This window comes from Streptomyces sp. NPDC031445 (assembly GCF_055581365.1).
In genome coordinates this window covers 166,349-222,389 of record NZ_JBVIJO010000011.1, presented here as the reverse complement: position 1 = coordinate 222,389, position 56,041 = coordinate 166,349, and the positions used below count along the sequence as shown (strand labels likewise).

Below are 56,041 nucleotides of genomic sequence, written 5' to 3'. Positions count from 1 at the left end.
GCGGGAATTGCTTCATGTGGGCCCTGAGGGCGTCAGCCACGGGACCTGGAAGCGGCACGTCCCTGGTCTTGCCGCCCTTGGGCAGTGCGAACACCGGCTTGCTCCTGCTGAGCTTGAGCTGCTGCACCACGTGCAGCGTGTCGGAGTCGAAGTCGATCGCGTCCACAGCGACACCCAGGATCTCCCCTTGGCGCATACCGCAGCCCGCCCCCAGGTCGACCATGGCTTGGTACCGCTCCGGCATCGCTGCCTGTACGGCGAACACCCGCTCGACCGACCAGGGCACCACCCGCTTGGGCTCAAGCGTCGGCGGCTTCACGGATCGGGCGGAGACCGGGTTACGGCTCAGGTATCCGTCGTCAACAGCAGCACTCAGCGCGGCTCGCACGTTGGCATAGATGATCCGGCCGTATGAGCCGGGCACGCTGCCTTCCAGTGCTGCCACCCACTCCCGGATGTGCTCCGGCTTGAACGATCCCAGCGGACGCGTACCGATATACGGGAAGGCGTGAAGTCGCAGTTGGGAGTTCATGGACTCGATCGTGTTCGGGTCGGCCCCGAGGGTGGTGAGCCACTTCTCGGTGTACTCCTGAAAGGTGACCTTGGCCGCCCCTGGGTCGACGTAGTGACCGGTCGCCATGTCCGCTTCGATGCGGTCCAGCCACCGCTCAGCCTCCCGCTTCTTGCGGTCGGGGAAGCTCTTGGACTTCTCGGTGCCGTCAGGCCCGATGTATCGGGCGCGGTAGCGCATGCCGGTGCCGTAGCGCTCGGTCTTGATCCTGACGGGCTTGCCGTCCGGTCCGGGCTCGGTCTTGTACCAGCGGTCCTGGACGTGGCCGGCCATCAGGCAGCCTCTCCGAGCTGGGAGTCCACCCAGGCCCGGACGTCGCGCGGGTCGAAGCGCAGGTGTCGGCCGACGCGGAAGCCGCGGGGACCGGTGTGCTTCCGGCGCCACTGGTAGACCGTCTCCACGCTGGGAAGCTCGAACATCTCAACCAGGTCTTCAGGGGTCAAGAACCGGTTCGGCAGCTCTGAAGCCATGGTCAGCAGTTCCCTTCGTCGGTGAGCAGGGTCGGTAGTTCTTCGCGGGCGATCTCGCGGTTGTGCTGGATGTCGCGGCGGATGTTGGCGGCGAGCCAGGATTCGCCGGGGGTGTGGCCGTGGCCGGCGTAGGTCCAGTGGGCGAGGGTGAGCGTGGTGGCTTCCTCGTCGTCGGGGTCGGGTAGGCCGAGGGCGGCGCGTTGCTGTGCGGCGCGGTAGTCGGCGCGGGTCTGGCGCAGCGCGCCGAGGGTGGTGGAGTAGCGGCGGGACTTGGTGGAGAAGTGGCCGCGGAAGCCGAGCATGTGGGCCCAGTCGCGCAGCTTGCGGTCCGGGTAGACGGGGTGCAGGTCAAGGCAGGCTTCGATGAGCCGGCGGGGGTGGTCGGGGACGCCGAGGAGGGTCAGGGCCTCCTTGTTGCCGATGCGGCGGTCGACAGTGCCGGTGGTCTCGGCGGCCTTGGTGGCGTACTTGGCGACGTAGGAGGCCACGGCCTGTTCGCTGATCTCCTCGCCCTCGCCGAAGGCGCGGATCGGCCGTACGTCGAGCTGTGTGCCCCAGGTGAGTGTGCGGGCGGGGTGGTCGCCGGCCGGGTCGACGTCGACGGCTACGCGGGCGGCTGCGGCGCGGATGGCGTCGGTGAGCAGGTCGAGGGTGGCCCAGGCCGGGGGCGGGCTGTCGGGTCCTTCGGGGCCGTCGAAGCGGATCACGGCGTGGAAGTGGACGGCTCCGCGCTTTTGGTACTCGGCGACCTTGCCGAAGGAGACCCGCGACTGCTCCCGCGCGGCCTTCTGGGTGAGCCCGGCACGCTTCGCGATCTCACGGCGCAGGTAGATCGTGAAATACCGCCACAGCTCCGAGGCGTGGTTGTTCCACAGCACCGCGCCCGCGTAGTCGTACGTCTCCGGGTCTAGCGGGGTACCGAGTTCGCTTGCGTCCTCGGCGTGGCGGGTGCCGCAGCGGCAGGGCCGGTCGCCGGGCCGGTTGTGGACGGGGCCGAACGAGGGGGCGGTGAGGGTGGCGAAGACGCGGGGGTGGTCGCGGATGGTCTCGGGGGTGCCTTTGGCGGGGTCCCCGACGAGGCCGGCGCGGATGAGGTGGTAGGTGTCGCCGGCGTAGGTCCAGGCGCAGGGGGGGCAGCGGGAGGCACGGCGGTTGCCGCAGGCCACGCGCAGGACGCCGCCCGGTTCGGTGTCGGTGGAGTACGCGTGCAGCACCTGCCCCGTGGACGCGTCGCGGGTGACGGTGGCGCCCGTGAGCCGGATGGGGTCGGTGCAGCCGCCGGTGCGGCGGATCTGGTCTTGGATGCGGTCGAAGCCGGTGGACCCGGCCAGCCTCAGCAGGTCGTTGAGGGTGGTCGAGTCCAGGCCCGCCATGGTGGCGGTATCGGTCACGCGGCCACCTCCAGGGCGGCGGGGACCAGGGTGCGCAGGATGGCGGTGGCCAGGGGGACCGGGACTGCGTTGCCGATCTGCTCGAACTGCTTGGTGCGGGAGCCGGCCCAGGGGTAGTCGGCGCGGAAGCCCTGGAGGACGGCGGCTTCCTCGATGGCGAGGCGGCGGATGGGGTTGCCGTCGGTGTCGATCCAGGAGACGTCGTTGAGGGCTTTGCCGAACAGCAGGGTGGGTGCGGGTTGGTCGATGCGGCGGCGGGTGGCGGCCGGGCGGTCGCCGACCTTGAGTAGCCAGGACCGGGCACGGCCGGTGACCGCCCAGGACGGGCCAGTGGTCGGGAAGCGGCTGCCACCGCTGGTGTGGTTCCCGCGGGTGATGACGACGCCGGGCGGGCAGCCCAGGACGTCGAGCATGGTGCGCCAGGGCGGGAGGCCGTCGCCGAACAGGTCGGCGGGGCTGCCGCCGTCGGTGTGGGTGGGCTGCGGGGGTAGGGCCGGGCGGGTGCGGGAGGCGATCAGGAAGGCGCGGCGGCGGGTCTGGGCCAGTCCGAAGTCGGCTGCGTTGAGGACGCCGGTCCACGTCGAGTAGCCGGCCGCGCCCAGGAGGTGGGCGGTGTGCTCGAACAGCGGGTAAACGGCGGGGACTTCTTCCAGGGCGATCCAGTCCGGGCGCAGGTCCAGGGCGTAGCGCAGGGGTTCGACCACGAGCAGGGAGCGGGGGTCGGTGCACGCGGTGCGCAGGCGTTCGCGGGTGTCGTGCCCGCGGGCGATGTCGTCCAGGGCCTGATGGCACAGGGGAAGGTCGTCGTTCCCGGCGCGCAGGCCGGCGGCGCTGAAGGTCTGGCAGGGCGGGGAGCCGATCAACCCGGACACGTTCCCGCGGAGCGGTGCGGTGGGGTGGGCGGCGACGTCGGCCCGGATCGTGGTGTGCCCGGCGGCGGCGCGGGTGGCGCATACCGCCGGGTCGATCTCGATACCGACGTCCCGCAGACCGAGGGTGAGCAGGCCCTCCGACCAGCCGCCGGGGCCGGCGAAGAGGTCGAGGACGCGAGACTGGTACGGGGTGGTCACTTCGCGCCCTCCTTGGGGGTGTGCTCGTCCAGCCACGCTTCCGCGCACACCTTGTGGACGGGCTTGCCCTGGTCGGAGCGGAGCGGGGTGGGCTTGGTGCAGATCACGCAAGGCTTGTCGCCGCTGTGGTCGAAGTGCTCGGGCGAGCGCCAGTCGAGGAAGGCCACGGCGGTCACCTCGTCCGGGTGAGCGCGGGGGCAGGGGTGGTGTGGCCGGTGCCCTTGCAGGTCGGGCAGGTGACGGTGAGGGTGGCGCGGGTGCCGTCCGGGTGGCGGGTGCCGGTGGTGATGGCGGCGGTGGCGAAGCCGTCACAGTCGCGGCAGATGGGCGTGTTCTGGGCGCGCTGGGGCATGATGAGGGTTCCCTTTCGGGTCCGTTGGATCTGGAAGTGGTGCAGGCGCCCGGGGCGGCGGTTCTTTGGCGAGAGAGCCGCCCCGGGGGCCGTTCAGCGGCGGCGGTTGCGACCGCGCGGGATGGGCGGGATGGAGTCGTAGGACTCCTGGCCGGCGCGGAAGTCGCTCAGGTCGGTCACGTCCGTGGTGCCGATCTGCCGCTTGATCCGGTTCATGGTCCTGGTGTCGCGGTGGCGGCGGGCGATGGCGTACTCGCGGCCGAGCTCCACCATCTCCTCGTTGCGGGCGGGTTCCGGGGTGTTGTTCTTGCGGCTGAAGATGCCCATGTCAGCGCTTCCTTTCGGCGTTGAGGATCGAGCGGAGGACGACGGCGCACACGGCCACGGAGGTGGCGGTGATGGCGACCGCGAGGAGCATGGAGACCAGGACCGCGCCAACGACCAGGACGACGGCCGTGCCACCGCCGACGAGGGCGAGCACGCTGCCGGGGGTGAGCTGGACGGTCGGCCGAGTCGAGACCGGGGCCAGGGGCTGTGCGGCGGGAGCCGGGGTGGTGGGCTGCGGCTGGATGGTGGCCGGCGGGGCGGTGTCCCGAGGCGGGTACTTCGGGGTAAACACGATGGTGTCCCTTCCGGTTGGGTCAGTTGACGAGGGAGCCGACGACGGGGCCGAGGACGCTGTGGGCGACGAGGTAGCCGCCGAGGAGGAGCAGGGCCACGAGCCACCACGGCCGGCGGACGTGCTTGACGCCGAGGTAGCCGATCGCGGCGACGGCGAGCCAGAGCGGAACGTCCATGACGGGATCTCCCCTTTCAGGACTTGCAGCGGTGGGTGCGGGCGGCGAGTTCGGCGGCGGCGCGGCTGTCGTAGTCGGCGGAGAAGCCGCAGCGCGGGGCGGTGCAGGCGGCGGTGTGCTTGTCGCGGCCACGTCCGTCGTAGGAGGTGGCGACCTGGACGGGGCCGATGCGGACCACGTCACGGAAGCGGCGATGGACAGTCACGGGTGATTCCCCCCTTGGGGTCAGGCGAGTTGGAGTTGATCGGTGATGGTGCGGGTCATGTCCTCGGGCAGGCCGAGGCGGGCGGCGAGCACATCGGCGGGCATCGGGGACCCGGTGGAGGCCCGGTGGGACTCGGCGAGCTTGCGGGCGTGGTCCAGCAGGGCCGCCGGGATGACTGGGGCGGGAGCCGCAGGTTCCACCGGTTCCGGTTCCGGCGCGGGAGCCAGTTCGGGCGCCGGCGCGGGTACGGGTTCGTCGGTGCGGTGAACGGCGACTTCCGGCATGGCCGGTTCCTCGGTTACGGGCTCAGCAGGGGCCGGTGCCGGGGTGGTGGGTGAGTGGACGAGCAGGGTTCCGCCGAGGAAGGCCAGGGCGGGCCAGCCGGCCACGAGGATGCGCAGCCAGGCCGGGACGTCGCCAAGGTCGAGGAGTCCGGCGGTGGCGATGTTCGCGCCGAGCGAGGCCCCCAGGGCGATGACGAACCAGGTCCAGGCCGAGCGGTCACGCCGGGCGTTGCGCAACCGGCGCCACGCGGCGACCAACAGCAGGTCGACGGAGACCGGGTAGGCCCACGCCTTCCACCCGGACTGACCGGCTGCTTCGGCCAGGTCATGCAGGTGAGCGAAGGACAGCGCACCAGCGATGACCGCTTGGATGAGCACGGCGTCCGGGCGGAGGGACGAGCGAGGCATGGAGAACACCTCCCTTCACGGGAGTCGGGCCCAGGTGGGCGGGGTCAGTGGGGGTTGTGGCCGGAGCCGAGGCAGTTGAGGCAGAGGCCGACCTGCTTGCCGACGGTGCGGCGCTTGCGGCCGACGCGGACGGTGCGGGAGACCTCTCCGGTGCCCTTGCACACCGGGCACTGCGTGTCCTCGGCGGGGCGGGTGGTCTTGGGTGGTGCCACGGTGGAACCGCCTTCCGGTTTTCGGCATGGACCGGGTAGGGACCTGGCGCGCGAGCGGTCGCGCCGACCGTGGAACAGGGGGTGTTACTCGGTGACCGGTCGCGGCTTGACCAGCGACGGGCTCTCCTCCGGCGGCGTGGCGGGCACGTAGGGGCGGAACGGGTCGAGGAACGGCAGGTCCGGGACGAGGTGGGCGAAGGCCCGGCAGACCGCGACCACTTCCTCTTGCGTGACGGCGGGGGTGCGGATCTTCGACCAGCCACCGGAGGTGTCCGCCGCGACGGCGGTACCGGGCCGGTCCATCTGAATCAGACTCGCCGCCGACACCGCGTCCGGGGCGACATCGGCCAGGCCCATTTCGGCGGTCTGCTTGTCGTTGACTCGGTGCACGACACGGCCCGTGAGCTGGGCGCGCAGCATGGTCGCGCCCTTGCCCAGGTCGGAGCCGAACCGCTGCCCGCAGATCTCCAGGTAGATCCCGACCGCCCGAGCCATCTGCGCCAGCCGGATCAACGCGGTCACGATCCGCTCCCGCCACTCCTCATCCTTGCGTGAGGAGATCAGAAACAGCTCCGCGACCTCATCCACCAAGACCACCACCGGCACCGGCCGCAGCGCCTCCGGAAGCTCCCAGATCTCCGAGACGCCATGCTTGCTCAGCAGGTCGAAGCGGTCTTCCATCTCCGCCACCAGGATGCCGAACAGGGACGCGGCGTCATCCGGGGTGGTCACCAGGGCCGACAGACGCGGGGCGTAGCGGGACTGCTCGACCCCGCGTTTGCAGTCCACCCCGACCAGCGCGACCGGGAGCTGAGCCAGGCCCTTGATCAGGTTGCGCTGGAACATGGACTTCCCTGAATGGTTCGCGCCCAGGGTGAGCGCCATCGGGGCCTTGCGGTAGTCGCGCTCGAAGGCGGTCCCGTCCTCCCGCAGAGCCACCGGCACGATCATGTCGTGCGGCACGGCCTTACGCGGCATCCGGACCCGGCGCAGCACGTCATACCCGGTCATCCGCAGCTCAACGAAGCCCGGCTTCGTCTCCACCACGGTCACCGAGTGCACGCCCCAGGCGTGCCGCAGCCGTTCCGAGGCGGCGGCCACGTCGGCGGGCTCCAGGCCGGCCGGGAGCCGCAGGGTCACCCGCAGCCCGGTCGACGTGCCCCACACCCGGCGAATCTTCGGCGGCACCGGCTGCACCTCACGGCGAGCCAGGTTGCGGGTCATGAACGCCCGCAGACCCGACGGCTGCACCGTCAGCCCGCACACGTCCATCGTGGACCGGTACGTGAACCCGAACCGGGTCAGCGTCGCCGGCAGTCCCACCAGCGCCCAGTACGCGCGCGGCACCCGCACCTTCGCGAAGCCGACACCACCGGCGGCGGTTAAGCCGGCCGTGGCCTCCAGCCACATCGTCACGTCGGTCATGGTCAGGCCACCGGGGTGATCGCGACCGCGCGGAACGAGATCCCGTGCCGCTTCTGACCGTTGAACTCGTTCTCCCAGTCCCGGGCCTTCAGCCCGATCACCTTCACCGGCATACCCGGCACCAGGTCCCCCTGGTAACCCGTCTCCGGGATGGTCACCTGATACAGGTTCCCCTCGCCCTCGTCGGAGACCAGCAGGCCCACGGTCGACAGCGGAGCACCGGTCTCCCGGTCCATCGCGCGCTCACCCGTCTTGGCGTTGGCCAGCTTCGGCGCCGGCGCGGTCGCCACGAACACCACGGCGGTCGAAACGTCGATCTTGAACGACGGCATGCGTACATCCCTCGCACCGGGGAGGCCGCCTCTTGCGACCTCTCTAGACATCTCCATTGGAGCGCACGTCTCTAGAGACGTCAAGCAATCTGTCTAGAGATGTTGAGGGCAGAGGATTCCGGCTACACGCACCGAGCAGGCGTCGCACCTATGACCTAGGCTGTCTAGAGAAGAGAGGAGGGCTCCCGAATGGCCAGCACCGACGACGACCGTCGGCCGAAGTACCAGCGGATCGCGGACTCCCTACGGGAGGCGATCCAGTCCGGCGAGTACGGTCCCGGTGATCGGCTTCCAGGGGAGAACGAGTTGATGGCCACGCATGGCGTGGCACGCATGACAGCTCGCCAGGCACTCAGCGTACTGAAGGACGAAGGGGTGGCCGAGTCCCGAAAGGGCGCCGGCGTCTTCGTCCGAGCCTTCCGACCGTTGCGGCGCCGGGGCATCCAGCGGCTTGCCCAGGAGCAGTGGGGTAGCGGACGCTCGATCTGGTCCGCCGATATCGAGAACCGCACACTCATGGTCGACCAGGTCACGGTGTCGGAGGAAGAGGCACCTCAGGGGATCGGGGCCGTCCTGGAGCTGGTGGACGGGGACACCGTGTGCGTGCGGCGGCGGCGGTTCGTCCTGGACGGGAAGCCCGTCCTTCTGGCGACCAGCTATCTGCCCACTTCGGTGGTCGCGGGCTCTGCGATCACGCAGGAGGACACTGGACCCGGTGGGACGTACGCCCGACTCGCCGAACTTGGTTACAAGCCCGTCCACTTCCGCGAAGAGATCCGCTCGCGCATGCCCACGAAGGGCGAAGCGGATCAACTGCGCATCTCCGCCGGCACGCCGGTCATCCTCATCTGCCGGACCGCGTTCGCGGATGAGGGGCGCCCCGTCGAGATCAACGAGATGACGCTCGATGCCGCCTCCTACGTCCTGGAGTACGACTTCGACGCGTAGTCCACGCGAGCTGTTACAGGTTTCTCTACCTCATCAAGCCCCGGCTGCGCTCCGCTCCGCCGGGCGCGCTTCCCGGCTCCGCTGCGGGCGACGCTCCTGCCTTCGGCCCGCTCCGCCCGCGCTGCGCCGACGCGCGCCCACAGGTGGATAGGGCCGCGGCCATGAGGGGATCACCGCATACGCGATGGTCAGAACAGTGCCTCCGGCGGGGGATCGGCCGGCACCGGGATGGAGGGGGCACCGTCGCTGACTGCGGGCCCGTCGTGGCTAATGTCGGGGGCTCCCATCCCGCACACCATCGACCCAGGCAAAGCCGAGCAGACGCGGTCCATGGCGTCCAGGTCGTTCGTACAGTGGCGCGCTCCACCTGGACGCCATGGACCACGCCCGCTCCACGGTGTGTGGGTCGACGGCGTACGGGATGGGAGCTTAGGCTGCGTTGCGGCTAGGGAAGATGCGGTCGCCGACTAGCTCAGCCAGCTGGCTTCGCTCAATCGAGCTTTTTGACACTTTCAGTGCAAGTCAAATTAGTTTTGACGACCCAAGATCAACATCTAGGCCGCCCCTCTCTGACCTGCAGCTTCACATGCGGAGCAGGAGCGTCCGCAGGTCTCTTAAGACTTGCAATGGGATTTATTCAAACCTAGTATCCGAGCTTAGGCACGCTGCGACGTAATGAATGTTGCGCGTGACTGTAGTGCTCGCGCTCAAAGCGAAAGCCCGCCGCAGACTGCCATCCGCGACGGGCTTCACTCGGAGCGTTCACCGTCAGGCGAGTCGGCCGTGTACGCGTCGGCCGCACTCGCTTGACGAGCACAACCACCACGGCCGGTCGTTGCCAGAACTAACGGGCAGCCACCTGACTAACGCACCCCGCGATCGACGAGATCGCCGTAAGGGCCGCCACAGCGATCGGAACCCACCAACGGGGGTCTCGATCCTTCTTCTTGCGGTCCGTGCGACTACCGGTCATCGCAACTCAGCCTCCCTACCGGGGTGTTGTCAGTGAGCCAAACGGCGCCACTGACGCCTCGGTCCCCAACCGAGACGAACAGGGCCGGGAAGTAGGCGAGTTGGGCTACACCTTACAGGCGGCGATCACGGGAGAGACTCGTATCGCCTGCATACTGGCAAGTAAACTGAAGTGGCCTCCGTCACAAACTGTGGCGTGTGTGTCGTTCGGTCCGCCGGCCAGTCATAGCGCCTTCACGTGCGACTTTACGGGCGGGAGGGCTTCCGCATCGTTTCGCCGAGTGTGACGGTACGACCCTGTAAGTCCCAAGCAGAGACGGCCCCGGTGCTGCCGGGGCCGTCTCTGGGCCGTCTGAGGCCAACCGATGTCAACCGACAACGACAGACAAGGACGGTCAGATCCCAGGTCAGAGACCTCTCAGGCCCCAGTGACCGAGGCCAGGTACGCGGACGTCTTCTCCGGGTCGTAGAAGAAGTTCTCGAAGTCGGCCGGGTCGTTGAACCCGTTGGCGAATCGATCCGCCACGGGCTGCAGCTGCCCGGCCGCGCCGATCAGGTTCAGGACGTGCTCCGGCGGCGGCGCCAGCATCGCGTTCGTCCACTTGGTGACGTGCTGGGCGGTGGCCCAGTACCGGTCGAACGTCTGCCGCATCCACTCCTCGTCGAACGGCTTGTCACCGTGCTCCAGGATCGACGCGAGGTAGGCGGCGGCGCACTTGGACGCCGAGTTGGAGCCCTGGCCGGTGATCGGGTCGTTGGCGACGACCACGTCGGCCACGCCCAGCACCAGACCGCCCGAGGGCAGCCGGCCGACGGGGTTGCGCACGGTCGGGGCGTAGCGGCCGGACAAGGTGCCGCCCGCGTCCGTGAGTTCGACCTTCGTGGCCCGCGCGTACTCCCAGGGCGTGAACTTCTCCATGAGTTCCAGGGTCAGGGAGAGGTGCTCCGCCGGGTCCTTGACGCCCCGGAAGACGTCGAGCGGGCCGCCGGGTATGCCCTCCCAGAACAGGATGTCGGCGCGGCCGGACGTGGTGAACGTCGGCATGACGAACAGCTCGCCGACGCCGGGGACCAGGTTGCAGCGGACCGCGTCGAAGTCCGGGTGCTCCGGGCGCGGGCCGAGCCCGTGCACGTACGCCACCGCCAGCGCCCGCTGCGGCTCGCTGTACGGGGAGCGCTCCGGGTCGCGGGCGAACATCGAGACCAGCTCGCCCTTGCCGGCCGCGACCAGGACGAGGTCGTAGGTGCGGGAGAAGTAGTCCAGGTCGCCGACCGCCGCGCCGTGGATGACCAGCTGGCCGCCGCGCTGGGCGAACGTCTCCATCCAGCCGGCCATCTTCACCCGCTGGTCCACCGACTGCGCGTACCCGTCGAGCCTGCCCACCCAGTCGATCGCCCGCTGGGTCGGGCCCGGGTCGTGGGAGCCGGGCGCGGCGACCGAGACGCCGAGTCCTTCGATCTTCGGGGCCTGGGACTCCCAGAAGTTCAGCTGGAGGTCGCGCTCGTACTGGAGGGCCGTGTCGAACATGCACTGCGTCGACATGACCCGGCCGGAGCGGATCTCGTCCGCTGTCCGGTTCGACATCAGGGTGACCTCGTAGCCGTGCGACTGCAGGCCGAGGGCGAGCTGAAGGCCGGACTGGCCGGCCCCGACGACGAGTATCTTCCGCATGCGGGTGGTGCCTCCTACGGGATGAGGACGAGGGGTGAGGACTACTCCGGGGTTTCGTCCAGCGCGTGGCCCACCAGGGCCAGGAGGACCTCGATCGCCGAGATCCGCCGCCGCGCATCCATGATCATGACAGGAATGTGCGCCGGTATCGTCAGCGCCTCCCGCACGTCCTCCGGTTCGAACCGCTCGCTGCCGTCGAAGTGGTTGACCGCGACGACGTACGGCAGTCCGCAGCTCTCGAAGTAGTCCAGGGCCGGGAAGCAGTCCTTGAGCCGGCGGGTGTCGGCCATGACGACGGCGCCGATCGCGCCGCGCACCAGGTCGTCCCACATGAACCAGAACCGCTGCTGGCCCGGCGTGCCGAACAGGTAGAGCACCAGGTCGTCGTCGAGCGTGATGCGGCCGAAGTCCATGGCCACGGTGGTGGTGAGCTTGCCCGGCGTGGCGGACAGGTCGTCGGTGCCCTCGCTGGCCTCGGTCATCAGCGCCTCGGTCTGCAGGGGCGTGATCTCCGAGACGGAGGTGACGAGCGTGGTCTTGCCGACGCCGAAGCCGCCCGCCACCACGATCTTCGTCGCGATGGGGGCGCGCGTCCGGTCCGTCTGCCAGGACTTCAGGTCCTCGTCCGGTTCGGTGAACCCGGCGACGAGGGGGGTGCCCCCGAAGGAGGCGGTGGCGTCAGAGACGGCGGAGTCCACTCAGCACCCTTTCCAGCAGAGCGCGGTCCGGGCGGCCGGTGCCGTGACCCGTTCCGGTGCCGTACACACGGATCTTTCCCTGGTCCGCGAGATCGCTCAGGAGCACGCGGACCACGCCGAGCGGCATCTTCAGCAGCGCGGCGATCTCGGCCACCGTGCGCATACGGCGGCACAGTTCGACGATGGCCCGCATCTCCGGCATGACCCGGGTGGTGAGCGAGCCGTTCGTCAGTTCCTTGCGCTCCTCCGGGGCCTCCAGCGCCGCCACGAACGTCTCCACGAGGAGGACGTGGCCGAAGCGGGTACGGCCGCCGGTGAGCGAGTAGGGGCGGACGCGGGCGGGTTTGCGGTCGCCGCCGCGCACCGGAAGCTGCGTCCTGCCCGGTTTCTTCGGGGTGCCGGTCATCGGTCGCCCCCGGTCGACTCGGCTTCCAGGTTCTTGCGCAGTTCGCTGCGCAGCTCCGGAGTCAGGACGTGGCCGGCGCGGCCGACGAAGAGCGCCATGTGGTACGCCACGACGCTCATGTCGCACTCGGCGGAGCCGTGCACGCCGAGCAGCGAGCCGTCGCTGATCGACATCACGAACAGGCTGCCCTCCTCCATCGCGACCATCGTGTGCTTGACCCCGCCGAACTCCATCAGCTTGGCGGCGCCGACGGTGAGGCTGCCGATGCCGGAGACGATGGTGGCGAGGTCGGCGGCGGAGCCCCGGGGGCCGGTCCGCTTGGTGTCGCGGGACTGGCGGGCGTCCTCCGTGTGACCCGGGTCGGACGACAGCAGGAGCAGCCCGTCGGAGGAGACCACGGCGACGGACTGGATGCCGGGTACTTCCTCGACCAGGTTGGTCAGCAGCCAGTGCAGGTTGCGGGCTTCACTGCTCAGTCCGTAGGTAGTGGGCGCGGTCAACTGCTTGCCTCCTCGGCTGTGCCCCCCGTGGCTTCTTCGGCGTGTGCGTGGCTGGCCGGCCGCCGGTTGTTGGCCGTCTGCTCGGCGATCTCCGCCTCTACGTCGCGGTAGCCGGCCTGGGCGCCGGTGCGGAAACCGCCGAGCCTGCGGCGCAGGGCTTCGGCGTCGACGCTGGAGCTGCGCTGGCGGGGCGGGGTGGTGGGGGCGGTGATCTTCGGTGTGCGCTTGGGGAGCCCCTTGCTGGTGAGCCGCTCCTCCTCCTCGGCTTCGGAGTCCGCGTGCCCGTCCGCACCGTCCGTGCGGGTCTCGTCGCCGGGTGCGGGGGGCTCCTGTGGGGTGTGCTCGCCGTCGGCGGCCGCCGGCGCGCTGGGGAGCAGCAGCTCCATCGTCGTCTCGGCGTACGTCTCCGCCGGGGCCTTCGGGCGGGTCTCCGTGTCCTGGGCGGGCTGGGCCGCCTGCTCGTGCGCCTCGGCCGGCGCCTCCTCGGGTGCCTCCCGCGGCGTCGTGACCGGTGCCTCGGCGGCGGCGTCCCGTACGGCCTGCTCCGCCAGGGTGACCAGGGGGTCCTGGTGCTTGGCGCGGGCGGGCAGGACGTTGGAGTTGGCCTCGGCGTCGGCGCCGGGGAGGGAGAAGGCGCCCGTGCCGCCGGGGGCGGCGCTCTGCGGCGGGAGCGCCGTGGGCGCGGCCTCGACCAGCAGGGAGGCCGGGAGGACCACCACCGCCGCGATGCCGCCCTGCTTCTGCTCGCGCAGCTGGACGCGGACGCCGTGCCGGTGGGCGAGGCGCGCGACGACGTACAGGCCGAGGCCGAGGCCCTCCTCGCCCTCCTGGTCGTAGAGGGACTCGGGGTCGAAGTCGCCGAGGCGGCCGTTGAGGGTGTCCAGGCGGTCGGCGGTCATGCCGATGCCCTCGTCCTGGACCGACAGCATGACCTCGCCCGACTCCAGCAGCCAGCCGGAGACCTCGACGGGCAGGTCCGGCGGGGAGAACGAGGTGGCGTTCTCCATGAGTTCGGCCAGCAGGTGGGAGAGGTCGTCGGCGGCGAAGCCCGCGACGTGGGCGTGCGGCGGGAGGGCCGCGATGCGGACGCGCTCATAGCGCTCGATCTCGCTGACCGCCGCCCGGACCACGTCGACCAGCGGCACCGGGCCCGGATGCTGCTGGACGTGCTCGGTGCCGGCGAGGACCAGGAGGTTCTCGCTGTGCCGGCGCATGACCGTGGCGAAGTGGTCCAGCTTGAACAGGGTGGCGAGGCGGTCGGGGTCCTGCTCGCGGTCCTCCAGGCCCTCGATGACGGCCAGCTGGCGCTCGACCAGGCCCAGGGTACGCAGGGCCAGGTTGACGAAGGTGGAGCCGATGCTGGTGCGCAGCCGCTCCAGCTGGGCGGTGGACTCGGCCAGCTCGGCGCGCAGTTCCTCGCGGGCGTCGGCCATCTTCTGGCGCTGGCCGACCAGGTGCTTGCGGTCGGTCTCCAGGGTGGCGACCCGCTCGTGCAGCGTCACGGCGTGCGCGTGCAGGGCGTTGACCGAGCGCACCACCTGGGCGAACTCGTCGTTGCGGCCGGTGAAGGCGATCGGCTCCTGGGCCGCCGGGTCCTCGGCCGCGGCGAGGCGGGCGGAGCCGCGGCGCAGGACCGACAGCGGGCGGGTCAGGGTGCGGGCCATGGCGGTGGCGATGCCGACCGCGACCAGCATCAGCGCGCCGAGGACCGCGACGCGGATCTCCAGGGCGGTGACGTCGTCGTCGCGGAGCTTGGCCAGGTCCTTGGTGCGGTGGTCGTAGAGCGCGGACTCGGCGCCGCGCATCAGGTCGACACGGGCGGACAGGGCCGCGTCCAGCTTCTTGGTGCTGGTCGTCAGCTCGCTGTCGGCGAGGGTGGGCTGGCCGGTGAGCGAGGCGAGGTACTTGTCGGCGGAGTTGACCTCGGGGCCGGTGACCGTGGAGTCGTAGGAGTCCACGGCCGCCTTCGGCGCGGTCTCGCGGAAGCCTGCGAGGGCCGCGTCGGCGCGCAGCCGGGCCTGCTGGGCGGCGGCGGTGAGCGCGTCGCGCTGTTTGCGGTCCGCTTCGGTGCTGGTCGCGGTGGTGGTGGGCAGGCCGGTGGCGGGGTCGATCACCGTCTGGGTGCTGGACGGGATGTTCAGCGCGGCCAGCAGCAGGCCGCGGGCGGCGGCGGACTGCTGGACGGCGGAGTCCAGTTCGGCGAGGGCGTGGGCGCCGGAGCCGGCCCGCGGGGGCGTCTGCTCGGCCAGCTGCTCGGCGAGCCGGTGCAGCGCGGTGATCGTCGCCGAGTACGCCTGGTGGGTCTGGAGGGCGCCGGTCTTGCCGGTGAGGGCGCCGCGGCGGAGCGCGTCGATGCCGTCGAGGGCGGTGCGCAGGCTCGCCGGGGTGCCGGTGTCGGCGCGCAGCTCCTCGACCTGCCGGTCCACGCGGGCACTGCGGTCCTCGGAGGGCGCCTTGTCCTTGGGGCGGCCGGCCGCGACGTAGGAGGTGACCTCGTCGCGTTCGTCGGCGAGGGAGTGGGCGAGGGTGAGCGCGTCCTGGGTGCGGGCGGCCAGCGTCACCAGGTCCTGGGAGTCGCTGACGTCCTGGGAGGCCGTGAGCAGCGCGGGCGCGCCGGCTCCCGCGACGGCCGCCGCCACCACGGCGACGGCGACGATCAGCCGGGTGCGCACATGGGTGGGGCGACCGGAGCCCACGGGGGTCTGGGGGACGGTCCCCTCGGGGGCCGTCTGCCTGCCTGTGCGCCGAGGCCGCTTCTTCTGCACCGGTGCTCGCATTCCTGAACTCGTCTACCCAGGGGCCCGGATGGCGCCCCGTCAGCTCGGTGCCAAGTGGTGCGTACACCCGGTTCGTACGGTTCCCGACCCTCCCAGCGCCGGTGGGCAGTGGTCGCGCATCACCTGACCCGCCACCCGAAGGAGTGAACATCGGAGGGGAGTTGGCGGGCAAGTTCCCGTGGCGCGTGCCACGCTCTTGCGCGGTGGGCCGGTTGGACGCGCGCGGCAGGCTTTGGCAGTATTCGCCGCCACGCCTTCCCGGAGTGGATCATTCTTACCCAAACCAGGCGTCTGACCTGCGGGGTCGTGGGAATTCACCGTCCTGTGCCAGCCTTTGGCGCACTGTGTGAAGGGCTCGTGCAGACTGGCTGGATGCGTACTGATCTGGTCTCGGAACCCGGCGACGCGTCCCGCCCCAACGAGGACTTCGCCGGTGTCGGACTACCCGCCTCCGGACAGGGAGGTTGCGTGGTCGTCCTGGACGGAGTGACTCCGCCCAGCGGCGGGACGGGCTGTCTGCATTCCGTCCCCTGGTTCACGGCGCTGCTGGGCGGTGCGCTGATCGAACTGACCGTTTCCTGCCGAGATCTGACGTTGTCGGAGATTCTCGCGCGGGCGATCCGTCGCGTCGCGGACGCCCATGCGGACACCTGTGAGCTTTCTCACCCGCGAACCCCCCAGGCAACCGTCGCCCTGGCCCGCTGGTCCGCCACGGCGGTCGAGTACCTGGTGCTGTCCGATTCCGCGCTGCTGGTGCGGGGACCCGACGGCACGGTCACCCCGCTGCTGGACGACCGTCTCGCCCGGCTGCCCCGCTCCGCGCTCGCCACGGACGCGCTGGTCGACGCCGGCCTGCGCAACAAGGAGGGCGGCTTCTTCACCGCCGCCGCCGACCCCGCGGTGGCCGCCCGGGCGGTCACCGGCACCCTGCCCCGGCGGGACGTCCGCGCACTGGCGGCGCTGACGGACGGCGCGACCCGCTGGACGGAGACGTTCCGCGAGGGCGACTGGACGGCCCTGTTCGACCTGCTCGCCAAGGAGGGCGCCCGGTCGCTGGTGGAACGGGTACGGGAACTGGAAACGGCGGACCGCGAGGACCGGGCGTACCTGGGCCGCGCCAAGACACACGACGACGCGACGGCGGTGTACGTGGAACTGTGACGGAGGAACGCGGGGCGGGCGCCGGGGCTGCGGGCGGGTGCCGCGGGGCGCGGGCGGGCGCCGGGGCTGCGGGCAGGAGCCCGGGCTGCGGGCAGGCGTCGGGGGCGCGGGTGAGACGCCGAGGCGGGGCGGGGTGCGGAGGCCGGGGCGGGGTGCGGGGACCCGGCGGGATGCGGAGGCCGGGGCGGGGTGCGGGGACCCGGCGGGATGCGGAGGCCGGGGCGGGATGCGGGGGCCCGGCGGGGTGCGGGGGCCCGGCGGGGTGCGGGGGCCGGGGCGGGACCATGCCGGCCACACGCCCCAGCCAAGCCACCTCGCCACACCGGCCACACGCCCCAGCCGGCCCCTTCACCACCCCACCCCACCCCACCCCGCCCGGACCCCACCCCGCATGCCCGAGCCCGTTCCCTCGGCGGAGCCGGTTGGTGTCGTTACTTCGCCATCACGCCGTTCAGCTCGTGCAGCAGTCGGGCCAGTTCGGCGACCTCGTGGCGGTCCCAGTGGGCGAGTTGGCGGACGTAGCGGGCGCGGCGGGCCTCGCGGACCGTGCCGACGCGGCGGCGGCCCTCGTCGGTGAGGGTGACGAGCCAGGCGCGGCCGTCGGCCGGGTCGGGCTCGCGCGCGATCAGGCCGAGGTCCTCCAGGGCGCGCAGCTGGCGGGACATGGTGGCCTTGCCGACCCCGATGTAGCCGGCGAGTTCCGTGGCCCGCTGGCCGCCCAGCTCGTCCAGCCGGATGAGCAGGCCGTACGCGGAGGACTCCAGGTCGGGGTGGACCTCCCGGGCCATCTCGCCCTGGTTGGCCCGGGCGCGCCGGAGCAGCACGGTCAACTCGCGCTCCAGCGCCAGGAATTCCTGGTCTGCACCACTGGGCGTCATCTGCCCGACGGCGCCGTGCGCGCCGCCGCTTTCGTCCTCGTGCACGTCAGCACCCCTGCTCGGTTTCGCGGTCCTGAAAGTTTCCGTCAAAAGTCGTCATTGCCGCAGCTCTCCCAGTATTTCGCAGGCGTAGACCAACGGCGTCGTCCGGACCCTCTTCCCACACCCTCATCTACGTGCGTAGCTTCTTAGCACGTCGTTAATGGCATGCTCACGCCAGTGGGCCGACGATCGGTGTCGCAGTCCCCACGTCACTCCCCCGCGCCACCCCCCGCGTCACTCCCCCACTCCACTCCCCGGAGGCACGTCATGCCCGTGCTCAGACCCGGCTCCACCCGCTCCGTCCCCGCCCGCTCCGTCTCCCCCCTCGCCGTCCTCCTCACGGCCCTGCTCGCGGCGCTCTCCCTCACGCTTCCGCTCACCTCCGCCCAGGCCGCGAGCACGCCCAGCCGTGGCTCCGCCCACATGGGCATGGGCGTCCTCGCCCACGACGGCCAGGACGGCACGCCCAGCACCGGTGACGCCACCCAGACCGAGGGCGTCGACGTCTCCGGCTACCAGGGCAACGTCGCCTGGCCGACCCTGTGGAACAGCGGGGTCCGGTGGGCGTACACGAAGGCGACGGAAGGCACGTACTACACGAACCCGTACTTCGCCCAGCAGTACAACGGCTCCTACGACGTCGGCATGATCCGCGGCTCGTACCACTTCGCCACCCCGGACACCACCAGCGGCGCCACCCAGGCCAACTACTTCGTGGACCACGGCGGCGGCTGGTCCCGGGACGGCAAGACGCTGCCCGGCGCGCTCGACATCGAGTGGAACCCGTACGGCGCGGCCTGCTACGGCAAGACCGCGAGCCAGATGGTGAGCTGGATCGCCGACTTCATCAACACGTACAAGGCGCGCACCAGCCGCTACCCGGTCATCTACACCGCCACCAGCTGGTGGACCCAGTGCACCGGCAACTACGGCGGCTTCGCCGTGAACAACCCGCTGTGGATCGCCCGCTACGCCTCCGACCCGGGGACGCTGCCGGCCGGGTGGTCGTACTACACGATGTGGCAGTACACCTCCTCCGGCCCGACGGTCGGCGACCACGACAAGTTCAACGGCGCCCTGGACCGGGTGCAGGCCCTGGCCCTCGGCTGACGGCCGGCGGCCGACGGCTCCGCGGTGGCCCCTGCCGGACGGCGGGGGCCGCCGTGTGCGCCGCGTCCGCGTTGGTGCTCCGCGCCGCCCGGGATCAAGCTGGACAGGAGAGCCTGCCGAGCTAGGGCGAGATGAGCGGCGATGGAGCGACAGTCGACGTACACGGCCACGGCCACCATCGATGAGCGGGGCATCGTCACCGGCTGGAGCGAGGGCGCGCGACGGCTGCTCGGCTACGACTCCCCCGCCGTGCTCGGCCGGCCCGCCACCGCGCTGCTCGCCGCCGACGGCACGGCGGTCCGGCGGGCACTGGCCGGCCGGACCCGCTGGAACGGCACCGTCCCCCTGCGCCACCGGGACGGCGGGCTCCTGGAACTGGGCGTGCTCGCCCACCGCCGGACCTCGCGCACCGGCGCCGCCGACTGGCTCGTGGTGAGCGCGGTGACGGCCCGGACGCAGCCGCCGCGCGGAGAACCGCTGGAGGAGTGGACGTTCCTCCAGTCCCCCTTTCCGCTGGCCGTCTTCGACGCCGGCCTGCGCCTGGTGCGCGCCAACCGCCGGATGGAGCACGCCCTCGCGCTGCCCGAGGCGGCGATGCGCGGGCTGCGCCTCACCCACATCGTGCCGGGGCCGGTGAGCGAGGAGGCCGACCGGTCGATGCGGCGGGTGCTGGAGGGCGGCAGGGCGCAGGAGACGCGCGGCCGGCTCGGCCCGGAGCTCGGCCGGGCCATGGTCCTCACCCCGCTGAAGGACGCCGGCGGCCGGGTACGGGCGGTCTGCCTGTCCGTGCCGGAGCCGGCCCGGGAAAGCGCGGGCGGGTCCGGCGCGCCCGTCGGCACGGCGGCGGACCGGGCCCGCGCGGCGGGGGAGCTCGGCGAGGTCACGGTCCCCCGGCTGGCCGACGTCATGGCGGTGGACCTGCTGGACTCCCCGTGGAGCACCGCCGAGGCCGCCGGCCGGCCGCCGGAGCGGGTGGTCCTGCGCCGCGCCGCCCTGCGCGCGGTCCCGGACGGCGGCGGGCCCGGCAGCGGCGTCCGGACCGGCGCCGGTGCCGGTGAGGTGGTCGTCTGTCCGGCGGACTCGCCGCCCGCCCGGTGTCTGACGGCGGCCCGCCCGATGCTGTACGACATGGCGGACCCGGCCGTGGCCGAGTGGGCGGCGCTGGACCCGGGCGCCTCGTGGCTGCGCACGTCCGGGACGCGCTCCCTGCTGGCGGTCCCGCTGCTCGCCCAGGGCGGCACGCTCGGCGTGGCCCTGTTCGGCCGGCACGGCGGGCGGGGCCCCTTCGGACCGGAGGACCTGCGGCTCGCGGAGGAGTTCACCGCCAAGGCGGCCGCCGGCATGGAGCAGGCCCGCGGCGGCTCCCGGCCCGGCGCCACCGCCGAGGCCCCGTGCCCCGGGCTGTTCCCGCACACGGTGCCCGAGCAGGCGGCCCTGGAGATCGCCACCCGCTATCTGCCGGCCGCGACCCGGGCCGGCGTGGGCGGCGACTGGTTCGACGTGATCCCGCTGTCCGGGGCGCGGGTGGCGCTCGTCATGGGTGACGTGGTGGGCCACGGCATCCGGGCCTCCGCCACCATGGGCCGGCTGCGCACGGCGGTACGCACCCTGGCCGACGTCGATCTGCCCGCCGACGAACTGCTCACCCACCTGGACGACCTGGTGCTGCGGCTGGCCGCCGAGGAGGGCAGCGCGGACCCGGGCGCCGACACCGCCGGCGGCATCGGCACCACGTGTCTGTACGCCGTCTACGACCCCGTCTCGCGCCGCTGCTCCGTGGCCCGCGCCGGGCACCCGCCGCCCGCCGTGGTGACCCCGGACGGCGCCGTCCGCTTCCTCGACGTGCCCGCGGGGCCGCCGCTCGGGCTCGGTGGGCTGCCCTTCGAGGCGCTGGAGACGGAACTGCCCGAGGGCAGCCTGCTCGCGCTGTACACCGACGGACTGCTTCAGGCCCGCGACCACGACATCGACGAGGCCCTGGACAGGATGTCCGTCGCGCTGGGCCGTCCCGCGCCGTCGCCGGAGTCGGTGTGCGACCGGGTCCTCACCGACCTGCTCGGCCACCGCCCCGACGACGACATCGCCCTGCTGGTGGCCCGTACCCGGGCGCTGCACGAGGACCTGGTCGCCTCCTGGGAGCTGTCCGCCGAGCCCGCCGTCGTCTCCCTGGCCCGCCGGTACGCCACCGACCAGCTGTCCGCGTGGGGCCTGGACGAGGCCGCGTTCACCACGGAGCTGATGGTCAGCGAGCTGGTCACCAACGCCATCCGCTACGGCTGCCCGCCGATCCGGCTCCGGCTGATCCGTCAGGGCAGGACCCTGATCAGCGAGGTCTACGACGCCAGCGACACCACCCCGCACATGCGCCGGGCCCGGATCTTCGACGAGGGCGGCCGGGGCCTGCTGATGGTCGCCCAGCTCGCCGAGCGCTGGGGCACCCGGCACGACCGGATCGGCAAGACGGTCTGGGCGGAGCAGTCGCTGAGCGCGCCCTGACCCGGGCGCGCACAGGGCGAAGGCCCGGGCCTCCCTCACGGGACCCGGGCCTTCCCTCATCCGGCGGCGTCCGTCACGCCGCCACCGGAACCTCCGGCGCCGCGTCGCTCGTGGCGGGCGCGAGCGCCAGTTCCAGCACCTGGCGGACGTCGGTCACGGTGTGGACGTCGAGCTTGTCCAGCACCTCGGCCGGGACGTCGTCCAGGTCGGGCTCGTTGCGCTTGGGGATGATGACGGTGGTCACCCCGGCGCGCTGGGCGGCGAGCAGCTTCTGCTTCACGCCGCCGATGGGCAGCACCCGGCCGGTCAGCGAGACCTCGCCGGTCATGGCGACGTCCGTGCGGACCAGGCGGCCGGAGAGCAGCGAGGCGAGGGCCGTCGTCATCGTGATGCCCGCGCTCGGGCCGTCCTTCGGCACCGCGCCCGCCGGGAAGTGGATGTGCACGCCCCGGTCCCTCAGGTCGGCCACCGGCAGCTCCAGTTCGGCGCCGTGGCTGCGCAGGAAGCTCAGCGCGATCTGCGCCGACTCCTTCATCACGTCGCCCAGCTGGCCGGTCAGGGTCAGCCCCGCCCCGCCCGTCTCCGGGTCGGCCAGGGACGCCTCCACGAAGAGCACGTCGCCGCCGGCGCCGGTGACCGCGAGGCCGGTCGCCACACCGGGGACGGCCGTACGGCGCTCGGCCGGGTCCTGGGCGGACTCGGGAACGTGGTGCGGCCGGCCGATCAGCCCGCGCAGATCGCCGTCGGTGACGGTGAACGGCAGCTCGCGCTCGCCCAGTTCGTGCTGGGCCGCGATCTTCCGCAGCAGCCGTGCGATGGAGCGCTCCAGGGTCCGCACGCCCGCCTCGCGCGTGTACTCGCCGGCGAGCTTGCGCAGCGCGCTCTCGTCCAGCGTGACCTCGGCCTTGTCCAGGCCGGCCCGCTCCAGCTGGCGCGGGAGCAGGTGGTCCCGGGCGATGACGACCTTCTCGTCCTCGGTGTAGCCGTCCAGGCGGACGATCTCCATCCGGTCGGCGAGCGCCTCCGGGATGGCCTCCAGGACGTTGGCGGTGGCGAGGAAGACCACGTCGGACAGGTCCAGCTCCACCTCCAGGTAGTGGTCCCGGAAGGTGTGGTTCTGCGCCGGGTCGAGCACTTCGAGGAGGGCGGCGGCCGGGTCGCCCCGGAAGTCGGAGCCCACCTTGTCGATCTCGTCCAGCAGGACCACCGGGTTCATGGACCCGGCTTCCTTGATCGCGCGTACGATCCGGCCGGGCAGCGCGCCGACGTACGTGCGGCGGTGACCGCGGATCTCGGCCTCGTCCCGGACGCCGCCGAGGGCGACGCGGACGAACTTGCGGCCCATGGCGTGCGCGACGGACTCGCCCAGCGAGGTCTTGCCGACACCAGGCGGGCCGACGAGCGCGAGCACGGCACCGCCGCGCCGGCCGCCGATGACGCCCAGGCCCCGTTCGCCGCGCCGCTTGCGCACGGCCAGGTACTCGGTGATGCGTTCCTTCACGTCCTCCAGGCCCGCGTGCTCGGCGTCCAGCACGGCCTTGGCGCCCTGGATGTCGTACGCGGAAGCGCTGTCATCGGTTCGCTCGTTCCACGGCATCTCCAGGACGGTGTCCAGCCAGGTGCGGATCCAGGAGCCCTCGGGCGACTGGTCGGAGGCGCGCTCCAGCTTGTCGACCTCCTTGAGGGCCGCCTCGCGGACCTTCTCCGGCAGGTCGGCGGCCTCGACGCGGGCGCGGTAGTCGTCGGACTCCTCGCCGTCCTTCTCGCCGTTGAGCTCGCGCAGTTCCTTGCGGACGGCCTCCAGCTGACGGCGCAGCAGGAACTCGCGCTGCTGCTTGTCGACGCCCTCCTGGACGTCCTTGGCGATGGTCTCGGCCACGTCCTGCTCCGCGAGGTGGTCGCGCAGCTGCTGCGTGGCGAGCTTGAGCCGGGCTACCGGGTCGGCGGTCTCCAGCAGTTCGACCTTCTGCTCGGTCGTCAGGAACGGCGAGTAGCCGGAGTTGTCGGCCAGCGCCGGCACGTCGTCGATGGCCTGGACGCGGTCCACGACCTGCCAGGCGCCGCGCTTCTTCAGCCAGGTGGTGGCGAGCGCCTTGTACTCCTTGACCAGTTCCGCGACCTGGCCCGGCAGCGGCTCGGGAACGGTCTCCTCGACACGGGCGCCCTCGACCCAGAGCGCGGCGCCCGGGCCGGTGGTGCCGGCGCCGATGCGGACGCGGCTGCGGCCGCGGATCAGGGCCCCGGGGTCACCGTCGGCGAGCCGGCCGACCTGTTCCACCGTGCCGAGGACGCCGGTCTTGGCGTACGTGCCGTCGATGCGCGGCACCAGCAGCACCTTGGGCTTTCCGGGTTCGGAGCGGGCGGCGGCCTGGGCGGCCTCCACCGCGGCCCGCACCTCGGCGTCGCTCAGGTCCAGCGGAACCACCATGCCGGGCAGCACGACCTCGTCGTCGAGCGGCAGCACGGGCAGGTTCAGCGTGAACGCCGGTGACTCAGCAGCCATGATCTCCCCTTCGGCAGTCAACTTGAGCTATGCCGACTCAATGTTCTGGCGGGGCCTATTGTTCCCGGGGTTCTGTTCGCTCTGAGCGATCACCCCGGCCGACGGTGCTGAGCTGCGGAAACGCGTGCGGCCGCGGGCCGTTGGGGTGAGCGCGGCCCGGTCAGGCCGGGCGGTGCCACCGTCGGACCAGCGGCCAGGTCGCCACGCCGATCGTCAGGGCGATGACATGGCCCCAGTTCGTCAGCGGGTCCGCGTACGCCAGCAGGTCGCTCAGCAGCCCGCCGGCCGCCAGGCTCAGCAACGGCCAGCGCAGCCAGGGCCGCAGCAGGCCCGTCAGGGCGCCGGTGCTCGTGGCCACGCCGAAGCTGATGCCGTAGTCGAGGCGGTGCAGCGAGGTGTCGGGCAGGTGGCCCAGCAGGACGGCGAGGCCCACCGGGACCTCGGTGGCGAGGGTGGCCAGGACATGGCCGGCCAGGAAGACGCAGGCGGCCCGCGCTCCCCCTATCCGCCGCTCCAGCGCCGTGAGCACCAGCACGAACGCGACCGTGTACGGCGTGAGGACGCCGCCCGCGACCCACAGCGCGCTGGCGACCAGCACGAGCACGGGGGTGCGCACCAGGTGGGCCACGTCGGTGCTGGAGCCCTGGTGGAGCGAGTCCACGAGGCCGGGGTCGGCGTGGGCCGCGATCAGCGAGGTGACGGCAAGGAGGACCGCGTAGCCGAGGGTGAACGGGGTGCCGGCGGGGGTCGGCAGCAGGTGCCAGGGGCGGGGCGGCCGGTGGGACCGCGGGGCGGGCGGCGCGGGGGCGGAGGCCGCGGTGGCGGCGCGCTGGCGGGGCATGCCGTCCAGCAGGCCCGCGAGGACCGGGGCCGGGACGGCGGCCGTGCCGTCCGGAAGGGTCGTGCCCGGCGCGGGCGGGTACGCGTCCGGCGTGGGACCCGTCGTGCTCCGTTCCACGGTGAGTCGCTCCTTCCGTCGCGCCCCACCCTTCGTGCTCGGCCCGGCGCTGTCCATGACCGACGCCACACCGCGGCGGATTCACGGCGACCTCTCACCCGCCAGGCGGTTGCGCCCCCGGCCCGGACCACCACCCGTCCGTGGGTGTCCTGCGCAATTCCCGTGAACACCGCGCCCCGTTCCAGCAGGATGGGGGCATGACTGCCGTGTACGACACTCCCGTGGTCCTGGACCGGCGCGACGGCCCGTACGGCGAGGTGGTGCTGCGCAGACACGGTGCGCTGCTGCAGATCATCGCCAACGGCTGCTTCCTGATGGACACCTCGGACGGCCGCTCGGAGCGGCTGCTGGTCGACGCGGCCCGTGCCGCGCTGGACGGGCGGCCGGCGCCCGAGGTGCTGATCGGCGGGCTGGGCGTGGGGTTCTCGCTCGCCCACGCCGCCGCCGACCCGCGGTGGGGGCGGATCACCGTGGTGGAGCGGGAACCGGCCGTCATCGGCTGGCACCGGGACGGACCGCTGGCCGAGGTGTCCGCCGGCGCGCTCGCCGATCCGCGCACCGCGATCGTGGAAGCGGATCTCGTGCGGTACGTCAATGAGACGTCGGACACGTTCGACGCGCTGTGCCTCGACATCGACAACGGGCCCGGATGGACCGTCACCGAGGACAACGACAGCCTCTACTCACCGGCCGGACTCGCCGCCTGCGCACGGGTGTTGAGGCCCGGCGGGGTGCTCGCGGTGTGGTCGGCCGAACCCTCCCCGGAATTTGAAGGAAGCTTGCGGAATGCCGGGTTCCAGCAGGTGCGTACCGAAGAGGTGCCGGTTGCCCGGGGCGTTCCGGACGCCGTCCACCTCGCCGTCCGACCTGGATAGCGACAGCACGGCCGGTCACCGTAATGTGCTGCCCTGACGCCGATCATTCAAGCGTCAAACGCAGACATGGGATCACCCCACTGATTCCGGAAAGCAACAACAGGGGCGGGCGATGGAGCAGACACACACCTCCCAGAGCGGCGCGGCGACGACCACTCCGGGCGCACAGCGCCGGGTGCTGGTCGTCGAGGACGACCCCACGATCGTCGACGCCATCGCGGCCCGGCTGCGCGCCGAGGGATTTCTCGTGCAAACCGCGGCCGACGGTCCGGCCGCGGTCGACACCGCCGAGGCATGGCAGCCCGATCTGCTGATCCTCGACATCATGCTGCCGGGCTTCGACGGCCTGGAAGTGTGCCGGCGGGTGCAGGCGCAGCGGCCGGTGCCGGTGCTGATGCTGACCGCGCGGGACGACGAGACGGACATGCTGGTCGGGCTCGGCGTGGGCGCCGACGACTACATGACCAAGCCGTTCTCGATGCGGGAGCTGGCCGCACGCGTGCACGTGCTGCTGCGCCGGGTGGAGCGGGCCGCGCTGGCCGCCACCACCCCGCGCTCCGGCATCCTGCGGCTCGGCGAGCTGGAGATCGACCACGCGCAGCGCCGGGTGCGGGTGAAGTCCGAGGACGTCCACCTGACGCCCACCGAGTTCGACCTGCTGGTGTGCCTGGCGAACACCCCGCGCGCGGTGCTCTCCCGGGAGCAGCTGCTGGCCGAGGTGTGGGACTGGGCGGACGCCTCCGGCACCCGTACGGTCGACAGCCACATCAAGGCGCTGCGGCGGAAGATCGGCGCGGAGCGCATCCGCACGGTGCACGGCGTGGGCTACGCGCTGGAGACGCCGACCCCATGAGCGACAGCGGGCGCCGGACCGCGCGGAGGAGCCCCGGGACCCTCGGCGAGGATCCCTGGGGCGGCGTGCGCCCGTTCTCGATCAAGACCAAACTGGGCGTGCTGGTCGTCATCTCGGTGCTGATCACCACGGGTCTGTCGATCGTCGCGGTGCACACCAAGACGGAGCTGCGCTTCATCACGGTCTTCTCGATGATCGCCACCCTGCTGATCACGCAGTTCGTGGCGCACTCGCTCACCATGCCGCTGGACGAGATGAACGCGGTGGCCCGCTCCATCTCCCAGGGCGACTACACCCGCCGGGTGCGCGAGAACCGCCGGGACGAGCTGGGCGACCTGGCCCAGACGATCAACGTCATGGCCGACGAGCTGGAGGCCCAGGACAACCAGCGCAAGGAGCTCGTCGCGAACGTCTCGCACGAGCTGCGCACCCCGATCGCCGGGCTGCGCGCGGTGCTGGAGAACATCGTCGACGGGGTCACGCAGGCCGACCCGGAGACCATGCGGACGGCCCTGAAGCAGACCGAGCGGCTCGGCCGGCTGGTGGAGACCCTGCTGGACCTGTCCCGGCTCGACAACGGCGTCGTACCGCTGAAGCTGCGGCGGTTCGAGGTGTGGCCGTACCTGTCCGGGGTGCTGAAGGAGGCCAACATGGTCGCCTCCGCGCGCGCGGGCATGGCCACCGGCTCCGGCAGCCACACGCGCACGGACGTCCACCTGCACCTCGACGTCTCCCCGCCGGAGCTGACCGCGCACGCGGACCCCGAGCGCATCCACCAGGTCGTCGCGAACCTGATCGACAACGCGGTCAAGCACAGCCCGCCGCACGGCCGGGTGACGGTACGGGCGCGGCGCGGGGCGCAGCCGGAGTCGCTGGAGCTGGAGGTCCTGGACGAGGGTCCCGGCATCCCCCGGTCGGAGTGGCACCGGGTGTTCGAGCGGTTCAACCGCGGCGCGGTGACCCGGCCGCACGGCCCGGGCAGCGACGGCGGTACGGGGCTGGGCCTGGCGATCGCCCGGTGGGCGGTGGATCTGCACGGCGGCCGGATCGGTGTGGCCGAATCCGAGCGGGGCTGCCGGATCATCGTCACTCTTCCGGGACTGACTTCCGTTCCAAGTTGACGTAAAGTCCGAGCGGAACCTCAAGATCCACCCCGGCCGCCGCCGGTCCGCGCGGCCGGACACGTGTGATCGGGGCAGGCCCGGGCACCCGTCGAACGAAGACGCGCAGGGTCCGTGCCCGCGCACGCTCTCCCCTGCGCAACCACGCTTGTTTCCCGCCATTTCAAGCCCTGAAACAAGATTCTTGATGTGACTTACGCGACGATGACCTTGCTCGACCTGACCTTCCCGGCCAGGGAGGCGTAGCCTTTATTCCCGCTGTCCATCACCTTGTGAAGCGGAAGAGGGCGGTTGCCGCCGTGTCGCCACAGTCCCCCAGTAACTCGAGCATCTCCACCGACGACCAAGCCGGGAAGAACCCCGCAGCAGCGTTCGGTGCGAACGAGTGGCTCGTCGACGAGATCTATCAGCAGTACCTCCAGGACCCGAATTCGGTAGACCGTGCCTGGTGGGACTTCTTCGCCGATTACAAGCCGGGTGCTCCTGCCACCCCGGCTCCGGCGGGTACTGCGGCCACGGGGGCCGCAGAGACCCCCACCACGGCCCCGCAGGCCCGGCCCGCGGCCCCGGCCCCCCAGGCCGCCGCCCCGGCCGCCCCCGCGGCTCCGAAGCCCGCCGCCGCTCCCGCTCAGGCCCCGGCTGCGGCCCCGGCCCCCGCGGCGAAGGCCCCCGCCCCGGCCAGGCCGGCGCAGCCCGCACAGGCGCCCGCCCAGCCGAAGGCGAAGCCCGCCGAGGCCCCCGAGGGCCCGGAGCTGATCACGCTGCGCGGCCCGGCCGCCGCCGTCGCCAAGAACATGAACGCCTCCCTGGAGCTGCCGACCGCCACCTCGGTCCGCGCCGTCCCGGTGAAGCTGCTGTTCGACAACCGCATCGTCATCAACAACCACCTCAAGCGCGCCCGGGGCGGGAAGATCTCCTTCACGCACCTGATCGGCTTCGCGATGGTGCAGGCCATCAAGGCCATGCCGTCGATGAACTGGTCGTTCGGCGAGAAGGACGGCAAGCCGACCCTCGTCAAGCCGCCGCACGTCAACCTCGGCCTGGCCATCGACCTGGTCAAGCCGAACGGTGACCGCCAGCTCGTCGTGGCCGCCATCAAGAAGGCCGAGACGCTGAACTTCTTCGAGTTCTGGCAGGCCTACGAGGACATCGTCCGCCGCGCCCGCGAGGGCAAGCTGACGATGGACGACTTCACCGGCGTCACGGTCTCCCTGACCAACCCCGGCGGCCTCGGCACCGTCCACTCCGTGCCGCGCCTCATGCCCGGCCAGTCCGTGATCATGGGCGTCGGCTCCATGGACTACCCGGCGGAGTTCCAGGGCACCAGCCAGGACACCCTGAACAAGCTCGGCATCTCGAAGGTCATGACGCTCACGTCGACCTACGACCACCGGGTCATCCAGGGCGCCGCCTCCGGCGAGTTCCTCCGCCAGGTCGCCAACCTGCTGCTCGGCGAGAACGGCTTCTACGACGACATCTTCGAGGCGCTGCGCATCCCCTACGAGCCGGTCCGCTGGCTCAAGGACATCGACGCCAGCCACGACGACGACGTCACCAAGGCCGCCCGCGTCTTCGAGCTGATCCACTCCTACCGGGTCCGCGGCCACGTCATGGCCGACACCGACCCGCTGGAGTACAAGCAGCGCAAGCACCCCGACCTGGACATCACCGAGCACGGGCTCACCCTGTGGGACCTGGAGCGCGACTTCGCGGTCGGCGGCTTCGCCGGCAAGTCGATGATGAAGCTGCGCGACATCCTCGGCGTGCTGCGCGACTCGTACTGCCGCACCACCGGCATCGAGTTCATGCACATCCAGGACCCCAAGCAGCGCAAGTGGATCCAGGACCGCGTCGAGCGCCCGCACGCCAAGATGGAGCGTGAGGAGCAGCTGCGGATCCTGCGCCGGCTGAACGCCGCCGAGGCCTTCGAGACGTTCCTGCAGACGAAGTACGTCGGCCAGAAGCGCTTCTCGCTGGAGGGCGGCGAGTCCGTCATCCCGCTGCTCGACGCGGTGATCGACTCCGCCGCCGAGTCCCGCCTGGACGAGGTCGTCATCGGCATGGCTCACCGCGGCCGCCTGAACGTCCTCGCCAACATCGTCGGCAAGTCCTACGCGCAGATCTTCCGCGAGTTCGAGGGCAACCTCGACCCCAAGTCGATGCACGGCTCCGGCGACGTCAAGTACCACCTGGGCGCCGAGGGCACCTTCACCGGCCTGGACGGCGAGCAGATCAAGGTCTCGCTGGCCGCCAACCCGTCCCACCTGGAGACGGTCGACCCGGTCATCGAGGGCATCGCCCGCGCCAAGCAGGACATCATCAACAAGGGCGGGACGGACTTCACCGTGCTGCCCGTCGCCCTGCACGGCGACGCGGCCTTCGCGGGCCAGGGCGTGGTGGCCGAGACCCTCAACATGTCGCAGCTGCGCGGTTACCGCACCGGCGGCACGGTCCACATCGTCATCAACAACCAGGTCGGCTTCACCGCGGCCCCCGAGTCCTCGCGTTCCTCCATGTACGCGACGGACGTGGCCCGCATGATCGAGGCCCCGATCTTCCACGTGAACGGCGACGACCCGGAGGCCGTGGTCCGCGTCGCGCGTCTGGCCTTCGAGTTCCGCCAGGCGTTCAACAAGGACGTGGTGATCGACCTCATCTGCTACCGCCGCCGCGGTCACAACGAGTCGGACAACCCGGCCTTCACCCAGCCGCTGATGTACGACCTGATCGACAAGAAGCGCTCGGTGCGCAAGCTGTACACCGAGTCCCTGATCGGTCGCGGCGACATCACCCTGGAAGAGGCCGAGCAGGCCCTCCAGGACTACCAGGGCCAGCTGGAGAAGGTCTTCACGGAGGTCCGCGAGGCCGTCACCACCCAGCAGGCCGCCGGCCCCGCCGCGGACCCGCAGGAGGACTTCCCGGTGGCGGTGAACACCGCGATCTCCTCGGAGGTCGTCAAGCGCATCGCCGAGTCCCAGGTCAACATCCCGGACTCCTTCCACGTCCACCCGCGTCTGCTGCCCCAGCTCCAGCGCCGGGCGGCGATGGTCGAGGACGGCACCATCGACTGGGGCATGGGCGAGACCCTCGCGGTCGGCTCCCTGCTGCTGGAGGGCACCCCGGTGCGGCTGTCCGGCCAGGACTCCCAGCGCGGCACCTTCGGCCAGCGCCACGCGGTCCTCATCGACCGCGAGACGGGCGAGGAGTACACCCCGCTCCAGTACCTCGCCGAGGACCAGGCGCGCTACAACGTCTACAACTCCCTGCTGTCCGAGTACGCGGTCATGGGCTTCGAGTACGGCTACTCGCTGGCCCGCCCCGACGCGCTCGTGATGTGGGAGGCGCAGTTCGGCGACTTCGTCAACGGCGCCCAGACGGTGGTCGACGAGTACATCTCGGCGGCGGAGCAGAAGTGGGGCCAGACGTCCGGCGTCACCCTGCTCCTGCCGCACGGCTACGAGGGCCAGGGCCCGGACCACTCCTCGGCCCGGGTCGAGCGGTTCCTCCAGCTCTGCGCGCAGAACAACATGACGGTCGCCATGCCGACCCTGCCGTCGAACTACTTCCACCTCCTGCGGTGGCAGGTGCACAACCCGCACCACAAGCCGCTGGTGGTCTTCACCCCGAAGTCGATGCTGCGCCTGAAGGCCGCCGCGTCGAAGACGGAGGAGTTCACGTCGGGCCAGTTCCGTCCGGTCATCGGGGACACGGCGGCGGACCCGGCCGCGGTCCGCAAGGTCGTGTTCGTGGCCGGCAAGCTGTACTACGACCTCGAGGCCGAGCGGCAGAAGCGGGGCGTGACGGACACCGCGATCATCCGCATCGAGCGGCTGTACCCGCTGCCGGGTGCGGAGATCCAGGCGGAGGTCAACAAGTACCCGAACGCCGAGAAGTACCTGTGGGCGCAGGAGGAGCCGGCGAACCAGGGTGCGTGGCCGTTCATCGCGCTCAACCTGATCGACCACCTGGACCTGGCGGTCGGCGCGGACGTGCCGCACGGTGAGCGCCTGCGGCGCATCTCGCGCCCGCACTCCTCGTCCCCGGCGGTCGGCTCCGCGAAGCGGCACCAGGCGGAGCAGGAGCAGCTGGTGCGGGAGGTCTTCGAGGCGTAGGCCTCCGGCGGTCTGCCAGGTACGAGGGCCCGGTGCCGAGTTTCCGCTCGGCGCCGGGCCCTTCGCCTGTTCGGTGGGGTGGCTGACCTCGTGCGCGGCTGCGGGCCGGCTGTGGTCACCCGCGCAGTTCCCCGCGCCCCTTCGGGGGCCTGATCTCAGCCCAGGTACGCCTCGAAGTCCCAGTAGGGTCTGGTCCGTTGGCGGGCCGAGATCGTGTGGGGGTGTTGGGCTCCCAGCGTGCGGGTGAGGGCGAACAGGGCGTCCTCCTCCAGCTTCCCCGCCTCCTCCTGCTCGTGTGCCGCCCTCAAATCCGCGGCGAGAGCGACCTGGCACGACAGGGTCAGCGGGTGCTCGTGACCCAGTGTGTGCCGGGACCGGCGCAGGGTGTCGCGGCTCAGTTCGACGGCGTCCTCGATGCGGCCGTTGAGGTTGCGCGCGCCGGCCGCGTTCAGGGCGCAGCCCAGCACCCAGGGGTGGTCGGCGCCGAGCGTGGCGCCGAGGCCGGCGAGGGCGGACTCGAACATGGACAGGGCCTCGCCCCGCTCGCCCGCCGCCTGCATCACCAGCCCGGTGTTGGACAGCATGCCGGTGGCCACGGGGTGCGCGGGGCCGAGCAGCGACCGGTAGCCGGCCTCCGCCTCGTCGATGAGGTCGCGGGCCTGGCTGAGGTCGCCGTGCTCGCGCAGGAAGTTGCCGTAGTTGGTGAGGAACGCCAGCGTGCGGTAGTGCCCGCGGCCGTGCAGCTGGATGAGCTGGTCCAGCAGGCTGGCCATCCCGGGGCCGACGTCCGGCGCGTGCCCGCCCTCCCGGCGGCGGCACATGGCCAGCTGGGAGCGGGCTTCGAGGGTCTGCGGATGCTGCGGGCCGAGCACCTGCACATGGAGCCGTACGACGGGTTCCTGACGGGCCAGCGCCTCGCGGTAGCGGCCGAGCAGGCGGAGGCTGTGGGTGACGGCGTTGCCGGAGTGCAGGGTGTTGATGTGGCGGGCGCGCAGGACGCTCTCGCGCCGGGCCAGGGTCTCCAGGTCGAGGTCCAGCGCCTCGGCGTACCGGCCCAGCATGCGCAGGGTGACGCCGAGGTTGTGCCGGGCGACCAGGGTGGGCGGCTCGTCCGGGCCGAGGAGCCGTTCGTTGCCCTCGAGGACCTCGCGCTGGAGGTCGTACGCCTCCTGGTAGCGGCCCAGGGAGCGCAGGCCGGAGGCGATGGCGCTCCTGCTGACGAGTTCGCCGATCTCGTTGCGCCGGGGCGCGGCCCGGAGCTGTCTCAGCACGCCCCGGTGCAGCTCGTACAGCTCGCGGAACCGGCCGCTGTTGCGGAGCATGTTGCCCTCCTGGGTGGCCAGGTCGAGCATCGGCTGGTCGATCGGGTCCATGAACCGCGACCAGTGCGCGCGCACCTGCTGCGCCAGTTCCAGGCCGCCGCTGTACTCGCCGCTGCGGGTGCAGTACCGCAGGCAGTTCAGGACCAGTTCCTGCACGCGCGGCTGTCCGCTCTCCAGGGCGCCGGAGGGTTCGAGGTGGGGCAGCAGTTCGGCGTAGCGCGGCCAGTTGCGGCTGTCGGCCGGGTTGCCGGGGTCGGCCTCGGCGAGCAGGGTGCGCACCGCCCGCCGGTGCAGTTCCCGGCTGCCGTCGCTGGTCAGCTTGGAGACGATGTCGTGGACGAGCCGGTGCATGTGCACCGACTCCTGGTGCGGGCCCATCTCGGCGGCCAGCGGGCCGCGGGTCTCGCGGGTGAGCACCGAGTAGTTGACGAGGGTGTCCAGGGCCCGGGTCCAGGCGGGCAGGTCGGTGGACATCCAGCGCAGTTCCTCGGGCAGCTCGGCGCGCGGGTAGGCGCGGATGAGGCCGAGCGGGATGCGTCCGGGGGCGAAGGAGGTGCACAGGCCGAGCACCTCGATGGCCTGCGGCTGGGAGCGGCGCAGCCGGTTGAGCAGTATCGCCCAGGAGGTGAGGGAGGACTGCGGGAAGCCCTCGCCGGTGACGGGCTCGTCGACGGTGGACAGCCGCCGTTCGCGCACCATCCGCAGGTACTCGGCGGCCTCCATGCCGGACTCGCCGAGCCAGGACGCGGCCTGCACCAGCGGCAGCGGCACGTCCCCGAACTCGGCGGCCACCTCGTCGGCCTCGCGGGCGGTGATGTGCGGGGCGCGGCGCATCAGATAGGCGGTGGACTCGGGGCGCAGGAACGCGGGGATCTCCAGGACGTCGGTGTGCTCGTTCCAGCCCCGGTTGCGGGAGGTGATCAGCACGTGCCCGGTGCCCTGCGGGAGCAGCGAGGCCACCGCGTCGATGTCGTCCCAGCCGTCGAAGACCACCAGCCAGTTCCCGTACGGCTCCCCGCGCCTGAGGGCGTTGCGGACCGCGCGGATGCGTTCGCCGGGCTCGCTGCCGATGCGCAGGCCGAGTTCGACGGCGAGTTCGCCGAGGCGGTCGCGCTGGATGGTGCGGTCGTCGCTGTTGACCCACCACACCAGGTCGTAGTCGGTGCTGAAGCGGTGGGCGTACTCGGCGGCCAACTGGGTCTTGCCGATGCCGGACATGCCGACGAGTGTGCAGGCGGCGGCGCCGCGCTCGGCGTCGGCGAGCCGCTGGTGGAGTTCGCCCAGCAGGTCGTCGCGGCCGGTGAAGCGCGGGTTGCGGCGCGGCACCTCGCCCCAGATCTCGCAGCGCTCGTCCGGGTAGCGGATCCGGCCGGCGAGCACACGGGGGCGAGTGAGCGGTTCCAGCCCAAGGCGGCGCAGCAGGCGGTCCTCGGCGGCCTCCTCGCTCAGCGCCCACAGGCTGGCCGGTTCCAGGACGGCGGTGGCGGGCAGCAGCGGCCGGTTGGTGAGGTTGACGGCCGCGAACCGGTCGGCGTGGGCGGCGACGAAGCCGCGCAGCGCGTCGTTCCACTCGCCCGGCGGGCGGGGGCCCAGTTCGAAGAACCAGTCGTTGAGGACCAGCAGCACCTTTCCGCTGGCCAGCAGCAGATCGCCGAGCGAGTCCTCCAGCGCGACCTCGCGCGGCGGGTCCCAGCGCTGCAGGGTGGCCCGGTGTCCGTGCCGCTCCAGGCACTGCGCGATCCACGCCGCCCACGAGCGGTAGTACCCCGGGAAGACCACGAGCACGTGCTCGGGTGCCGCCGCGCCGTTCGCGCCCGGCCGCCGCTGTTCCGCCATCGCCGCTCCCTGCTTCCACCGCCGCCGCCGGTCTCCTGGGCGGCCGCACGCATAACGTAACGCAAGAGGTCGTCCACGGAGCGTCAGCCCGGCGCGTGGGCGCTCCCCGCGAGGCGCGCGTGGTGGCTGCCCATGTGCCGGACGAACTCCCTTCCGCAGGGGGTCAGTTCATCGGACTCCGCCAGCACGGACAAGGCCTCGGCGACCTGCTCCCGGCACGCCTCGAACCGCTCGTCGGCGCGCCGCCGCCACGCCCAGGCCGCTCCGGTGCGCGCCTTGCCCCACAGGTCCAGCAGCGCGAGGTGCGCGTACGCCCCCTGGAGGACGCCCGGCACCGGGCGCGGGTCGCGCCGCCAGCCCACCCGGTGCAGGCTGCCGCCGGGCCGCCACAGCGGGACCAGTTCGTCCAGCACCGCCAGTTTGGTGTGGTGCGTCTCGTGCACCAGCAGCTCGGCCAGCTCGCGCCGGTCGGCCGGCAGCTGGGCCAGGACGGCGCCGGGCGCGGTCCGCACGGTGGCGCTCAGCGGCGGTCCGCCGCCCGCCGACGGCGCCAGCGGGACGACGGCCCGCACCAGTGCCAGGGTCTCGGCGGCCCGCGCGGGGTGCGTCGCGGCCAGCAGGGCGTGCGCGTCGCGCCAGCGGGCGGCCCACGCGGCCGGGTCGGAGTAGGGCCGCTCGGCCGCGGGCAGTGCCGCCGGCCCGATGCCGCCCGGGGGCACCCGGTGGGGGTCCACGTCGTCGAGTACGGCGGTGCCGCCGGGCAGGGTGTGCAGCGCCGACCAGGCCAGGGCGCCGTCGGCGGTCCACCGGGTGCCGGGTTGGGCCGGGGCGGGCCCGGGCAGCAGCAGCGTCCGGCCCGTGCCGTCGGTGACGCGGAGGGTTCCCAGCCGGCCGCTGAGCCGGGCCCGGCCGCGGGCGCAGCGCAGCAGCCCGGCACCGGGCAGCGGCAGGGTGCCGGCGGGCAGCACGCGGGTGGTGGTGAAGCGGCAGCCGGCGCGCAGGGCGGCGGCGACGGCCACCGCGCCCAGCCCGGCGAGTCCCTCGGCGAACGCCGGGCCGTCGGGCGCGGCGAGCGCGGTGGCCAGCCAGGCACCGGTCGTCGGATAGTCGAGGACGGCGCGGACGGCCGGTGCGTCGGCCCGTTCGGCCCGCTCCAGCAGCGCCCAGTCGTCCTCGAAGCGCCGCCGTACCGCCGCGGGCAGGGTGTCGCGCACGCGGTCGAAGCGGACCAGCAGGGACTTCAGCAGCAGCATCCGCCGGGCGTGCAGGGCGGCGCGCAGGGCCGCGGTGACGGCGGGCAGCGGCCGGGTGCGGGCCAGGGCGGCGAGGGTCCCGGGCGGGACCGGTCCCGGAGCGGGGCCCGCCGGGCCTATGTCCCCCTCGGGTCCCACGGCTCCCGGCGTCATGCCACGGTGTCCTCGCCGCGTAAGGGCTGCCGCGCGGGACCGGCCGAAAACGCGCGCCCGGGCCGGCCCGGCGTGATCTCGTCGTCCCCGCCGGTGGTGTACCAGACCCGGCGCAGCCCGTCCGGGTCGGCGAGCACCCCGGCGACGGCCGCGAGCACCGCCGGACCGTCCATGGCACGCAGTGTCCGCAGGTCGACGTCGGTGAGGTCGGGCGGGCACACGGCCTCTTCGGCGTCCTCGCCGAGGCCGGCCCCCCGTGTCCTAAGCTCCCCCACCCTCGGCTCCTCCCTGCCCCACGGCCTCCCCGCACAGCCGCAGTGGCTGCCCACTTCTTCCCGACAGGCCGGAACCAGAAACCCTGGACGGCTCAACTCCGGTCAAGTTCGCGCGCGTCGGCCCAGTCCTGGGACCACGGCCACCACGGCGGGGCCGTTTCCCGCCAGTCCGGCCCGGCCAGCGACCGGGCGTCCGCGGGCGGCGGCCGCCGCTCCGCCCGCCGGGTCAGCTCGACGTCGGCCCAGTCGACCTCGCGCAGCGCCCCGACGAGCCGCTGCCACTGGTCCAGGGCGGCCCGGAAGGCGTCACGGGCCGCGCCGGGCCGTCCCATCAGCGCCAGTACCGCCCCGCAGCCGTGCCGGGCGCGTGCGGCCGTCACCGAGCCGGGGTCGCCGCCGTGGGCGGCCTCCGCCTCCCGCTCGGCGTTCTCGTACGCCTGCAACGCCTCCATCAGCACCGGCGCGCCCGCGTGGTACCAGCCCTCCAGCCGCACCCGGCCCAGCTGGAGCCAGACCTCGGCCCGTACGGCCGCGTCGGTCGCCGCGCGCACCGCCTGGCCGAGCAGGTGCCGGCTCTCGAACAGGTCGGGCAGGAAGCCGACGTGGCGGAAGCGCTGGGCGAGGGCGCTGCCGACCAGGCCCTGGAGCCGGCCGCGGTGCGCGGACCGGGCGGGCAGCGACTTCAGCGCCTCGCGCAGCACGTACTCGGCGCGGTCCACCACACCGGCCCCGTCACCGGCGGAGGCCCGCCGCAGCAGCGACTCGCCCCAGGCGGTGAGGAGCCGGACGCGCAGCGGGCCGTCGGCGGGGGCGAGCAGCGCGGCCCGCTCGTACGCCGCGTCGGCCTGCCCGCTCTCCCCGGCCGCGTCGTGGAACGCGGCCAGCGCGGCCAGGCACGGCAGCAGCAGGTCCGGATCGTCCCCGGCGGCCTCCAGCGCCTCGCCGAGCGCCCGTCGCAGCTCGGCGTCCTCGACGTCGTCCCGGTGCAGTGCCCGCGCGAGGTCGAGCAGCGCGGGCCCCCGCACGGCGTCGGGCACCCGTTCCCGCGTCAGCACGGCGCAGGCCTCCCGCAGTACGGGCTCTGCGGCGCCGGGCCGCCGCAGGTCGAGCAGGACCCGCCCGGCCAGCAACAGCCGCGCCCGGTGTGCGGTCACCTCCCAGGGCACGCCGCCCGGGCTCCCGGGGGACGGCTCCGGATCAGCGGCGGGTACGGCGGTGTCCGTGCCGCCGTCACCGCTGCCGCCGTGCATGCCTCCGGCGTCACCGGGACCACCCTGACCGGCCCCGCCGCCGGCGTGACCGGACCCGCCGTCGCCCGGACCCGTGCCCTCGGTACCCGCGGGGCCGGGGCGCCAGTCGCGGGCGACGGCGGTGATCCGCGGCCAGGGCGGGACCTCGCCGTCCAGGGCGCCGAGCGCTTCCGTCAGGTGGTCCCCCTCCGCCGTCAGCTCCCACAGCTCGCGGTGGCACGACGCCAGTTCCAGGGCCGCTTCCGCCCGTTCCCGGCTGTCGGCGGGGGCCGCCCCGTACGCGCCGGCGAGTTCGGCCGCCGCCTCCCGCAGCAGCCCGGCGCGCCGCCCCTCCGCCCGCGCACCCGCCGTACCGGCCTCGGCGCGCAGCACGCGGCCGAGGACCAGGCGCGCCCGGGCCACGGGACCGGGACCGTCGGCGCCGGTGCCGGCCGTGGCGACGCGGGCCTGTTCCCGGGCCCGGCGCAGCATCTCCGGGTCGGCCAGCTGCCGCCACCGGTCGAGCAGCCGCTCGGCCTCGGTCAGCGGATCGGGGGTGACCAGGTCCGGCAGGTAGAAGCGCAGCACGCGCGCGGGGATGCGGGCGAACAGCTCGGCCTCCACGCTGCCGCCGGTGTCCCGCGCACCGCCGTCCCCCGAGCGGCGCACGGTGCCGGCGTCCGGGTCGTGGTCGGCGAGCCGGGCCGCGGCCAGGGCGGCGAAGTTGCGGGTGCCCTTGCCGAAGTGCCGTTCCACGTACGCCGAGCAGTGCTTGAGGACGAGTCCGGCGGTGTCCTGGTCGAGGGAGGACAGCAGCAGGTCCTGCATGCGCGGCGAGTACGCGAAGCACGGCTGGTCCTCGGTGCCGGGCAGTTGCCGCAGCAGTCCGCCGAGCAGCACCTCGGCCAGTTCCATGGGACCGGTGTCGGGCAGTATGGCCCGCTGGACCAGCCGCATCACGGGCAGGGTGAGGGGCGCGGCGGCGAGGTAGACGGCGAGCCGGAGGGCGCCGGGTGAGGCGCCGGCGCGGAAGGCCCGCAGCAGCTCCTCGTCGGTGCGCGCCGGAGCCTCGGCGGCGACGGCCCCCGGCGCGGCGGCGGGGTGGGCGAAGCCGGCCCAGGCGTGCTCGCGGGTCGGACCGGTGCCGGCGAGCAGCCGGGCGAAGGCCGCGAACGCCTCCGGGGTGGGCTGGAGCACCGGCACGGGGCGCGCGCCCGGCGGCGGTTCCTCCGCTTCCTCCCACGGCTCGTCCTCGGGCAGGAAGTCCAGGCGCCCGCCGGACTCGCCGGTGCGCACCAGCAGCCCCGGCTCGGCGGGCAGCGCGGTACGGCCCCACAGCCGGGGCGGCAGCGGCTGGACCACGGCCAGCGGGGCGGTGCGCGGCCAGTCGTGCAGCAGGCGCTGCGCGGTGCCGTTCTGCCACAGGGGGCCGACGCAGTCGCTGATGACGAAGGTGAGCCGGTGCCCGCTGGGGTCGTGCAGCTCGTCGGCGGGCCGCAGCCGGGTGCGCCGGCCGGGACCGGCGGTCGTACCGACGAGGGGGGTGCCGGCGTCGTCGGCGTACAGCTGGTGGACGCGGACGGAGGCGAACGCGCCGGACTGCTGGCAGGCCTGGCGCAGTTCCTCGACCATCTCGCCCCAGACGGCCATGGCGGGCCCGGTGTCCATGAGCAGCTGGACGTCGCAGCGCCGGTGGCGGCCGGGCCGGGTGACGGGGAGCAGGATGCCGCTGGCGGCGGCCCGGTCGGCGGTGGCCGCCTCGTCGATGCGCTCGTCCCGGCCGCGGGCGGAGGCGGTGCGGTAGCGGCCGAGGGCACGCAGTGCCTTCTGCAGGCCGAGCAGTCCGGGCAGGGCGCCGGCGGCGGGGGCGCGGACCGGGAAGGCCGCGGGGTCGCCGTCGGTGCGGGTGTAGGGGGCGGGGCCCGGGGTGTGCAGGGGGACGGCGGGGGCGGGCGCGTCCGCGCGGAGCGCCTGCGGGTCGCCGGGGCCGTCCGGTCCGGGCCCGTCCGGCGGCCCGTCCTGCGCCTGCGGACCGGACGCGCCGCGGGTGCCCGGGGAACCGGCGGGACCGGAAGGACCGGACGGTCCCCCGGCGCCGGTGCCCGGCCCGTCGTCGGGGTCGCCGGGCGCGGACGTGCCGAGCCGCCGGGCCAGCCAGAGCGCGTCGGCCACGTCCTCGGCGGTCGGCTGGAGCCCGCCCTGGCGCAGCTTGCCGATCAGCTCGTCCAGGCGCATCCCCGGCATCCGCCTCTCACCTCGTACGGTCGAGCGGTTGCATCAGCATCTCGGCGATCCGCTCCCGGGTGAGGCCCTGGGCGTGCGGATCGTGCTGGGTGAGGAACAGGGCGTTGAGGAGCTGGTCGGCGGCGAGCACCTCACCGGGTTCCCGCTCCAGGAAGCGGCGGATGAGGTCGCTGCCGGCGGCGACGCCGTCCGTGCCGAGGTGTGCCTCGACCATGGCGGTGAGCTGCTCCTCGCCGGGCGGGTCCAGTTCGAGCTGGACGCAGCGGCGCAGCAGCGGGGCGGGGAAGTCGCGTTCGCCGTTGGAGGTCATCACGATCACCGGGAACGCGGTGCACGCGACGCGCCCGCCGCGCACGGCCACCCGGTCGCCGTCGTGCGTGAGCACCTCGACGACCGGTTCCCGGTCGGCCAGCCGTTCCAGCTCGGGGACCGAGAACTCGCCTTCCTCCAGCGTGTTCAGCAGGTCGTTGGGCAGGTCGAGGTCGCTCTTGTCCAGCTCGTCGATGAGCAGGACGCGGGGCCGCGGGGCGGGCAGGAGCGCGGTGCCGAGCGGCCCGAGGCGGATGTAGGAGCCGATCCCGGAGGCCGCGGCACCGCGGTCGTCGCCGCCGGCGCGCTCCAGCTGGACGTCCTGGAGGCGGGCTATGGCGTCGTACCGGTACAGGCCGTCCTGGAGGGTGGTCCGGCTGACGACGGGCCAGCGCAGCACCTTGCCCAGGCCGAGTTCGTGGGCGATCGCGTAGGCCAGGGTCGACTTGCCGGTCCCCGGGTTGCCGGTGACCAGCAGCGGCCGGCGCAGGTAGAGGGCCGCGTTGACCGCGTCGACCTCGGCCGGCCGGGGCGCGTAGTTCTCGACCAGCCGGCGGCGCACGCCGAGCCGACGGGCGCTGCTGGGATCCTCCGGGCCGCTGTCGGCGCCGTCCCGGGAGGCGGCGAAGTCACGCCAGGGCGGCGGCGCCGGCAACCGTCGCATGCCGTCGTGCGGCTGACCCACTCCGCGGTAGATCCGCCAGTCGTTCACCTTGGGCTCCTCCCGGCTCTGGTGATCATGCAGCGGGCCCGGCCGTCCGACGTACGAGGCTACCGCCCGTCGGCCGCGCCCGCCGAGGTTCGCGGCGTACGGCGCCCCCTCCCCCTTCCCGCGAACAGCCGTACGACTCGGGAGAGTTGACGGGACGTCCACCGGGAGCGGCGGGCCGCCGGCGGGTCAGCCGCCGGGCGCGGCCAGCGGCGGCGGCCGCATGCTCTCCGTCCCGTACGGCGTCCGGTCCGGCGGCGGGTCGAGCAGTACGGCCATCTTGCCGCGCAGGCCGTGCGCCCGGGCGGTCTCCGGGTCGGCCAGGCGGATGCGCAGGTCGCGGAGCGGACCGTGCAGCCCGTCCGCGTCACCGGCGAGCCCCAGCAGGCCGGCGGCCTGCCGGTGGAAGTCCCCGCACTCGTCGTGGTCGTGCAGGTCGCGGCGCCACAGCACCACCGCGTGCCCGGACCGCAGCGCGTCCCGCATCGCCGCGTAGCCCTCGCCGCTGCCGACGGGACCGCAGTAGACGGGCACGGACGCGTCGCTCATCGCCGACAGGGCGCCGTAGTACGGGAACCTGCCCCCCACCCGGGCGCCCGGCGGATGCCCCTCGTCGGCCGGCCGCCCGTGCAGCGTCCCGTGCGCCAGGGGGCCGCGCGCGACGCCCTTCCAGCGGCGGCGCCACTCCGGGGAGGGCGGCAGGCCGTTGCGCCGGATGTCCCGGACGACGACGGTCCGCCGCATCCCGAGCGGCAGGGCCCGCTCGTCCACGAGGTCGTCGTCCTCGTCGGCCTCGTCCTCCGCGTCGCCCCCGACGCCCCCGGCGTCCTCCCCCGCCTGGTCGGCCGTGGCGGCGGGCGGGTCGGGGAGCAACTGCCAGTCGTCCACCGGGAGGTCGAACAGCCTGCGGGGCAGGAAGACCTCGATCGCGGCGAGATGCTCTCCGTGGTCCCCCTGGTTCAGCGCCTTGGCCAACGGCTCGCGCAGCACCCGCGCCAGCTCCTCGGCCCGCACGCCCCGGTCGTCCCCGTCGACCGGCGTGACGTCCTGCCCGCCGTAGATCAGCTGCACGCTCCAGGGGTGCCGGCCGTAGGTGGCCGGGCCGATCTTGACGAGGACGTCGGTACGGGTGTCGGCGGAAGGGGCGCGGAGGGAGGGGTCGGTGACGTGCGGCCGGGTCGCCGGTCCGGTGAGTGACGGGATGCCGGGGCACCCGACGGTGGGCGGCGCGTCGCGGGCGGGCGGAGTGCCGAGGGCTGACGGCGCGTCGAGGGTGGGCGGTGCGTCGACGGCTCGGACCGGCGTCGGCACGTCGACCGCTGTGTTCTGCGCCGGAACGGCCTGCGCCGGAGTCACGACCGCCCCGTTCGACACGGGCACCGCGTCGGAGGGACCACCGGACATGCCACCCGACGGGCCACCGGACGGCCCACGGGACGCGGCGCCCTCCAGCAGCGCGCCGATGGCCTTGCCGACCGCCCAGTGCCGGTGGCCGGCGGCCTGCCCGGCTATCCACTCGGTGAACGCCCGCAGCCGTCCCGCGTCCACCTCTCCGGTGTGCTCGCGCGCGGTCCGGCGGGCCACGTGGGCGGCGTACAGCAGTACGGCGTCCAGGTCGACCAGCGTTCCACCGCCGCCGGGGTCCAGCACGCGCAGGCCGTACAGCAGCGCGGCGCCCTCGCGCCAGGTGCGGACGTTCCGCAGCATCAGCGACGGCAGCCGTTCGCCGCGCACCTGCTCCTTCACGTCCTCCACGAGGTGGACGACCTCACCCGCTCCGGCGGGCGGCGGCAGGTGCGCGAGGTGGCCGTAGAGCCGTGTGCGCAGCTCGGTGCCGACGCCGGAGACGGAGGCCGCGTGACCGGGCAGGGCGGCCTGGACGGCGGTCCAGTGCGGGTATGACGAGGGGGCGCCCAGGAGGCTCGCGTGATGGACGTCGTGGGCGCGCAGCACCTCGCGCACCGCGCGCCCGGCCTCCCGCGAGTCCAGCAGTTCGTACAGCGCGGTGACCGGTACGGCGACGCCCTCCTCCCGCCGGCGCCCCTTGATGACGCCGATGACGGAGCCGTGCCGCAGGTCGAGCACCGGCCCGCCGGAGAGCCCGCCGATGGGGAGGATGCCGGTGAGCAGCAGCGCGCGGGCGTCGGACCCGGCGAGTTCGCCGCTGCCCTGCCGGATGCCCAGCTCGCCGGTCTGCACCGACCAGCCGTAGAGCCCGAGCGGGGTGAGCGGGCCGGCCTCCCGGTCGCCGAGCCACAGGCAGCGGACCCCGTCGGCGCCGCTCACCCGGACGAGCGCGAGGTCGGGGAACGGCCAGGGGTCACGGGCCGGGCCGCCGGGCTCGGGGCGGGGCGCGACGACGACGGCCGTCCCGGTGCCGCCGCGCGGCTCCCAGGCGCCGTCGGCGGTGCGCTCCTGCCAGGTCACGCTCAGGGCGCTCTCCCCTCGGCACACCGCGGCTCCCCCCTTTCCCACGACGTGGGCGCAGGTCAACAGCCAGCCCGGGGCTATGAAGAACCCCGACCCCCAGTACGAGTCACGGTCCGTTGCATACCCGTCACCCGGTGCGCCGATGCGCGCGAGGGAGGGGCGCACCATCTCGTCGAAGGCGCTCATACGGCCCCGGGGGCCGGGGACTGCGGCGGTACGACCGTGCCGCCCGCCGTCGCGGGGTCCGCGCCGTCCGCCGTCGCGGCCGGTTCGGTCCAGGTCAGGGACACGGTGAGGGAGGAGGTGCCGCCGCCCTCGGCGATGGCGCTCACGATCTTGCCGGACTGCGCCGTCAGTTCGATACCGAAGCTGACGGATACCTCGACGGGGGCCGGCGTGTCCAGACCGGCGCGCAGGGAGCGCACGACGCCACCGACCGTGCCGGCCAGTCCCCCCGCCATGTCGATGACCCGGTCGCCGAGCCCGGTGTCCCGGTAACCGCCCTCGTCCAGCGCCTCCTCGGCGGCGGCGCCGATCCTGACCCAGACGACGGTTCCGTCGTCCAGGCGCACGCGTTCGATTCCTCCAGCCATGACGCCCCCGTTCGCCGATGGGAGGAGAAGGCTAACTCCCGGGGAGGGAGAGGGGGAGGGGAAGGGGGGAGCGGGCGGGGGATACGGCCGGTGAACGCCCCCTGCGCGACCCGCTCGTCCCCCTCCGCCCTACTCGTCCTCCTCGTCGTCGAGCCGGGCGAGCCAGGTGGCCAGACGCTCCACGGGCACCTCGAAGTCCGGGTTCAGGTCCACGAACGTGCGCAACTGCTCCGCCAGCCACTCGAAGGTGACCTCTTCCTCGCCACGCCGCTTCTCCAACTCCTCGATACCGCGGTCGGTGAAGTACATCGGTGCCCATCTCCAGCAGATTCATCGCCCTGACAACAACTCCCACCAGCCTATGCCGCCGCCGGGGGGTCCCCCGGAAGAGCGCCTTGACTTCCCGTGACCACGATATATCGTGAGTAGTGGCGAACGCGATATGGCGTGTCGTGACACGTGCCCCGCCCGGCCGAGGAGGCCCCCATGCCCGAGTGGTCCGTCACCGAACCCCAGAAGCTGACCTTCGACGCCCCCGTGCACGACCTCCAGGTCCGCATCGTCAACGGCACGGTGAACGTGGTGGGCACGGACGAGGGCTCGGCCCGCCTGGAGGTCTCGGAACTGGAAGGCCCGCCCCTGATCGTCACCCGGAACGGCACCACCCTCACCGTGGCCTACGAGGACCTGCCCTGGAAGGGTTTCCTCAAGTGGCTCGACCGCAAGGGCTGGCGCCGCAGCGCCGTCGTCTCCCTCGCGGTGCCCGCCGACACGCGCGTGGAGGTGGGCGTGGTCGGCGCCGCGGCGGTCGTCTCCGGCGTCCGCGGCCCCGCGGTGATCAGGGGAGTGACCGGCGACACCACCCTGGTCGGCGTCTCGGGGCCGGTCCGCGCGGACACCGTCTCGGGGAACCTGGAGGCCCAGGCGGTCACCGGCGACCTGCGGTACAACTCGGTCTCCGGCGACCTGACCGTGGTCGAGGGCTCCGGCTCCTCCGTGCGCGCCGACACCGTCAGCGGCTCCATGATCGTCGACCTGGACCCGGACGGCCCCACGGACATCGGCCTCACCAGCGTCTCGGGCGAGATCGCCATCCGCCTGCCGCACCCGGCCGACGCCGAGGTGGAGGCGAACACCGCGAGCGGCACGATCTCCAACGCGTTCGACGGCCTGCGGGTGCGCGGCCAGTGGGGCGCGCACAAGATCACCGGCCGCCTCGGCGCCGGCACCGGCAAACTGCGCGCCACCACCGTCTCCGGCTCGATCGCCCTGCTGCGCCGCCCGCCCCGGGACGACGACGAGGGCGCCTTCTGGAACACCGAGCCCCACCCGGCCGACCACTCCCCCGGCGCCCCGGGAGACAATTCCGTCTCCGGCCAGGACGCCACCGGGGACACCGACGGCACCTTTGGTGCCGGCCCTTCCACCGACGACCCGGCCGACGGCACGACCGACAAGAAGGTGCTCTGACATGCCTCCCGTCTTCGCCCACGGCCGCCTCCGCCTGTACCTGCTCAAGCTGCTCGACGAGGCCCCGCGTCACGGCTACGAGGTGATCAGGCTGCTCGAGGAGCGCTTCCAGGGCCTCTACGCCCCCTCGGCGGGCACGGTCTACCCCCGCCTGGCCAAGCTGGAGGCGGAGGGCCTGGTCCGGCACACCACCGAGGGCGGGCGCAAGGTGTACGCCATCACGGACGCGGGCCGCGCCGAACTCGCCGACCGCAGCGGTGAGCTGGCCGACCTGGAGCTGGAGATCCGCGAGTCGGTCGCGGAGCTCGCCGCCGAGATAAGGGCAGACGTGCGCGGCGCCGCCGGTGACCTGCGCCGCGAGGTGCGCGCCGCCGCCTCCGAGGCCCGCCGCGGCAGCAAGGCGTCCGGGGCCGGGCCCTCCTTCGGGGAGCACGGGGAGACGGGCGAGAAGGAGGCCTGGAAGACCGCCAAGGAGGAGATGCGCCGGGTCAAGCAGGAGTGGAAGGAGCAGGCGCGGCGCGCCAAGGACGAGAGCCGCCGGGCCCGCGAGGAGGCCGAGCGGGCCCGCCGTCAGGCCCAGGAGGCGCAGGCACGGGCGCGGGCCCAGGCGCAGGAGGAGATGCAGCGCATCGCCCGCCGGGTCCAGGACCACTTCGCGCGCGGCGACTGGCCGACCGGCGTCCGCGACGGCCTGACGGAACTGGCCAAGGAGCTCGGGGACTTCGGGAAGGACTTCGGCAAGGGCTTCGGCAGGGACTGGACCTTCGGACGCCCCGGCGAAGAGCCGCACCACACCTCCCCCCAGGAGGACTTTCCCGCCGACTACGAGCCCGCCTGGGCCCACGAGGACACCACCGGCGACCCGGCCCGCGACCTGGACCGCCTCCTGGACCGCTTCCGCGACGACATCCGCGACGCGGCCCGCGACCACGGCGTCACTCCCACCCAGCTCCGCGAGGCCCGCCACCACCTCTCCTCGGCGGCGGCCCGCATCGCAGCCCTGCTCCACGCCCCCAAGCCCTGACCCCGGGGCCCGGGGGGCCTCGGGGGGGACCTCCCAGCCGACCGAGCCGGGCGGGCGGCTGGGACGACACCCCGGGCCGGAGCCGACGCAGTCAGCCCGCCGCCGGGCACACCCTGGACACCCCCTCGAACGTCACCCCGTGATCGGCCAGCACCTCCCCCGCCACCCCCGGCAGCACGGTGAGCGCCAGCAGCAGGTGCTCATCCCCGATCCCCCGGTCCCGCCGGGCCAGGGCAACCCGCAACGCCCGCTCCAGCACCGCCTTGGCCCCGCGGCCGAAGCCGGGCCGCCGCCCGCCCGACGGCCACCCCGCCCGGCCCGCACCCCGCCCCCGGTCACCGGACATCGCTCCGACGCCGTGCACCTCCTCCACCCGCGCCACGATCTCCGACACATCGATCCCCAGCCCGGCCAGCGCGTCCGCGTCGGCGCGGGTCAGCCCGGCCCGCCGCCGCGCCTCACCCACATCGCGCCGCACCCGCTCCCGCGCCCCCGGCTCCGCGAGCCCGAGGGCGGACAGCGCGAAGGACGCCCGGCTGCCCTCCCGGTCGAGAAGCGCGAGCAGCAGGTGCTCGGCGTCCACGGACCGGGCCCCGTCGTTCTCCGCGTACACGTACGCCCCTTCGACCACCGCCCGGGCGTCCTTGGTGAACCGCTCGAACATCAATGCCTCCCGTACTTCTTGTGCACGGCCTGCCTGCTGACACCCAGCTCCGCGGCGATCTCCTGCCACGACCAGCCCTGATTGCGCGCACTGCGCACCTGTACCGCCTCCAGCTGCTCCAGCAGCCGGCGCAGCGCGGCCACGGCCCGCAGTCCGACCCGTGGATCACGGTCACCGGCGCGCTCGGCGAGATCGGTTGCCTCACTCATACTGTCAATTTAGGTTGACACCTCGCAGGCGTCAACCCCAGTTGACATTCACGTCGCGGAAAAGGCGGGCCCGACATCCCGGACCCGCCTCTCGACTCCTCGGCGCGACAGCCCAACGGCCCGCCGGCCCTCAGGAGTTGGTCAGCACGATCTTCCCGAACTGCTCCCCGGAAGCCATCCGTTCGAAGCCCTCCCGGGCCCGGTCCAGCGGCAGCTCCTCGTCGATGACGGGCCGCACCCCCGTCGCGGCGCAGAAGGCGAGCAGGTCCTCCAGTTCGTCCTTGGTGCCCATGGTGGAGCCGACGACCTTCAGTTCGAGGAAGAAGATCCGGGTCAGCTCGGCGTGCGAGGGCCGGTCCCCGCTGGTGGCACCGGAGATGACGAGCGTCCCGCCGGGCCGCAGGGACTTCACGGAGTGGGACCAGGTGGCGGCGCCCACGGTCTCGATGACGGCGTCCACCCGCTGCGGCAGCCGGGCCCCGGGCTCCACGGCCTCCACCGCGCCCAGCTCGAGAGCCCGCTTCCGCTTGGCCGCGTCCCGGCTGGTGGCGAAGACCCGCAGCCCGGCGGCCTTGCCGAGGACGATCGCGGCCGTGGCGACACCGCCGCCCGCGCCCTGCACGAGGACCGAGTCACCGGGCCGTACCCCGGCGTTGGTGAACAGCATCCGGTACGCCGTCAGCCAGGCGGTCGGCAGACAGGCCGCCTCGGCGAACGACAGTTCCTTCGGCTTGGGCAGGATGTTCCAGGTCGGCACGGCGACCTGTTCGGCGAAGGTGCCCTGGTACCGCTCGGTGAGGATGGAGCGCGGCTCGTCGGGGCCGACCCCGTGGCCGGTCTGGCCGATGACGGAGTGCAGGACGACCTCGTTGCCGTCCGCGTCGACCCCGGCGGCGTCGCAGCCGAGGATCATGGGCAGCCGGTCCTCCGGGAGGCCGACGCCCCGCAGGGACCAGAGGTCGTGGTGATTGAGGGAAGCGGCCCGCACCGTGACGGTGCTCCAGCCGGGACGGGCCTCGGGAGCCGGGCGCTCCCCCAACTCGAGGCCGGTGAGCGGCTGGTCGCGGTCGATTCGGGCGGCGTAGACAGCGAACATGCTGCCGACGATAGGTGCGCGGTGCGGCCGGCGGAACCAGGACCCCCTGTGACACATGCCCTCTTGCGCGACGGCACCCGTGCGGCGCATGACCGCCGGCACCCCGGACGGCACCGTCCGGCCCCCTCGAAAGGCACGGGCGCCGCACCGGAGGAACGGCCCCGTCCACCCGGACGGGACCGTTCAGCACCACCCGGAGCCGCGAAGCACTGCCCAGCACCGCGAAGCGCCGGTCGGCACCTCGCGCCCCGCTCAGCAGTACACCGCGCCGCTCAGCGCGACGTCACCGGCGAGCCACACCCTCGGCCCGCGCGGCGGCGGCGACCGCCGCCGTGACGGCGGGAGCGACCCGCTCGTCGAACGGGGACGGGATCACGTAGTCGGCGGCGAGATCGTCACCGACCACCGAGGCCAGCGCCTCGGCGGCGGCGATCTTCATCCCCTCGGTGATCCGCGTGGCCCGCACCTGGAGCGCGCCCGCGAAGATCCCGGGGAAGGCCAGCACGTTGTTGATCTGGTTCGGGAAGTCCGAACGCCCGGTGGCGACGACCGCGGCGTACTTGTGCGCCACGTCCGGGTGCACCTCCGGGTCCGGGTTGGCCATCGCGAACACAAAGGCGCCCTCGGCCATGGAGGCGACGGCCTCCTCGGGCACCGTACCGCCGGAGACGCCGATGAAGACGTCGGCGCCCGCGAGGGCGTCCTCCAGCGAGCCGGCGACGCCGGCCTTGTTCGTGAAGCCGGCCAGTTCGCGCTTGACCGGGGTCAGGTCCTCCCGGCCGGCCGACACGACACCCTTGCGGTCGGCCACCGCCACGTCGCCGATGCCGGCCTCGACCAGCATCCTGGCGATGGCGACACCGGCCGCGCCGGCGCCGGAGATGACGGCCCGCAGCTGACCGATCTCGCGCCCGCTGAGCCGCGCCGCGTTGCGCAGCGCCGCGAGCGTCACGACGGCCGTGCCGTGCTGGTCGTCGTGGAAGACCGGGATGTCCAGGCGTTCCTGGAGCCGGCGCTCGATCTCGAAGCACCGCGGCGCCGAGATGTCCTCCAGGTTCACTCCGCCGAAGGAGGGAGCGAGCCGGACGACGGTCTCGACGATGTCGTCCACGTCGGTGCAGTCGAGCGCGATCGGCACCGCGTCGACACCGCCGAACTGCTTGAACAGGATCGCCTTGCCCTCCATCACGGGGAGGGAGGCCTGGGGACCGATGTCCCCGAGTCCGAGCACGGCCGTGCCGTCGGTGACGACGGCGACCACGTTGGACTTCCACGTGTAGTCGTTGACCAGCTCCGGCGTTTCCGCGATCGCGGTGCACACGCGAGCGACGCCGGGCGTGTACGCGAGGGAAAGGTCGTCCTTGTCGCGGACCGGCACGGTGGCCTGCACGGCCATCTTGCCGCCGCGGTGCAGCGCGAACGCCGGATCGAAGGAATCGAGGGGCTCGGCCCCGCCGTCCTGGTCCGTTGTGCCGTCGCTGCGAGGATTGACGATCTCCGCTGCCACTTTGTTTTACCCCTTAGGTATGCATGGTTTGAGGGTCGACCACTCCTGGTGAGGGGTGGGCGGGCACCGCGTACGGCTCGATTGCGGATACGTACGAGCTCCTACGCGACGGGCGCGCCGCACACGCGCCCTGAGCCCCGGATGAGGGGTGTAAAGAACCTTCTTACCGGACGGACGGCGCCCGCGACGAGTCCATTAGGTGCAAGGTCACATCGCGGAACCGGAAGACGACACGCGGATGACGCGCGACCGGCGGACCGGAATGGCCCGAAAACACCCAAGGCCGACCGATGGGGCGGCGGGAGTGACCGCATCCTGAGACACGCTGAAGATTTTGCGGCCGGAGCGCCGGATTCCCGCAGATGGTTCGGTGGTGATGGACCAAGGATGTACCGACCTGATGCGGTTCGGGGGTCACCCGTTATCCGATTTTGACATAGCGACGCCCTCGAATGGCGCAGACCGAATGGCAAGATGCCGTAAACCCACGAGGTCGCGACACCCGAAGGTGTGTGTTTCCGTCGACCCATCGGCACCTCTTCCCATCCGCCGGAGGAACCACGATGACCGCAAGCTCCACCCGTCGTACGACCGCAGCGCGCTCCCGTCTGGCCGCGGCCGGTGCGATCGCGGTCGCAGGGGCCCTGCTGATCACCGGCTGCGGTGACCAGACCAAGGACAAGAACGAGAACTCCGGCAGCGCTTCCGCCGGCAGCGCCCCGCTCGCCGACAAGCTCCCCAAGGACATCCGGACCAAGGGCACGATCAGGGTCGGTTCGGACATCGCGTACGCGCCGGTGGAGTACAAGGACTCCGCCGGCAAGGTCGTCGGACTGGACCCCGACCTGGCGGCGGCCCTCGGCAAGCAGCTCGGGGTGACCTTCGACTTCCAGAACGGCACCTTCGACGCCCTGCTCACCGGTCTGCGCTCGGACCGCTACGACATCGCCATGTCGGCCATGACGGACAACAAGAACCGTCAGGAGGGCGTCGACCCGGACACCGGCAAGAAGGTCGGCGAGGGCGTCGACTTCGTCGACTACCTGACCGCCGGTGTCTCCATATACACCCGCAAGGGCGACACCAAGGGCATCACGTCCTGGGACGACCTGTGCGGCAAGAAGCTCGCCGTCCAGCGCGGCACCACCTCGGAGGACCTGGCCAAGGAGCAGGCCAAGAAGTGTCCGGGCGGCAAGAAGCTGGCCATCGAGGCCTTCGACGACAACCAGCAGGCCCAGACCCGGCTGCGCTCCGGCGGCGCGGACGCCGTGTCCGCGGACTTCCCGGTGGCGGCGTACGCGGTGAAGACCTCCGGCGGCGGCAAGGACTTCGAGATCGTCGGCGACCAGGTCGAGGCGGCGCCGTACGGCATCGCGGTCTCCAAGAAGGAGACCCAGCTGCGCGACGCGCTCAAGGCGGCGATGGACGCGATCATCAAGAACGGCGAGTACCAGCAGATCCTCTCGAAGTGGGGCGCGCAAGACGGCGCCGTCAAGGAGTCCGTGATCAACGGCGGCAAGTGACCCGCGGCGGCAAGCGGCCACTGAGAGGCAATTCCCGTGACTGACATCGACAAGAAGGCGGGGCCGGTGGACACGCCCCCGGCCGGCGCGGAGGCCATCAAAGCCATCCCGGTCCGGCACTACGGACGTTACGTCTCCGCCGTCATCGCGATCGCGCTCCTCGTCGCGATCATCTACGCGTTCGGCCAGGGCCGGATCAACTGGCACGCGGTGCCGGACTACTTCTTCGACGACCGCATCCTCACCGGTGTCGGCAAGACCCTCCTGCTGACGGTGCTGTCGATGCTGATCGGCATCGTCGGCGGCATCGTCCTCGCGGTGATGCGGCTGTCCAAGAACCCGGTGACCTCGTCCATCGCCTGGTTCTACATCTGGTTCTTCCGCGGCACCCCGGTCCTGGTCCAGCTCTTCCTCTGGTTCAACCTGGGCCTGGTCTTCGAGTACATCAACCTGATGCCGTTCTACAAGGACTACTGGTCGAACTTCATGACGCCGCTGCTGACGGCGCTGCTCGGCCTGGGTCTGAACGAGGCGGCGTACATGGCCGAGATCTGCCGGGCGGGCCTGCTCGCGGTGGACGAGGGCCAGACCGAGGCGGCCCACGCGCTGGGCATGAGCCACGGCAAGACGCTGCGCCGGGTGGTCATCCCGCAGGCGATGCGCGTGATCGTGCCGCCGACGGGCAACGAAGTGATCAACATGCTGAAGACGACCTCGCTCGTGGCGGCCGTCCAGTATCCCGAGCTGTTCCGCTACGCCCAGGACATCGGCCAGAACTCCGGTGCCCCGGTGGAGATGTACTTCCTCGCCGCGGCCTGGTACCTGATCATGACTTCGGTGCTGAGCGTCGGCCAGTACTACATCGAGCGGTACTACGCCCGCGGCTCCAGCCGCCAGCTGCCGCCGACGCCGTGGCAGAAGGTGAGGACCAACATGCTCTCCCTGGGCCGGCCCAAGGGGGGCATGGCATGAGCGACAAGCTGAGCAAGGATCAAGGCGCCCCGGCCGAGGGCACGGTCCCGATGGTCAAGGCGCAGGACGTCCACAAGTCCTTCGGCCACGTCGAGGTGCTCAAGGGCATCGACCTGGAGGTCAGGCCGGGCGAGGTGTTCTGCCTCATCGGCCCCTCCGGTTCCGGCAAGTCGACCTTCCTGCGGTGCATCAACCACCTGGAGAAGATCAACGCCGGGCGGCTGTACGTCGACGGCGAGCTGGTCGGCTACCGCCAGCAGGGCGACAAGCTGTACGAGCTGCGCGACCGCGAGGTCGCGATGAAGCGCCGGGACATCGGCATGGTCTTCCAGCGCTTCAACCTGTTCCCGCACATGACGGCCGTGGAGAACGTCATGGAGGCGCCGGTGCAGGTCAAGGGCGCGAACCGGGCGCAGGCCAGGGAGCGCGCCATGCAGCTGCTGGAGCGCGTGGGCCTGGCCGACCGGGCCGGGCACTACCCCTCGCAGCTCTCCGGCGGCCAGCAGCAGCGCGTGGCGATCGCCCGGGCGCTGGCGATGGACCCGAAGCTGATGCTGTTCGACGAGCCGACCTCGGCCCTGGACCCGGAGCTGGTCGGTGACGTCCTGGACGTCATGCGGGACCTCGCCGAGTCCGGCATGACCATGGTCGTCGTCACCCACGAGATGGGCTTCGCCCGCGAGGTGGGCGACAGCCTGGTGTTCATGGACGACGGCGTGGTGGTGGAATCCGGCCACCCGCGGGACGTCCTGACGAACCCGCAGCACGAACGGACGCAGTCGTTCCTGTCCAAGGTGCTCTGAGGCTGCCGCTCGCAGGCGGGTGCGCCGCGGCGGGTGCGGGTCCGGTCCTCGCGGCGCCCGCCCCGGCGAAGGCGTGCGAGAGGAAGGGGCGGTACGCGTTCTCGTACCGCCCCTCTCGCGTACCGCCCCGCGCGCCTGCCGCGCGCCGGCTACTTGACGGCGAGGAGCAGCGTGTCCGAGGGCGAGCACCACACCGGCCGGGCCTCGGTGAAGCCCTGGGCGAGCAGGGTGCGCGCGTGCCACGCCGCCGACGGCGTGTCGCCGTCCGCGTGTTCGCCGTAGATCTCGAAGCGGCGGGCGGTCGGTTCGGCGAGGACCGGGTCCTGGGCGGCCAGCCGCCACCAGTCGGCCCAGTCCAGGGCGCCGTCCCGCTTGGCCTGATCCATGCGGGCGTGGCGCTGGGCGCGCTCGGCCGCGTTGATCCGGGGCGTGGCGTCGTCGATCATGTGGTCCGCGTTCATGAAGACACCGCCGTCGCGGACCAGCCCCGCGACCCGACCGTAGAGGGCCGCGAGGGGTTCGCTGTGCAGCCAGTGGAGGGCCGTGGCGGTCAGTACGGCGTCGTAGGAGTCGTACGGCAGCCCGGCCGGCCAGTCGGGGTCCTTCAGGTCGGCGGTCACGAGCGTGACCCGGTCGTCGCCGGCGAAGGTGCCGTGGGCTATGGCGAGCAGCGCGGGGTCGAGGTCGACGCCGGTGCTGGTGGCGTCGGGGAAGCGGCGCAGCAGCCGGGCGGTGATGCTGCCGGTGCCGCACGCGAGGTCCAGCACGCGGGGGGCCGTGCCCACGAGGGCCTCGACCATGTCGAGCATGATCCGGAACCGTTCCTCACGGTCCGGCATGTACCACTCCTGCTGCCGGTCCCAGCTCTCCTGCCAAGCCGCCCAGTCGGTCCCGGTACTCGTCGTCATGGAACCCCGACTCCCCTCGGTTCGCGTAATACCCTGGAAGCACGACCGGCTGTTACCCGACCGCAGACCCGACGATAAAGCGCCTCCGTAAGGACTACAAGTGGAACTGGCCTATTACTCGGATTACGCCGTACGTCTCGTCAACAGCGAGGAACCGGCCCGGGGCAGGGACACCCTGACCACGGTCGAGGCCGTCCGCGATCTCTTCGGCGACAACGCGTCGGCGGCCCGCCGCGCCACCGACGCCGACGTCACGCGTTTCCGCTCGGTCCGGGCGCGGCTGCGCGGGGTCTTCGAGGCCGCCGACCAGGGCGACGAGACCCTGGCCGTGGACCTGCTGAACTCCCTGCTGCTGGAGTTCCCGGTCAGCCCGCAGATCTCCGGGCACGACCACCGCGACGAGGACGGCCGCCCGCTGTGGCACATGCACCTGGCCGACCACCCGTCCAACGCCACCGCCGGCTACGCGGCGATCGCGGCGATGGGCCTGGCCTTCCACCTCACCGAGTACGGCGTCGACCGGCTCGGCCTGTGCGAGGCCGCCCCGTGCCGCAACGCCTACCTGGACACCTCGACCAACCGCTCCCGCCGCTACTGCTCGGACCGCTGCGCCACCCGCGCCAACGTCGCCGCCTACCGCGCCCGCAAGCGCCTGGAGGCCGACCGGTCGGGCAGCAACGGCCTCGCCGCCGAGAGCGCCCAGCGCAGCAGCGCGAGCGGCGAGCGCTGACCGGCCGGCGGCGGACGGAAGCGGAATCTGGCCGTCCCGAGGATCAGCTCCTCCGGCACGACCCCGTAGTCCGTGCTGTCCCCGCCCGCGTACGGGTTGTCGCCGAGCACCCACCAGCCGCCCTCGCGCCGCTCCGCGGCCCGCTTGACGACGAGCAGGTCCTGCTGGAACGGATGGCGCAGGACCACGACGTCCCCGGGCCTGACCACCCCTCCGTACCGCACCAGCAACTGGTCCCCGTGGTGCAGCGTGGGCACCATGGACGGGCCGGTCACCTCGGCCAGTCCGAAGGGCGCCCCGGCCCTCCCCCGTTCGGTCTCCTGCGACAGCTCCGGCATCCCCGGCACCTCCCCGGTCCGTTCCTCCACAGTCTCAGTCTCACCCTGGACTTTTGTCCTAAGCCCTAGGGGGCACCCGAGAAATCGCCTTCCACAGGGAGTAATGTCGCACCTGAGAAGACGATCACGAGGAAGGAATGCTCCATGCTTTCCCGCCTGTTTGCCCCCAAGGTCAAGGTCAGCGCCCACTGCGACCTGCCCTGCGGCGTGTACGACCCGGCCCAGGCCCGCATCGAGGCGGAGTCGGTGAAGGCCGTCCAGGAGAAGATGGCCGGTAACGACGACCCCCACTTCCAGACGCGCGCCACCATCATCAAGGAGCAGCGCGCGGAGCTGGCCAAGCACCACGTCTCCGTGCTCTGGAGCGACTACTTCAAGGCCCCGCACTTCGAGAAGTACCCGGAGCTGCACCAGCTCGTCAACGACACCCTGAAGGCCCTCTCGGCCGCCAAGGCGTCCACCGACCCGGCCACGGGCCAGAAGGCGCTGGACTACATCGCCCAGATCGACAAGATCTTCTGGGAGACCAAGAAGGCCTGAGTTCGTTTCGCGCCTTCCGACCCGCGGTTCCCCGGACCGCGGCAGTTCCCCGGCCCGCACCCGGCCCGCAGTCCGCCGTCCACGGCGTCCTCGCGGACCGGGTGCGGTCTTTTCCCCGCCCTCCGTGACGCGGGTCCGTGCGAAGCTGGGCGGGTGACCGCCCTGGAGGACCTGAGACGGCTGCGGCGCGTGCGCGACCGCATGGACCGCGAGTACGCCGAGCCGCTCGACATGACCGAGCTGGCCCGTGACGCCCTCATGTCCCCGGGCCACTTCCAGCGCAGCTTCCGCAAGGCGTTCGGGGA

52 protein-coding genes (2 of these 52 cut by a window edge) are annotated in these 56,041 nt (G+C 72.5%); 16 read left to right on the top strand and 36 right to left on the bottom strand.

The window, feature by feature from the left end:
* From ACZ5DC_RS27530 to ACZ5DC_RS27465, 14 genes are all read right to left on the bottom strand, one after another.
* Window positions 1-844, bottom strand: partial view of a tyrosine-type recombinase/integrase gene (locus ACZ5DC_RS27530; RefSeq protein WP_468657023.1) — the 5' portion only. Its footprint begins 395 nt before the window's first position; the window shows 844 of its 1,239 coding nt (coding positions 1-844); its start codon is at window positions 842-844; its stop codon lies off the left edge, out of view.
* The gene (locus ACZ5DC_RS27525; protein WP_384212255.1) at window positions 844-1,041 is read right to left on the bottom strand and encodes a helix-turn-helix transcriptional regulator; all 198 of its coding nucleotides are present in this window, start codon (window positions 1,039-1,041) and stop codon (window positions 844-846) included. The genes ACZ5DC_RS27530 and ACZ5DC_RS27525 overlap by 1 nt, the downstream gene beginning before the upstream one ends.
* A gap of 2 nt (window positions 1,042-1,043) precedes the next feature.
* Window positions 1,044-2,432 (bottom strand): replication initiator protein RepSA, encoded by a 1,389-nt coding sequence (gene repSA / locus ACZ5DC_RS27520; protein WP_468657021.1) that lies wholly within the window; start codon window positions 2,430-2,432, stop codon window positions 1,044-1,046.
* Complete coding sequence (locus tag ACZ5DC_RS27515; protein ID WP_468657019.1) at window positions 2,429-3,502, bottom strand: DNA cytosine methyltransferase; 1,074 nt, start codon at window positions 3,500-3,502, stop codon at window positions 2,429-2,431. The genes repSA and ACZ5DC_RS27515 overlap by 4 nt, the downstream gene beginning before the upstream one ends.
* Window positions 3,499-3,678 carry a hypothetical protein gene (locus tag ACZ5DC_RS27510; protein WP_468657209.1) on the bottom strand — a complete coding sequence of 60 codons (180 nt, stop codon included), beginning with the start codon at window positions 3,676-3,678 and terminating at the stop codon, window positions 3,499-3,501. The genes ACZ5DC_RS27515 and ACZ5DC_RS27510 overlap by 4 nt, the downstream gene beginning before the upstream one ends.
* Window positions 3,675-3,854: a hypothetical protein gene (locus tag ACZ5DC_RS27505; protein ID WP_468657017.1), complete on the bottom strand. Its 180-nt coding sequence runs from the start codon at window positions 3,852-3,854 to the stop codon at window positions 3,675-3,677. The genes ACZ5DC_RS27510 and ACZ5DC_RS27505 overlap by 4 nt, the downstream gene beginning before the upstream one ends.
* Window positions 3,855-3,947: 93 nt before the next feature.
* Complete coding sequence (locus ACZ5DC_RS27500; protein ID WP_468657015.1) at window positions 3,948-4,181, bottom strand: hypothetical protein; 234 nt, start codon at window positions 4,179-4,181, stop codon at window positions 3,948-3,950.
* A gap of 1 nt (window position 4,182) precedes the next feature.
* The gene (locus ACZ5DC_RS27495; protein WP_468657013.1) at window positions 4,183-4,473 is read right to left on the bottom strand and encodes a SpdD protein; all 291 of its coding nucleotides are present in this window, start codon (window positions 4,471-4,473) and stop codon (window positions 4,183-4,185) included.
* A gap of 22 nt (window positions 4,474-4,495) precedes the next feature.
* Window positions 4,496-4,651: a hypothetical protein gene (locus ACZ5DC_RS27490; protein ID WP_468657011.1), complete on the bottom strand. Its 156-nt coding sequence runs from the start codon at window positions 4,649-4,651 to the stop codon at window positions 4,496-4,498.
* 16 nt (window positions 4,652-4,667) lie between these two features.
* On the bottom strand, window positions 4,668-4,856 hold the full coding sequence (locus ACZ5DC_RS27485; RefSeq protein WP_053210779.1) for a mobile element transfer protein: 189 nt from the start codon (window positions 4,854-4,856) through the stop codon (window positions 4,668-4,670).
* A gap of 20 nt (window positions 4,857-4,876) precedes the next feature.
* Entirely contained in the window at window positions 4,877-5,548 is a 672-nt protein-coding gene (locus ACZ5DC_RS27480; RefSeq protein WP_468657009.1) for a DUF2637 domain-containing protein, read from the bottom strand.
* 44 nt (window positions 5,549-5,592) lie between these two features.
* Complete coding sequence (locus ACZ5DC_RS27475; protein ID WP_468657007.1) at window positions 5,593-5,760, bottom strand: hypothetical protein; 168 nt, start codon at window positions 5,758-5,760, stop codon at window positions 5,593-5,595.
* A gap of 84 nt (window positions 5,761-5,844) precedes the next feature.
* Window positions 5,845-7,185: an FtsK/SpoIIIE domain-containing protein gene (locus ACZ5DC_RS27470; protein ID WP_468657005.1), complete on the bottom strand. Its 1,341-nt coding sequence runs from the start codon at window positions 7,183-7,185 to the stop codon at window positions 5,845-5,847.
* Window positions 7,186-7,187: 2 nt separating this feature from the next.
* Window positions 7,188-7,517: an SCO3933 family regulatory protein gene (locus tag ACZ5DC_RS27465; RefSeq protein WP_468657003.1), complete on the bottom strand. Its 330-nt coding sequence runs from the start codon at window positions 7,515-7,517 to the stop codon at window positions 7,188-7,190.
* A 189-nt stretch (window positions 7,518-7,706) separates the two neighbouring features.
* Here ACZ5DC_RS27465 and ACZ5DC_RS27460 point away from each other — a divergent pair, with 189 nt between their 5' ends.
* Window positions 7,707-8,465: a GntR family transcriptional regulator gene (locus ACZ5DC_RS27460; protein WP_468657001.1), complete on the top strand. Its 759-nt coding sequence runs from the start codon at window positions 7,707-7,709 to the stop codon at window positions 8,463-8,465.
* Between the two features lie 1,390 nt (window positions 8,466-9,855).
* On the opposite strand, the gene ACZ5DC_RS27455 is transcribed toward ACZ5DC_RS27460, so the two are convergent.
* From ACZ5DC_RS27455 to ACZ5DC_RS27435, 5 genes are read right to left on the bottom strand one after another with little or no spacing between them, the layout of a single operon-like run.
* The gene (locus tag ACZ5DC_RS27455) at window positions 9,856-11,109 is read right to left on the bottom strand and encodes a styrene monooxygenase/indole monooxygenase family protein (protein ID WP_468657000.1); all 1,254 of its coding nucleotides are present in this window, start codon (window positions 11,107-11,109) and stop codon (window positions 9,856-9,858) included.
* 41 nt (window positions 11,110-11,150) lie between these two features.
* Window positions 11,151-11,807 (bottom strand): GTP-binding protein, encoded by a 657-nt coding sequence (locus ACZ5DC_RS27450; protein WP_171152871.1) that lies wholly within the window; start codon window positions 11,805-11,807, stop codon window positions 11,151-11,153.
* On the bottom strand, window positions 11,788-12,213 hold the full coding sequence (locus tag ACZ5DC_RS27445) for a DUF742 domain-containing protein (protein ID WP_366751940.1): 426 nt from the start codon (window positions 12,211-12,213) through the stop codon (window positions 11,788-11,790). The genes ACZ5DC_RS27450 and ACZ5DC_RS27445 overlap by 20 nt, the downstream gene beginning before the upstream one ends.
* Window positions 12,210-12,713, bottom strand: a complete 504-nt coding sequence (locus ACZ5DC_RS27440; protein ID WP_366751941.1) for a roadblock/LC7 domain-containing protein — start codon at window positions 12,711-12,713, stop codon at window positions 12,210-12,212. The genes ACZ5DC_RS27445 and ACZ5DC_RS27440 overlap by 4 nt, the downstream gene beginning before the upstream one ends.
* Window positions 12,710-15,478 carry a sensor histidine kinase gene (locus ACZ5DC_RS27435; RefSeq protein ID WP_468656997.1) on the bottom strand — a complete coding sequence of 923 codons (2,769 nt, stop codon included), beginning with the start codon at window positions 15,476-15,478 and terminating at the stop codon, window positions 12,710-12,712. The genes ACZ5DC_RS27440 and ACZ5DC_RS27435 overlap by 4 nt, the downstream gene beginning before the upstream one ends.
* Window positions 15,479-15,862: 384 nt before the next feature.
* Between ACZ5DC_RS27435 and ACZ5DC_RS27430 the strand changes: the two genes are divergently transcribed.
* Window positions 15,863-16,651: a protein phosphatase 2C domain-containing protein gene (locus ACZ5DC_RS27430; RefSeq protein ID WP_468656995.1), complete on the top strand. Its 789-nt coding sequence runs from the start codon at window positions 15,863-15,865 to the stop codon at window positions 16,649-16,651.
* 431 nt (window positions 16,652-17,082) lie between these two features.
* Here the strand turns inward: ACZ5DC_RS27430 and ACZ5DC_RS27425 are convergent, their stop codons facing one another.
* The gene (locus ACZ5DC_RS27425; RefSeq protein ID WP_468656993.1) at window positions 17,083-17,574 is read right to left on the bottom strand and encodes a MarR family winged helix-turn-helix transcriptional regulator; all 492 of its coding nucleotides are present in this window, start codon (window positions 17,572-17,574) and stop codon (window positions 17,083-17,085) included.
* A gap of 264 nt (window positions 17,575-17,838) precedes the next feature.
* On the opposite strand from ACZ5DC_RS27425, the gene ACZ5DC_RS27420 reads away from it, so the two are divergent.
* On the top strand, window positions 17,839-18,681 hold the full coding sequence (locus tag ACZ5DC_RS27420; RefSeq protein ID WP_468656991.1) for a lysozyme: 843 nt from the start codon (window positions 17,839-17,841) through the stop codon (window positions 18,679-18,681).
* 141 nt (window positions 18,682-18,822) lie between these two features.
* The gene (locus ACZ5DC_RS27415) at window positions 18,823-21,177 is read left to right on the top strand and encodes an ATP-binding SpoIIE family protein phosphatase (protein WP_468656989.1); all 2,355 of its coding nucleotides are present in this window, start codon (window positions 18,823-18,825) and stop codon (window positions 21,175-21,177) included.
* A gap of 73 nt (window positions 21,178-21,250) precedes the next feature.
* Here the strand turns inward: ACZ5DC_RS27415 and lon are convergent, their stop codons facing one another.
* Window positions 21,251-23,680: an endopeptidase La gene (gene lon / locus ACZ5DC_RS27410; RefSeq protein ID WP_468656987.1), complete on the bottom strand. Its 2,430-nt coding sequence runs from the start codon at window positions 23,678-23,680 to the stop codon at window positions 21,251-21,253.
* A 160-nt stretch (window positions 23,681-23,840) separates the two neighbouring features.
* Window positions 23,841-24,638, bottom strand: a complete 798-nt coding sequence (locus ACZ5DC_RS27405; protein ID WP_468656985.1) for a rhomboid-like protein — start codon at window positions 24,636-24,638, stop codon at window positions 23,841-23,843.
* 197 nt (window positions 24,639-24,835) lie between these two features.
* Here ACZ5DC_RS27405 and ACZ5DC_RS27400 point away from each other — a divergent pair, with 197 nt between their 5' ends.
* The 4 genes from ACZ5DC_RS27400 (at window position 24,836) to ACZ5DC_RS27385 (ending at window position 31,599) form a co-directional block, all read left to right on the top strand.
* Window positions 24,836-25,513 (top strand): spermidine synthase family protein, encoded by a 678-nt coding sequence (locus tag ACZ5DC_RS27400; protein WP_366751949.1) that lies wholly within the window; start codon window positions 24,836-24,838, stop codon window positions 25,511-25,513.
* A 112-nt stretch (window positions 25,514-25,625) separates the two neighbouring features.
* Window positions 25,626-26,366 carry a response regulator transcription factor gene (locus ACZ5DC_RS27395; protein WP_014674952.1) on the top strand — a complete coding sequence of 247 codons (741 nt, stop codon included), beginning with the start codon at window positions 25,626-25,628 and terminating at the stop codon, window positions 26,364-26,366.
* On the top strand, window positions 26,363-27,487 hold the full coding sequence (locus ACZ5DC_RS27390) for a HAMP domain-containing sensor histidine kinase (protein WP_468656982.1): 1,125 nt from the start codon (window positions 26,363-26,365) through the stop codon (window positions 27,485-27,487). Before ACZ5DC_RS27395 ends, ACZ5DC_RS27390 begins: the two co-directional genes overlap by 4 nt.
* 299 nt (window positions 27,488-27,786) lie before the next feature.
* Window positions 27,787-31,599: a multifunctional oxoglutarate decarboxylase/oxoglutarate dehydrogenase thiamine pyrophosphate-binding subunit/dihydrolipoyllysine-residue succinyltransferase subunit gene (locus tag ACZ5DC_RS27385; RefSeq protein WP_468656980.1), complete on the top strand. Its 3,813-nt coding sequence runs from the start codon at window positions 27,787-27,789 to the stop codon at window positions 31,597-31,599.
* Window positions 31,600-31,754: 155 nt separating this feature from the next.
* On the opposite strand, the gene fxsT is transcribed toward ACZ5DC_RS27385, so the two are convergent.
* The 8 genes from fxsT to ACZ5DC_RS27345 all read right to left on the bottom strand — a co-directional run bounded on the left by fxsT (window position 31,755) and on the right by ACZ5DC_RS27345 (window position 44,261).
* Window positions 31,755-34,757 (bottom strand): FxSxx-COOH system tetratricopeptide repeat protein, encoded by a 3,003-nt coding sequence (fxsT, locus tag ACZ5DC_RS27380; RefSeq protein WP_468656978.1) that lies wholly within the window; start codon window positions 34,755-34,757, stop codon window positions 31,755-31,757.
* Between the two features lie 83 nt (window positions 34,758-34,840).
* A complete protein-coding gene (locus tag ACZ5DC_RS27375; protein ID WP_468656976.1) occupies window positions 34,841-36,163 on the bottom strand; it encodes an aKG-HExxH-type peptide beta-hydroxylase in 1,323 nt (440 codons plus the stop codon).
* Window positions 36,160-36,438: a hypothetical protein gene (locus tag ACZ5DC_RS27370; protein WP_468656974.1), complete on the bottom strand. Its 279-nt coding sequence runs from the start codon at window positions 36,436-36,438 to the stop codon at window positions 36,160-36,162. Before ACZ5DC_RS27370 ends, ACZ5DC_RS27375 begins: the two co-directional genes overlap by 4 nt.
* 92 nt (window positions 36,439-36,530) lie before the next feature.
* Window positions 36,531-39,911: an SAV_2336 N-terminal domain-related protein gene (locus ACZ5DC_RS27365; protein WP_468656972.1), complete on the bottom strand. Its 3,381-nt coding sequence runs from the start codon at window positions 39,909-39,911 to the stop codon at window positions 36,531-36,533.
* A 7-nt stretch (window positions 39,912-39,918) separates the two neighbouring features.
* On the bottom strand, window positions 39,919-40,932 hold the full coding sequence (locus ACZ5DC_RS27360) for an AAA family ATPase (protein ID WP_468656970.1): 1,014 nt from the start codon (window positions 40,930-40,932) through the stop codon (window positions 39,919-39,921).
* A gap of 186 nt (window positions 40,933-41,118) precedes the next feature.
* Window positions 41,119-43,545, bottom strand: a complete 2,427-nt coding sequence (locus ACZ5DC_RS27355) for a VMAP-C domain-containing protein (RefSeq protein WP_468656968.1) — start codon at window positions 43,543-43,545, stop codon at window positions 41,119-41,121.
* The gene (locus ACZ5DC_RS27350; RefSeq protein WP_468656966.1) at window positions 43,542-43,952 is read right to left on the bottom strand and encodes a CU044_2847 family protein; all 411 of its coding nucleotides are present in this window, start codon (window positions 43,950-43,952) and stop codon (window positions 43,542-43,544) included. The genes ACZ5DC_RS27355 and ACZ5DC_RS27350 overlap by 4 nt, the downstream gene beginning before the upstream one ends.
* 129 nt (window positions 43,953-44,081) lie before the next feature.
* Window positions 44,082-44,261 carry a DUF6104 family protein gene (locus ACZ5DC_RS27345; protein WP_014674941.1) on the bottom strand — a complete coding sequence of 60 codons (180 nt, stop codon included), beginning with the start codon at window positions 44,259-44,261 and terminating at the stop codon, window positions 44,082-44,084.
* 177 nt (window positions 44,262-44,438) lie between these two features.
* Between ACZ5DC_RS27345 and ACZ5DC_RS27340 the strand changes: the two genes are divergently transcribed.
* Window positions 44,439-45,422, top strand: coding sequence for a DUF4097 family beta strand repeat-containing protein (locus ACZ5DC_RS27340; protein WP_468656964.1), 984 nt, complete (start codon window positions 44,439-44,441; stop codon window positions 45,420-45,422).
* A 1-nt stretch (window position 45,423) separates the two neighbouring features.
* Window positions 45,424-46,446: a PadR family transcriptional regulator gene (locus ACZ5DC_RS27335; protein WP_468656962.1), complete on the top strand. Its 1,023-nt coding sequence runs from the start codon at window positions 45,424-45,426 to the stop codon at window positions 46,444-46,446.
* 91 nt (window positions 46,447-46,537) lie between these two features.
* Here the strand turns inward: ACZ5DC_RS27335 and ACZ5DC_RS27330 are convergent, their stop codons facing one another.
* The 4 genes from ACZ5DC_RS27330 to ACZ5DC_RS27315 form a co-directional block, all read right to left on the bottom strand.
* Window positions 46,538-47,110 (bottom strand): Clp protease N-terminal domain-containing protein, encoded by a 573-nt coding sequence (locus ACZ5DC_RS27330; RefSeq protein ID WP_468656960.1) that lies wholly within the window; start codon window positions 47,108-47,110, stop codon window positions 46,538-46,540.
* A complete protein-coding gene (locus tag ACZ5DC_RS27325; protein WP_014674937.1) occupies window positions 47,110-47,319 on the bottom strand; it encodes a helix-turn-helix domain-containing protein in 210 nt (69 codons plus the stop codon). Before ACZ5DC_RS27325 ends, ACZ5DC_RS27330 begins: the two co-directional genes overlap by 1 nt.
* Window positions 47,320-47,449: 130 nt before the next feature.
* A complete protein-coding gene (locus ACZ5DC_RS27320) occupies window positions 47,450-48,415 on the bottom strand; it encodes a zinc-binding dehydrogenase (protein WP_468656958.1) in 966 nt (321 codons plus the stop codon).
* 283 nt (window positions 48,416-48,698) lie between these two features.
* A complete protein-coding gene (locus tag ACZ5DC_RS27315) occupies window positions 48,699-49,922 on the bottom strand; it encodes an NAD(P)-dependent malic enzyme (RefSeq protein ID WP_468656956.1) in 1,224 nt (407 codons plus the stop codon).
* A gap of 563 nt (window positions 49,923-50,485) precedes the next feature.
* On the opposite strand from ACZ5DC_RS27315, the gene ACZ5DC_RS27310 reads away from it, so the two are divergent.
* The 3 genes from ACZ5DC_RS27310 to ACZ5DC_RS27300 are packed head-to-tail and all read left to right on the top strand — an operon-like array spanning window position 50,486 to window position 53,220.
* Window positions 50,486-51,445, top strand: a complete 960-nt coding sequence (locus ACZ5DC_RS27310) for an ABC transporter substrate-binding protein (RefSeq protein ID WP_468656954.1) — start codon at window positions 50,486-50,488, stop codon at window positions 51,443-51,445.
* A gap of 36 nt (window positions 51,446-51,481) precedes the next feature.
* Window positions 51,482-52,417, top strand: a complete 936-nt coding sequence (locus ACZ5DC_RS27305) for an amino acid ABC transporter permease (protein WP_366751964.1) — start codon at window positions 51,482-51,484, stop codon at window positions 52,415-52,417.
* Entirely contained in the window at window positions 52,414-53,220 is an 807-nt protein-coding gene (locus tag ACZ5DC_RS27300; RefSeq protein WP_468656951.1) for an amino acid ABC transporter ATP-binding protein, read from the top strand. The genes ACZ5DC_RS27305 and ACZ5DC_RS27300 overlap by 4 nt, the downstream gene beginning before the upstream one ends.
* Before the next feature lie 149 nt (window positions 53,221-53,369).
* On the opposite strand, the gene ACZ5DC_RS27295 is transcribed toward ACZ5DC_RS27300, so the two are convergent.
* Window positions 53,370-54,128: a class I SAM-dependent methyltransferase gene (locus ACZ5DC_RS27295; protein ID WP_468656949.1), complete on the bottom strand. Its 759-nt coding sequence runs from the start codon at window positions 54,126-54,128 to the stop codon at window positions 53,370-53,372.
* Between the two features lie 100 nt (window positions 54,129-54,228).
* Here ACZ5DC_RS27295 and ACZ5DC_RS27290 point away from each other — a divergent pair, with 100 nt between their 5' ends.
* Window positions 54,229-54,858: a CGNR zinc finger domain-containing protein gene (locus tag ACZ5DC_RS27290; protein WP_468656947.1), complete on the top strand. Its 630-nt coding sequence runs from the start codon at window positions 54,229-54,231 to the stop codon at window positions 54,856-54,858.
* Here the strand turns inward: ACZ5DC_RS27290 and sodX are convergent.
* Window positions 54,762-55,196, bottom strand: coding sequence for a nickel-type superoxide dismutase maturation protease (sodX, locus tag ACZ5DC_RS27285; protein WP_366752079.1), 435 nt, complete (start codon window positions 55,194-55,196; stop codon window positions 54,762-54,764). The two genes, ACZ5DC_RS27290 and sodX, sit on opposite strands and share 97 nt — an antisense overlap.
* A gap of 144 nt (window positions 55,197-55,340) precedes the next feature.
* On the opposite strand from sodX, the gene sodN reads away from it, so the two are divergent.
* Window positions 55,341-55,736 carry a superoxide dismutase, Ni gene (gene sodN / locus ACZ5DC_RS27280; protein ID WP_373910347.1) on the top strand — a complete coding sequence of 132 codons (396 nt, stop codon included), beginning with the start codon at window positions 55,341-55,343 and terminating at the stop codon, window positions 55,734-55,736.
* Between the two features lie 153 nt (window positions 55,737-55,889).
* Window positions 55,890-56,041, top strand: partial view of a helix-turn-helix transcriptional regulator gene (locus ACZ5DC_RS27275; protein WP_014674927.1) — the 5' portion only. The gene runs 250 nt beyond the window's last position; the window shows 152 of its 402 coding nt (coding positions 1-152); the start codon lies at window positions 55,890-55,892; its stop codon lies beyond the right edge, outside the window.

Excerpts from the sequence above, each read along its gene's own strand:
- ACZ5DC_RS27320 (WP_468656958.1), bottom strand. The coding sequence starts at position 48,415 with ATGTTCGCTGTCTACGCCGCCCGAATCGACCGCGACCAGCCGCTCACC.
- ACZ5DC_RS27300 (WP_468656951.1), top strand. The coding sequence starts at position 52,414 with ATGAGCGACAAGCTGAGCAAGGATCAAGGCGCCCCGGCCGAGGGCACG.
- ACZ5DC_RS27390 (WP_468656982.1), top strand. The coding sequence starts at position 26,363 with ATGAGCGACAGCGGGCGCCGGACCGCGCGGAGGAGCCCCGGGACCCTC.
- ACZ5DC_RS27340 (WP_468656964.1), top strand. The coding sequence starts at position 44,439 with ATGCCCGAGTGGTCCGTCACCGAACCCCAGAAGCTGACCTTCGACGCC.
- ACZ5DC_RS27420 (WP_468656991.1), top strand. The coding sequence starts at position 17,839 with ATGCCCGTGCTCAGACCCGGCTCCACCCGCTCCGTCCCCGCCCGCTCC.
- ACZ5DC_RS27525 (WP_384212255.1), bottom strand. The coding sequence starts at position 1,041 with ATGGCTTCAGAGCTGCCGAACCGGTTCTTGACCCCTGAAGACCTGGTT.
- ACZ5DC_RS27460 (WP_468657001.1), top strand. The coding sequence starts at position 7,707 with ATGGCCAGCACCGACGACGACCGTCGGCCGAAGTACCAGCGGATCGCG.
- ACZ5DC_RS27395 (WP_014674952.1), top strand. The coding sequence starts at position 25,626 with ATGGAGCAGACACACACCTCCCAGAGCGGCGCGGCGACGACCACTCCG.
- ACZ5DC_RS27310 (WP_468656954.1), top strand. The coding sequence starts at position 50,486 with ATGACCGCAAGCTCCACCCGTCGTACGACCGCAGCGCGCTCCCGTCTG.
- ACZ5DC_RS27350 (WP_468656966.1), bottom strand. The coding sequence starts at position 43,952 with ATGGCTGGAGGAATCGAACGCGTGCGCCTGGACGACGGAACCGTCGTC.
- ACZ5DC_RS27480 (WP_468657009.1), bottom strand. The coding sequence starts at position 5,548 with ATGCCTCGCTCGTCCCTCCGCCCGGACGCCGTGCTCATCCAAGCGGTC.
- ACZ5DC_RS27330 (WP_468656960.1), bottom strand. The coding sequence starts at position 47,110 with ATGTTCGAGCGGTTCACCAAGGACGCCCGGGCGGTGGTCGAAGGGGCG.
- ACZ5DC_RS27505 (WP_468657017.1), bottom strand. The coding sequence starts at position 3,854 with ATGCCCCAGCGCGCCCAGAACACGCCCATCTGCCGCGACTGTGACGGC.
- ACZ5DC_RS27400 (WP_366751949.1), top strand. The coding sequence starts at position 24,836 with ATGACTGCCGTGTACGACACTCCCGTGGTCCTGGACCGGCGCGACGGC.
- ACZ5DC_RS27465 (WP_468657003.1), bottom strand. The coding sequence starts at position 7,517 with ATGCCGTCGTTCAAGATCGACGTTTCGACCGCCGTGGTGTTCGTGGCG.
- ACZ5DC_RS27325 (WP_014674937.1), bottom strand. The coding sequence starts at position 47,319 with ATGAGTGAGGCAACCGATCTCGCCGAGCGCGCCGGTGACCGTGATCCA.
- ACZ5DC_RS27365 (WP_468656972.1), bottom strand. The coding sequence starts at position 39,911 with ATGCCGGGGATGCGCCTGGACGAGCTGATCGGCAAGCTGCGCCAGGGC.
- ACZ5DC_RS27355 (WP_468656968.1), bottom strand. The coding sequence starts at position 43,545 with ATGAGCGCCTTCGACGAGATGGTGCGCCCCTCCCTCGCGCGCATCGGC.
- ACZ5DC_RS27430 (WP_468656995.1), top strand. The coding sequence starts at position 15,863 with ATGCGTACTGATCTGGTCTCGGAACCCGGCGACGCGTCCCGCCCCAAC.
- fxsT (WP_468656978.1), bottom strand. The coding sequence starts at position 34,757 with ATGGCGGAACAGCGGCGGCCGGGCGCGAACGGCGCGGCGGCACCCGAG.
- ACZ5DC_RS27470 (WP_468657005.1), bottom strand. The coding sequence starts at position 7,185 with ATGACCGACGTGACGATGTGGCTGGAGGCCACGGCCGGCTTAACCGCC.
- ACZ5DC_RS27455 (WP_468657000.1), bottom strand. The coding sequence starts at position 11,109 with ATGCGGAAGATACTCGTCGTCGGGGCCGGCCAGTCCGGCCTTCAGCTC.
- lon (WP_468656987.1), bottom strand. The coding sequence starts at position 23,680 with ATGGCTGCTGAGTCACCGGCGTTCACGCTGAACCTGCCCGTGCTGCCG.
- ACZ5DC_RS27500 (WP_468657015.1), bottom strand. The coding sequence starts at position 4,181 with ATGGGCATCTTCAGCCGCAAGAACAACACCCCGGAACCCGCCCGCAAC.
- ACZ5DC_RS27345 (WP_014674941.1), bottom strand. The coding sequence starts at position 44,261 with ATGTACTTCACCGACCGCGGTATCGAGGAGTTGGAGAAGCGGCGTGGC.
- sodN (WP_373910347.1), top strand. The coding sequence starts at position 55,341 with ATGCTTTCCCGCCTGTTTGCCCCCAAGGTCAAGGTCAGCGCCCACTGC.
- sodX (WP_366752079.1), bottom strand. The coding sequence starts at position 55,196 with ATGCCGGAGCTGTCGCAGGAGACCGAACGGGGGAGGGCCGGGGCGCCC.
- ACZ5DC_RS27445 (WP_366751940.1), bottom strand. The coding sequence starts at position 12,213 with ATGACCGGCACCCCGAAGAAACCGGGCAGGACGCAGCTTCCGGTGCGC.
- ACZ5DC_RS27295 (WP_468656949.1), bottom strand. The coding sequence starts at position 54,128 with ATGACGACGAGTACCGGGACCGACTGGGCGGCTTGGCAGGAGAGCTGG.
- ACZ5DC_RS27335 (WP_468656962.1), top strand. The coding sequence starts at position 45,424 with ATGCCTCCCGTCTTCGCCCACGGCCGCCTCCGCCTGTACCTGCTCAAG.
- ACZ5DC_RS27415 (WP_468656989.1), top strand. The coding sequence starts at position 18,823 with ATGGAGCGACAGTCGACGTACACGGCCACGGCCACCATCGATGAGCGG.
- ACZ5DC_RS27375 (WP_468656976.1), bottom strand. The coding sequence starts at position 36,163 with ATGACGCCGGGAGCCGTGGGACCCGAGGGGGACATAGGCCCGGCGGGC.
- ACZ5DC_RS27490 (WP_468657011.1), bottom strand. The coding sequence starts at position 4,651 with ATGGACGTTCCGCTCTGGCTCGCCGTCGCCGCGATCGGCTACCTCGGC.